The following is a 57,671-nucleotide window of genomic DNA, read 5'->3' as shown; positions in this document are numbered from 1 at the left end:
CGCCCATGTGGATGGTGTCAACGAAGCGGGCGGTTTTGGATTGGGTAGAGATGACTAGGCTCTGAGTGCGGGCCCCCCCTTTGAAGAAACGAACCCCTTCCATCAGCGTGCCGGAGGTGATACCACAGGCGGCGAACAGAACTGTTTCACCCGATGCCAGCTCCTCGCATTCATACACCCGATCCGGATCGGTGATGTTCATTTCCTTGAGGCGGGCAATGTTCTCTTCTTTGGTTTTGTTAGCCCACTCTTTGGTCATCACGACGGCGGGGTCGGCCACAAGCTGCCCTTGGAAGTGGCCACCCAGCGCCCGCATCGCCGCCGCAGAAATCACGCCTTCGGGCGCAGCGCCAATGCCCATCAGCGCGTGGATATTCGTCCCTGCAAAGGCGCAGGAAATCGCAGCAGACACGTCGCCATCGGTAATCAGGCGGACGCGGGCCCCAGCTTCGCGGATTTCCTTGATCAGCGCATCATGGCGATCGCGCTTCATCACCACCACCACCAGTTCGTCGATAGCCCGATCCAGGCATTCCGACAGGATCTTCAGGTTTTCCGTGGCAGACTTGCGGATATCGACCTTACCTTTGGCTGCGGGGGGCGCGGCCAGCTTGTTCATATAAAAGTCGGGCGCGTTGAACAGGCCACCCTTTTCGGAAATCGCCAGCACTGCCATCGAACCGGGCTGACCGTAGGCGCAGAGGTTGGTGCCCTCGCAGGGGTCCACAGCGATGTCGATTTCCAGCAGTTCGTCAGGGTTGCAGAAGGCTGCCGCATCTTCTCGGGTGCAGATGCCCACTTCTTCGCCGATGTAGAGCATGGGCGCTTCGTCGCGCTCCCCCTCACCGATCACAATCCGTCCGCGCATGTGGATTTTGTTCATCCGTTCGCGCATGGCTTCTACAGCGACCCGGTCGGCTTCGTTCTTATCCCCTTTGCCCATCAACCGAGCAGAGGCGATTGCCGCTTGCTCTACCACTTCGATAATTTCCAAACCGAGTGTACTTTCCACCGGATACCCTCCAAACTGCTTGATTTTTCGTCGTTTGAGCGACGTGTACCTCTTGTCAAAAGTGTATCAGACAAGGGGATCGGGATCAGGACTTACGCACTCGCGATAGGCTCTATTGAGTTTTAGAGGATTTCTCGCGCAGCCCCTAAGAAATCGTCCAGATGCGTCAGTCCTAGGGCGTGTTTTAAAACCCTTTGATCCCCCTAGCCCACCTTAAGAAGAGGGGAAACGGGCAAAACTGCTCTGGAAGTCCCCCTTTTCAAGGGGGATTTAGGGGGATCGACTCAAGGCAATCAATGACCTAGAAAGTTTTAAGACACTGCCTAAGGATTTAGGGATCAAGATGCAGGGATCGGATGACCCCGCAAATCTCCCAACCAATGCGCCTAAACTAGAAGGGCAGAACAATGCAGGTGGAACCCATTTCTATGAGTAGCGCGATCGCCTGGACTCCCGAAGCCGAAGCCCGTTTGAAAGAAATTCCCTTTTTTGTGCGTCCGGCCGCCCGCAAAAAGATCGAGAAATTTGCTGAAGAGGCCGGCATAACGCAGATTACTGAAGAGGTCTATGAACAGGCCAAAGCAAAGTTTGGCTCGAAGTAGCGTCTTGGGCACTGGACTGTTAGTGGAGGATAAGCCTCGCAAAGCCCTTGCGGACAAACTTTTGCAGTCTGTAGTCAAAATCGGCTGAGGTCTTTGCATAGTCAGCACTTCAAGTGCTACATCTTCCTTTTATGAACCAGTGCCGCGTCTTGAAGGTGCAATATCGTCTGAACTCGGTCTGAACTCGGTCTGAACTGGCGGAGGTCTGCAAGTTTCAGTTTTGGTAACTCCACGACTCCAAAGCAAGCAGGAACTTAAAGTAGCAGTATTGAGTTTCTGTGAGGGCTTCGGGATGAAAACTTGGCCATTGACGGTTGGGGTTGTGGGACTGTGTTTGGCGATCGCCAGCGCCGCGATCGCCGCTCCACCCAACCGCTTATCCATTGCTCAAAATGGGCCTGCTCCGACCCAGCCAGTCAGCCAGGGCGGAACTCCTCTGGTCACGGTTCGCCGCGAGGGTGGCTTTTGCTATCCGCCAGGCTGCTTTTCAGAAGTGACAATATATCCGGACGGCAGCTACCGCTATGCCAACAGCGTCGGCGATCGCGCCACCGGACGCATCCGCCGAGGAACCCTGCAACAACTGCGATCGCGCATTGCCCGCGCCGATTTTGACCAGATCCGCAGCGAGACAAATGTCCGCAATCCAATCCCAAATCTCTGCCTGCTGGCTGCCGATGGGCCAGAAGCCGTCTATCGGTTTTACCCGAACGGGAAGACCGAAGAGATTCGCGGCTGCGAAACCGACATCGACCGCAGCAGCCGTCTATTTCAGCAGCTTGAACGGCTCTATGAGCGTGTCTCTGAGCAGGCCGCTCAGGCAGCCCAGAATCAGAGACGGGGCGATCGCGCTCTTTAAGGTCTTGAAGGAAGGATCACCAAGGAAGGATCATGCCAGGCCCTAGTAAGGCTGATCCATCGCCTCGTCCTTTGTACTAGTGCGGCGTTCTGGCGTTTCTCGATTAAACCGCATATGGACCGCGCGGGTCTGAACGCCGTCCGCCGCCACCGCCAAAATCGGGAAGTCCAACGTGCCATCCTGGAAGGACATCTGGAAGCGGAATGTGCCATCGGGATTCAGTGTCACAGGCCGTCCAGCAATGGTCACCGAGGCATCTGGCTCCGTTGCGCCGTAAATAATCAGTTCTGCATCTGCCACTAGCCAGAATTTCCGCGCCCGAATCGGCGGCATAGAACCAAAGAAGCCAACACCCGACATGCCAATGCCAGAGAAGTTCGGTATCCCTACACCCGACTGGCTGTAGATCCCAGCCCCCGACATCGTATACAGACCTGCGCCCGACTCGGTGTACATCCCTACGCCCGACATCCGCGCATAGCTCATCGGCCCCGGATAGCCCATGCCCACGCCGGACATACTGTACATGCCCACACCGGACATGCCCACGCCGGACATGCCCACACCGGACATACTGTACATACCCACGCCAGACATGCCCACACCGGACATACTGTACATACCCACGCCAGACATGCCCACACCGGATATGCCCACACCGGACATACTGTACATACCCACGCCGGACATGCCCACACCGGACATACTGTACATACCCACGCCGGACATGCCCATGCCCGACTCGGTATATCGACCCACACCCGACTCGGTGTACAGGCCCACACCCGACATCGTGTAAAGCGCTCCGCCAGACTCGGTATAAAGTCTTGCGCCCGACATGGTGTACATGCCCACGCCCGACATCCCCACGCCGGACTCGGTGTATCGACCTACGCCGGACATGCCCACGCCAGACATGCCCACGCCGGACATGCCCACGCCGGACATGCCTACGCCAGACATGCCCACGCCGGACATGCCCACGCCCGATTCGGTATATCGACCCACACCCGACTCAGTGTATAGGCCCACGCCAGACTCGGTTTTCCCCGACCATTGGCCCATTTCAGCCGAGAAAACAAACGAGCTAATGGCTGCACCAGAGGCCTGCATGGAACTCAGCGCTGCCCCAGATTCTGAGTGAACGTAGCTGCTAATGGCTGCCCCAGAGGCCTGCATGGAACTCAGCGCTGCGCCCGATTCCATCTGATGGGAACCCTGCACCGAGGCCGGAACCTGCTGCATAGAACCATAGAGCGAACCCGCCAGACGCATTGCCTCGGCAGACTCGGCCATGTCAAAAATCTCGTCGTAGATGGGGTTGCCCGTGTCTGCCACTCGTCGCCCTGGCGGAATCAATCGCAGGAAGGTCTTGCCGCGCCGGTCTTCATCCCAACCCAGCGTAATAAACTGATCCTCAAACCAGTCGGACGGGTAGATTGGCGGAATGCGAACCGCATTAGATCTTGCCAGAACCAGCCACATACCATCTGGTGTGAGATAGCCAATTTCAACCAAATAATCGCGATCGCTCACCGGAATGGGCAAATACCAGTCGCGGGCTAGCTCGTCACAGTCGTACTGCTGCACGCTATGGGGACGCTGGCTATGGGCATCAATATCGGTCACGTCGTATAGCCGCAGCGCCAGCCGCTGTCCGCCCTGACCGCGCAGTAGTGCCTTGTGTTGGTCGGGCACATCCCAATAAGTGTAGGCCCACTGCGGATCGCGAGGCATCAGCACAATTCGGCTCTCGCCGTAGCCATCAGGCAAGTCGGGTAGATTCGTGTCTACATCGGCCAGTCGCTCAGCCGACAGATCCGTTTGCCCTACATCAAACTTTGCCGCTTCAACAGCAGACTGGTCATCTTCCTTGGCCAGCGCTGCCATCGCAGCCGCGCCTGCTGCCAGCGTTGCCCCCGTGCCCAAAGCCGCAGCAATCGGCGGCACAGTGGGGGTTTCTGGCTCTGGCGTTGCTACAACAGGTTCATCAACATCAGGCTCATCAACAGCAGATTCATCCATACTGGGTTCCACTGGGGTAGGTGCTGGAGCGGGCACTGTTGGAGAAACGGATACCGCTGGAGGCGGCACAACTGGAGCGACCACAGGCGGCACGACAGGCGGCACACCGGGCGGCACGACTGGAGTAGGAGTTGCTTCAGCCGCAGACAGGATCGTGGGCACGCGCACCGAGTTGGATCGGGCCAGCTTCAGCCAGCGTCCGTCGCTGGTGGTGTAGCCAATTTCTGCGAGATAGTCGCGATCGCCCGCCATGATAGGCACATGCCGATCCTGGTCGGTTTCAGCCACATCGTATTCTTGGACGCTGTGGGCGGGCTGCCGATCAAGGTCAATATCCGTCACGTCGTAGATCCGCAGCTTCAAATCGCGTCCGCCCTGGCGCTTCAGATCTGCTTTATGAGCCTCTGGCGCTTCCCAATAGGCGTAGGCATCTTCGGCATTGCGCGGGGTTAACACAATCCGGCTGGCGGGAACTTGGCGGGGCGGTGCGACAGTGGCCACTGGGCGCAGCGGCGGCGCAACCGGAGCCACGGCCTCTCGCCGCCGAAATAGCCCCAGCAAGAAGGGCAACGCTCCGAGCAGCAACAGCGCCAGCCAGGGCAGCCAGCCTTCGGGTTGATTACTCGATGGCGGTGGAGTGACGACTGTGGGCGCGGCATCCAGCACGGGACTGGGGGTGGCGGGTACTGGCGCGACCGGAGCCGCTGGCGCAACTGCGGTGGCTTCTTGTTCACGCGCCTCTTCTACCACTTCTTGACCGGGTTCCGAGGTCGCAAATCCTAAAAATGCCTGCACAGGCGGAGTTGGTGTGCCGCGATAGACATAGCCCCTTGGCTGCGAAAAGGGATAGCGAGGATCGGTAGGCAAGGTCTGGTGCATGGGCACGATCTTCACGTCACCCCGGTTCAACACCTGATTGGCGATAGCATAGCTAATCCCATCTGCCCCAAGCGCCTGCACCGCTGCTGCCGTGTCGTCTGTCGCAATCTGCTCGGCGTTGGGCCCAGTTTGAAAGGGCGCTGCCTGAAACACTGAATAGTTGCTGAGTGACTGGCGTGTATCGCTAAAAGCAGGGCGATCGACAAAGCGAATCGGCCCAGGTGGCCCACCAACCTGCGACCAGTCCGTAATTTCACCCCGGAAAATCTGAGCAAACTGCTCAAACGTCAGATCGCCTGCAAAGGGGTTGTCTGCGCCTACAATGATGGCAATTTTTTCTCGGCTGAGGGGAACCTCTACCAATCCCTGATCCCGCTCTGCCTGGGTCAGGTCGCGCCCCACTGCCACCAGATCCAGGTCTCCAGCCAGTAAGGCTTGTAGCGCCGCATCTGTGCCGCCTGCGGCAAGGTTGACCCGGGTGCCAGGGTAGCGTTCCTCAAAGCGGGCCTTCAGACTTTCATTAATCAGCGTCATACTGGCAGAGCCGTCTATAGTAACGGAAGTGTCTGCCGGAACGCTGGCAGGCAGCGGGAATTCTGGCGGCGTAGATTGTGCCAGAGTTGGAACTACCCACCGCAGTCCAAGTAAACCAGGAGCGCCGCCGAGGGCAACTAGCAGGGCTAGTAGGGTGAAAGATGTTTCTGGGTTTCGCAGCATTGTTGAGGGCAGCCTAGACGTGAGCAGGGATTTTTTAGGTTAATTTTTGCAAAAGACGTGTCAATTATATAGCCCTCTTTCTTATCAGAAGTTAATAAAGAAGACAATTTGAAGTAAAAATACTCATCAGGGGGGCGATCGCCCAGTTCCTTCCTATGAAAGCGTTTCAGCTTTTAAGTCAGGAGAAAGCAAGGAATTCTCGCGCTGCCTCTGTTTCGCGGGGTACTAGACGAGCCGACAAGTTTCCCCTAGTTTGTCGTATTTCTTTTGAGATGCATAGTCCACGCTGATTTTTGATAAGAATTGCCTATACAAGCACCATCGCTGGATAAGCGGCAAGGCTGAGCCTGGAAAGCGCTGGGAGCCAGACTAAGAACGGTCGAGAAAAACGTTGCAGTAACAGCAAAAGCGCCACGCTGAACATCTAACCGCGTGGCGCTTGCATAATGGCTTGCTGCAACAGGACTTGCTGCAACTCGTGTTGAAAACTGGCAGGTGACTGAAAACTGGCAGTTGCGAATGGCTGTTAGCCAGAATCAGTTACAGGCAAATCGGTCACAGGTGAACTAATCACGGGCTAAACCTTAGCTCGCCTAGCTTTATCCAACCTGTTTATATCCAACCTGCTTTGTCTAGCCTGCTTCCAGGATGCTACCAGAGGCCTCGAACCGGGCCGGCCGGACGCGGCGCAGGCTGAGGATCTCCTGGAACACCCTGGCTGAAGGGCGGAAACTGAGGACCCGCAGGAAGTGGGCGGAGGGGTTGAGAGGGAGGCAGCAGCAGCAGTGAGGTATCGAAGGGATTATTCAGATCGGCAGTGCGGATGATGGGGCCGTCCAGATTTTGCTGGTTTGAAGCGTCTACGTAGAGTCGATGCACCTGCCGCGCATCGGTGATGATGTTGTTTTCGGGGAAGGGGCCAAGGAACCAGGTGAAGGAGTTCACAATGCCTCGGTTGCCAAAGAAAGTGCCGCTGGCACCATAGTAAGCGTCCTCAAACGCTTGCTGGAGTGTCTGAATGTCGTCTGCGCTGCGGGTTGAAGTGACAGTCTGGGCGATCGCCCCTGACCCCAGCGCCCCACCCGACGTTGCCAGGGTGAGCAGTCCAGCCAATATCTTAAACTTGAAGCCCATGGCAAATTCCCTCAAATTTTGTCCAACATCTTAGCTCATTTCAGAGTACAAAGGTCAATTTTTTTCCAAAGCTCGATGAATGACGACCTAGACTGAGGAGGGATCGGGAGAATCTTTTCTACCTGGTAGTTACAGCGTTTCTCATCAGACTTTCTAGTAAGACTCTTTGCCCCGCCATCTTGGCGATCGCCCCTTAACATTTCACCCCAAAATTGGAATTTTTAGCCGTGATTCTTGCCAATCATCTAATTCTGTTTTCGCGCTATCCCCAGCCAGGAACCACGAAAACGCGCCTCATTCCGCATTTGGGAGAAACCGGATCCGCCCAGCTTCAGCGACAGATGACCGCGCAGGTGCTGCGGCAAATCCGTCCCCTCCTGTCTCCGACGGCGGAGAATTCGACCCGCCCTATTTCGGCAGAAATCTGGTTTGCGGGGGGCGAATTGTCCCAAATGGCAGACTGGCTGGGAACCTCCTGGGCGCTGCATCCGCAGCCGTCAGGAGACTTGGGCGATCGCCTGTTGAGTGCGGTGGAACGGGCGATCGCCGCTGGAGCCGAGCGGGTCGTGGTGATTGGTGCAGACTGCCCCAGCGTGGATTCCGTAATTTTGCAGCAGGCCTTTACCGCGTTGCAGAGCCATGACCTGGTGCTGGGGCCGGCCACCGATGGCGGCTATTATCTCATCGGCCTGCGGCAGCCCCTTGCAGATCTGTTCAGCGGCATTGATTGGGGCACAGAGCGTGTGTTTGCCCAGACTAGGGCGATCGCCCAAGCTCTCCATCTCTCGGTAGCAACGCTTGACCCACTGACGGACATTGACACTGCTGCCGACTTGCCCGTGTGGGAGGCGCTGCGGAAGCAGGTGATTTCCGTGATCATTCCAACGCTGAATGAAGCCGCAGAATTGCCGAGCCTGCTGGAAACCCTATCGCCCTCTGGCACATTGGAAGTGATTGTGGCAGACGGAGGCAGCCAGGACGACACGCGGGCGATCGCTCAGCAGTATGGCGCAACGGTCGTCCACTCCGCTCCCGGTCGCGCCCGCCAGATGAATGCCGGAGCCGCCGCCGCGATGGGGAAAACTCTGCTTTTCCTCCACGCCGACACTCGCCTGCCCCAGAAGTTTCCCCATCTGGTGCAGCAAACCCTGGCCCAACCGGGCGTGGTGCTGGGGGCGTTTGACCTGTTGATTGACGGAACCTTGCCGGGATTGCGCTGGGTGGAGCGGGGGGTGCGCTGGCGATCGCGCTGGTTCAGCCTGCCCTACGGCGATCAGGCGCTATTTCTGCGAACAGACACTTTCTGGCAACTGGGCGGCTTTCCAGAGGTGCCGATTCTGGAAGATCTGAAGCTGGTACGAAAGGCTCAGACCTTGGGCAAAGTGGCGATCGCCCCAGCAGTGGTATCGACTTCGGCGCGGCGGTGGGAAGCGCTGGGGGTGTGGCAGACGACGCTGATCAATCAGAGCGTGCTAATCGCCGCTGGGTTGGGCGTGCCTCTAGAGAGAATTACTCAGTTCTATCGGCGATCGCGGTCAAAAAATTTGCCGCCAGACCCCTTCAAAATTCGTAAAAAAAATAGGGATTGAAGGCTCAATCCCTAACGTATCCCATTATCTACAGGCTAGCTAGACCAATCTCAAATCAGCATACTCAGCGACTAGCTCATCTGACGAGAGGGTCTGACCCTCCACCTGGGGGGTCCAGAGAATTTCTAGCGCCAAGAGGCGATCGCTCGACACCGATCCCATCTGCGACAGCGCCCGACGCAGGTCTTCCGTCGAATTCACCACGGGCAAATCCAGCTTGCCCAGCGTTGCCGCCAGCAGCGTCACCACGATATATTCACCCTGCGACTGGATTTCTGTCGGCTGTTCTGCCGCTACCAGCTCACCCGTACCCGTCGTGGCCAGGGCGGCCGAAGTCGTTCCCGCCTGCCGCAACTGGCGGTTGACATTCGACAGCGTTTCTTCGCTAAATTTGCTGCGCTCTGCCAGCGCCAGTCGGTTAAACTGTGCCTCAGCCGCCTCCAGGCGATACTGTGCCGACTGCGTGCCGCCATAGACCCAATATTCGGGATGCCGCAGCAGTGCCAACGTCGTTTCTTGCAGCGCCTCCGTCAGCCCCTCTTTGGAACCCGTATCCGCCGTTTTCGCCAGCCGATCCAGGTCTGCCTGCAAGCCGCGAGCGCCAGACAGCAGCCCCACTTGAACTTTGGCCACCGAAACCGTGGGCGACGCTGCGCCATAGCCCAGGTCGTCATAGCCATTCGCATCAGACTGCGCGGCTCGGACGCTCCGTACGATAAATGATGCAAGTGAGAGAAAAATCAGAATGGTGAACAGGCTGCCCGCACCGCCGCCAAAGAAAATCGGCCCCCACACCAGCGGAAACCCAATGCCGCCGCCAGGATAACCACCGGGATAATAGCCGCCACCGCCATAGGATGGAGCCGGACGGCTGGTATAGGTGCGGCTGGGCACGCTAAACCCGCCGCCGCCGATGCGGCCGCCGCCCCGACTCAGGGCCAGAGCGCTACCTGCATTGCCAAACACCAATGTTGCAATTAGAGAGAAAACCACCAGCGGCCGAAGCAGGGGCCGCCATACTTGAGAAAAGAACTTTCCCATTGCCTCAAGCCCTCATATAAACGTTTCGGGCAATGCCCGTGGGGCAGGCTGTGCAGTTTGCCGAGCTAAGCAGTTTGCCGAGTTGCCGAGCTAAATGGTTTCGCTGAGCTAAGCAGTTTGCCGAGCTAAGCAGTTTGCCGAGCTAAAATTTGCAGAGCTTTAGCAACAAAGCTTTAGAAAACGTTACACAGCCATTCAATACTTCTAATGTAACGCGCTCCGTTTTGCGCTGAGGGCGGCTAGCAGTGGGTTTCAGGAGGGATGACCGTACTTGAAAACCCCAGGTTAGATTGCCCTAATTAGATTGCCCTAAATTGAGCAATAGTCTTTGCAACAAGTCTTTGCATTAGCCGCCGCCGACAATGGTGACAATTTCCAGGCGATCGCCCGCCTGCATGAGGGTCTTTTCCCAAAACTGGCGGTGCAAAATCTCGCCGTTATATTCCACCGCCACTAGGCGCGGATTCATACCCAGTTGCTCCAAAAACTGCGGCAGCGAGGTATCCGGCTCGCAGGTGCGGGGTTCGCCATTGACCTGAAGCGTAATCGACATAGCAGAGATCACCCAGAAGACGGCTTAGATTTATGCTACGGCAAGGGCTTAAGAGCGATCGCCCGTTTGATACCGCTACTTAGAACTACCGCTACCCTAGAGCTACCGCTACTCTAAGGTACATCTATGATATGTCTGAGAGGTATACCTGAGAGGTATATCTGAGGGACAGCCACGCTAACTGCCGCTACTCCATCGTATCCAGGTCTACCAAGTCTGCTAAGTCTGCCAAGTCTGCCAAGTCTGCCAGATCCGCATCTTCCTCTTCAGACTGTCTAGCGATTAGCACCGGGTGCTGATGGAGGGGCACAGTAAAGGTAACCGTAGACCCCAGACCTTCGCCCAGGCTGTAGAAATTCACCTCGCCCTTCATCGCTTCTACAAGCTTCTGGGAAATGGCCAGGCCCAGCCCCGTGCCACCATATTGCCGAGTCCGGGAACCGTCTACCTGGCTAAAGGACTGAAACAGGCGGTCTTGCTTCTCTAGCGAAACGCCAATGCCCGTATCGACCACGCTGATCTTGGCATAGCCCTTGTCCTGATCGGACTGGCGGGGCAGGATGTCGGTGGTAACGGTGATGCCGCCTTCGTGGGTGAACTTGATGGCGTTGCCCAACAGATTCAGCAGCACTTGGCGGAGGCGCTGATAGTTGCCGTTCAGGATGATTGGATCTCGCGTTTCAGGTTTGCAAATTTTGAAGCTCAGATGCTTGTGTTCGGCCTGGGGACGGATAAAGCGTTCCACATCGTCCATCAGGTCATCGAGCTTGACCGGGTTAATCTCGATTTCGAGCTTGCCTGCTTCGATTTTGGCAATGTCCAGGATGTCATTGATGATGTCGTTTAGGTTTACCGCTGAGCGGTAGGCTTCTTCGATGAACTCGCCCTGTTCTTCGGGATCGTCCGCCATGCCGTCTACGATGAGCTTGAGGAAGCCAATCATGCCGTTGAGCGGGGTGCGTAGCTCGTGGGACGTGTTGGCCAAAAACTCGCTCTTGAGGCGGGAGGCTTCTTCGGCCTGGCGACGGCTCTCCTCGAGGTCGTGATACTGCTGCATCAGTCGCTCGGCCTGGCGACGGCTCGTTGCGTACAAACTGGCATGGGCCAGCCCCGTTCCAATCTGCTCTGCAAATTCCTGAACTAGCTCGATTTCGGACTGTCTCCACACCTGAGCTTCATCATCTTGGTACAGCACAAGGAGTCCGTTGGGCTGGCCATCGTGGCAGGTGGCGATCGCCAAAATTGCCATCTCCCTACCGCTTTCTTCATCAATCTGCGTGGTGCTAACGGGCTGGAGCGTGGAAACGGCCTGCTGCAAGTAGGGAAAGTGCGGTAAATCCAGCGTTTGCCCGACGCACTCCGCCGCCCCATCTTGTCGATAGTCTGCCATGATCTGCGCTTTTCCCTCTTCAGCGGGGTAAGCACACACCCAACAGCGACTCAGGTTGAGCGTTTCACCCAGTCCTGTGGCGGTTTGCTGCCAGATGGCATCGAGGTCAAGCGTATGGCGGATGTTCCAGGCAACGCGAGTCAGTGCCTTTTGATAAAAGATGGAGCCGCTGCCCCGGAGCGTGCTGAAGCGAGGGGGCGATTCTAGCAGCAGGTGGGCCTGGTCATCGGTGCAGGCATAGAGCAGATGCCCCGTGACGATGACTGCTGAAGGCAGCGCGTTGACTTGCAGAATGGGGCTGAGCGCGAGGTCAAAAACGAGATACTGCCCGCCACAGCGAAACAAGTAGGAAAACCCATCGGGGCTGCCCAAATCAAGCACCATGCGAATCCGCTGTAAGTAGGGCGCAAGGGCGGCTGGCGCAAACTCGACTTCCTCAATCGGCCGACCGACCAAGTCCGTAGAACCCAGTCCATAGCGATCTGCGTCTTTCCAGGAGAAGGAAAGGTAGGTTCCCGCAGCGTCTTGTATGAAGATGAGATCACCAATGGAGGGCGGTTTCTGGAGTGGGCCGCCGGGTCGCCTAGCAATCGCTACATCTGCCGGGCCAACGACAGAACTAGAAGAATCTTCAGACAAGGTCATCAGCGTGCATCGGAGACAGTGAGTTAAAACGCGCAAAATGTTCTTGGAATCAGGTTCAGCAAGTATCTTCGCCTAACGTAGCCTGTCGCAGAGGCTATCTGCAACGGCTTTTAAAGCAAATCCGTGATTCCTACAGCAATCAGCTAGTCGTTCCATTCTCCACGGGGGGGAACAGGCGGATTGCGCTGGAGCGATCGCGTCAGGTCGTCGTCCCGCGAGGCTCCCCCCCGCAGCCATTGACGCACGGCGACTTCGATCACTTTGCTCGGATCGCTGGTGAGATGCCCAATCTGATTCAATAGCTCAGCGTCGATCTGGATTGACAAATCGACCTTATTTCCAGCCGTTGCTCTGGGCCTGGCGGCGGGTGGCGGGTCTGTGGGGGCGATCGCCTCCTGAGTTGAACCCTGAACACCGGCCTGAGCGTTCATGCCATCAGTCTTCACACCATCAGTCTTCGCAGCATTAGATTCCACAACAGGGTCGCTCATAGAATTGTCTTACTCTCTCACCGTTCCGCATTTGTTCCGTCGCTGATATTGCCTGGCTAGCCTATACAGACACGCTTCCAGGATGAGAATCTAACGACTTACAGTAAATTCTGCCCTAAATCGTTTTGTACAGGGAATCTAATGTTGTGAGTTGTGAACTTAATGGCTTGAATTGTAAATCTTGATTTGTAGAGCTTGGTGTTGAGCTTGGTTTAGATCTCGGTTTAGATTTTGAGTCTTAGCGGTGGCAGGCCGCAGAGGAAGCAGCGTTTCGTCTGGATTCCAGCAGGAGCCTTTCGCGGGCGAGAGCGTTTGTATCCAGAAAAGCCTTCTGTGTCCAAACCCCCTTGGCGGCACTGGAACAACCATCCACTCGGCTTAAGACCTGTCTACTGCACCTCTACTGCATCTCTATTGCACCCTACTCCAGAAAGCTGTACCCACTTTTGTGCGTGATGCTGGCTCTTAAAGATTCTGGTTCTTAAACGAAGGGGCGATCGCCCTTCTTCCCAAGCACCCCTGAATTGAATTGCCCACAAGGCCTAATATCCCTATAGGCCGCCTTGCAGCGTAAAACAATACGCTACAACTTGATCTATCTTGATTTGATCTATCTCGATCTATTTAGAAATCATAGGTCATCTGGTTCCTCTCAACTGCGGCGAAACCCAAGACGACTCAAGGGACTGCCGATGCGTCCGGCAGAGAGAAGCATTACAATATCTTAAGCGGTATGCCTTAAGGACGATTCACTGCCTGGTTTCTCTTGCGGTTCTTCTAAGCATTGCCGCCCCTTTTACCCCTTGATGCTTTGCGTCTATGACCGACGTTCCCGTCTCAAACATCCGCAACTTTTCCATCATTGCCCACATCGACCACGGCAAGTCCACGCTGGCCGACCGCTTGCTGCAAACGACGGGCACTGTCAGCAATCGAGAAATGAAGGAGCAATTTCTCGACAATATGGAGCTGGAGCGAGAGCGCGGCATCACGATCAAGCTCCAGGCAGCCCGCATGAACTATCGCGGCGAAGACGGGCAGGATTACGTGCTGAACCTGATCGACACGCCGGGGCACGTAGACTTTTCCTACGAGGTGTCGCGCTCTCTGGCCGCCTGCGAAGGTGCGCTGCTAGTGGTAGATGCTTCCCAAGGCGTGGAGGCGCAAACTCTGGCAAACGTGTACCTGGCGCTGGAGCATAATCTGGAAATCATTCCGGTGCTAAATAAAATCGACCTGCCGGGGGCAGAGCCAGATCGGGTCAAGGGAGAAATCGAAGAAATTATCGGGCTGGATTGCAGCAGCGCCATTCTTGCCTCGGCGAAAGAGGGCATTGGCATCAGCGAGATTTTGGAATCCATCGTGCATCTGGTGCCGCCGCCCCGCGACACGGTGCAGGAGCCGCTGCGGGCGCTGATTTTCGACAGCTACTACGATTCTTATCGCGGCGTGATTGTCTACTTCCGGGTGATGGATGGGACGCTGAAGAAGGGCGATCGCATCCGGCTGATGGCTTCCCGCAAAGAGTATCAAATCGACGAACTGGGGGTGCTGTCGCCCAACCAAATCCAGGTAGACGAACTGCACGCAGGCGAAGTGGGCTATCTGTCGGCTGCCATCAAAGCAGTGGCCGATGCGCGAGTGGGCGACACCATTACCCTGGCGACGGCTCCAGCCAAGGAACCGCTCCCTGGCTATACCGAAGCCAAGCCGATGGTGTTTTGCGGACTGTTCCCTACCGATGCCGATGAGTTTGAAGACCTGCGAGAGGCGCTCGAAAAACTGCGGCTGAACGACGCGGCACTGCAATACGAACCCGAAACCTCCAGCGCGATGGGCTTTGGGTTCCGCTGCGGCTTTTTGGGGCTACTGCACATGGAAATTGTGCAGGAACGACTGGAGCGCGAATACGACCTGGATCTGATTACCACGGCTCCATCGGTGATTTACAAGGTTCGTCTGCTAGATGGCAGCGAGGTCTATATCGACAACCCCAGCCACCTGCCCGATCCTCAAAAGCGCGAGGCGATTGAGGAACCCTATGTGCAGGTGGACATGATTACGCCGGAGGAGTTTGTCGGCCCGCTGATGGAGCTGAGCCAGTCTCGCCGGGGCGTGTTCAAAGATATGAAGTATTTGACCCAGGGGCGCACGACGCTGACCTATGAACTGCCGCTGGCGGAGGTGGTGACGGACTTTTTTGACCAGATGAAGTCGCGATCGCGCGGCTATGCCAGCATGGAATACCACCTCATCGGCTATCGCGAGAATCCCCTGGTGAAGCTGGATATCCTGATCAACGGCGACCCGGTTGACCCGCTGGCGACCATTGTTCACCGCGACAAAGCCTATTATGTGGGCAAGGCGCTGGTCGAAAAGCTAAAGGAACTCATTCCGCGCCACCAGTTCAAAATCCCGCTGCAAGCCGCTATCGGTAGCCGCGTGGTGGCCAGCGAACACATTCCGGCCTTGCGAAAAGACGTGTTGGCCAAGTGCTATGGCGGCGACATCAGCCGCAAGAAAAAGCTGCTGCAAAAGCAGGCCAAGGGTAAGAAACGTCTGAAGGCGATCGGGACGGTGGACGTGCCGCAGGAAGCCTTTATGGCAGTGCTGAAGCTGCAATAACCTTGGAAGCGCCCACGCCTGTTACACAAGACCTCGTGCTGATCGGGGGCGGACACAGCCACGCGATCGCCCTCCGAATGTGGGGCATGAACCCGATTCCTGGCGCGCGGCTGACGCTGATTACCGACGTGATGCACACGCCCTATTCGGGAATGCTGCCCGGATACGTGGCAGGGCTGTACGAATTTGACGAGTGCCACATTGACCTGCGGCCACTGGCGAGGTTTGCTGGGGTGCGGCTGATCGGCGATCGCGCGGTTGGTCTGGATCTGGCGCAAAATCGGGTGCTGTGTGCCCACCATCCGGCGATCGCCTTCGACTGGCTCTCGATCGATATTGGCAGCACACCCGCAGTCTCCACGGTTCCCGGCGCGGCGGAGTACGCCATTCCCGTGAAGCCGATTTCGCAGTTTTTGACCCAATGGGAGGCGATCGTTCAGCAGGTGTCTGAACAGCCCCAGCGTCCTCTGCGACTGGGCATTGTGGGCGGTGGCGCGGGCGGCGTAGAGCTAGCGCTGAATATACGGGCGCGGCTGCGGCAGGTGTTGCAACAGGCAGGCCATCTCGACACGCCGCTGGAAATTCATCTGGTGCATCGCGGTCGCGAAATCTTGCCAGAGCGCAGCCCCGGAATGCGACGCAAGATGCAGCATATCCTTGCCCAGCGGGGCATTCAGCTTCATCTGGGGGAAACGGTGGCAGCCGTGGAACCCGACGGATTGCGCTGCGAGTCTGGGCGCTGGATCGAGTGCGATCGCCCCTTTTGGGTGACGCAAGCCTCGGCCGCATCCTGGCTCAAGGAATCCGGCTTAGCAACCGACGATCGCGGCTTTATCCAGGTGAATGACTGCCTGCAATCTATCTCGCATCCCTACGTTTTTGCAGCGGGCGACGTGGCCACGATGGTTCGCCATCCGCGCCCTAAGGCAGGCGTGTTTGCTGTGCGCCAGGGCAAGCCCTTGGTGGAGAATCTGCGCCGCGCTCTGCTGGGCCAGCCGCCGAAGCCCTTCGTGCCGCAAAAGGAGTTTTTGATCCTGGTTGGATTGGGCGATTGCACGGCTGTTGCCTCTCGCGGCCCTCTGCACGTTGGCCCCACCCCCTGGTTCTGGCAGTGGAAAGACCGCATCGATCGCCGCTTTATGGAAAAGTTCTCGAACTTGCCAGAGATGAGGAGCCAGCGGGTCGAACGCAGGACGTTCGCCCCATCCCGCCGCGCTTCCAACTCTCTCCCCTGCGCGGGCTGTGGCTCCAAAATCGGTAGCCAGCCGCTCGATCGCGCCTTGCAACGAGTGCAGGCAGAGTATCCCGCACTTCAGCGTGACGATATCCTGATCGGGCTAGACACGCCGGATGACGCGGCGGCGGTAGAGGTTCCAGCAGGGTGGGTGCTGCTGCAAACGGTGGATTACTTTCGGGCGCTGGTGGATGATCCGTTTGTGTTTGGGCAGATTGCGGCAAACCACGCGCTGAGCGACCTATTTGCAATGGGGGCAAGTCCGCAGAGTGCGCTGGCGATCGCCACGCTGCCCTACGCCACGCCTGCCAAACAAGAGGAGATGCTAGTTCACCTGCTGGCGGGGGCGACCAAAGTTCTACACGCTGCCGGGGCAGTGCTGATGGGCGGGCATACGGTGGAGGGAGCGGAACTGGCGCTGGGCTTTGCCTGCAATGGTCTGGCGGAATCGTCCCAACTGCTGCCCAAGGGTGGACTGCGACCGGGTGATGTGCTGATTCTGACAAAGCCACTGGGCACGGGCACGCTGTTTGCCGCAGAGATGCAGCGACGAGCCAAGGGCCGCTGGATCGAAGGGGCGATCACCACGATGCTGCAATCAAACCAGACGGCGGCGAAAATCTTTCAGGGGCATGGCGCTCATGCCTGCACAGATGTTACAGGCTTTGGGCTGTTGGGGCATTTAGTGGAAATGCTGCGAGCATCGGAGCCTGTGGGCGTGCAGCTAGATTTGTCGGCACTGCCGCTGTTGCCCGGTGCAGCAGAAACGTTGCAGCAGGGGTTCCGCAGTTCTCTGCATCCGCAAAACCTGGCTGCGGCCTGCTGGGTGCGGGATTGGGAGCAAAGGTCTCCGTCGCGCTCTTCCGAAATTCCAGCCGATATCCTGTTTGACCCGCAAACCGCTGGCGGGCTGTTGGGCTGTGTGCCAGCAGAAACGGCTCCGGACTGTTTGTCCGCACTTCACCAGGCTGGGTATCTCGAATCGAGGGCGGTCGCCCAGGTTATTCCTTCAGAGGGCGATGTTGCTCCGCAAGGCTGGAGCCAACGCTCTGTTCGGCTAGTCTAGGCAAACCAGTTTAGACAAACGAGCTAATCCATAGGCCAAATTTCCCAAAGCAGTCCCAAAGCAGGAATCATGTCTGGCGTAATCTGGCCTATGTCTGGCGTAATCAGGCGTATATCTGGCGGCAGCGCTAGGAGTGCGACTCGGTGAAATTGGCGGATTCTGGCTCCATTGCCTGGGGCCCGGGTTCGCTAGGCGGCGACACGGGGACGGATTCCATCGCGGCGGGGCGTTCCCGACGAACCGGAGCAGCTTCGGGCGGAGCCTCCCGCACGGGCGCTGCCTGGGGACGCTCAAATCGCGGTGGCGGCTCTACCACACGCGGCGGCGGCTCTACCACACGCGGCGGCGCAACGTTCACAGGCGGCGCAGGCGGCGCAGGCGGCATAACCTGAGGCGCTTCGGGTTCCGCCAGTCCAGAAATATCCTTGGGCGTGGATTCAGGCTGGGGCGTAGCGCTAGATTCAGGCGCGATGGGCGCTGGCACAGATGGGCGGGGGAGGGTGCCCGATGGCGCAGGCTGACCCGGAGTGCTGCGGGTGGGGGCCTGCGGCAAGCGATATTTCGGCTCTTTTGTCTCGTCAGACGAAGCGTCTGCTCCAGGGGCGATCGCGCCCGATCGGCTGCTTCCGAAGGGGGGTTCCAAGGCTGGGCTAGGACTAGGGGTGGGTCGCTCAGGCAGCATCGGCGAGGCGTTGAACCGATTTAGCTCTGCCTGCCAATCGCGAATCGCAGCCCGCGCCTGGGGGTAGAGCGCCCGGTTGGGACGCACCAGCGCCGCAGCGGCGATCGCCTCTCGCAGCCGGCCCCGCCGTGCCAGCGTCCGAGACAGGTTTAGGTAGGGCTGGTCTTCGATCACCTGGATCTGGCGCGTCCAGTCGCGCACCAAGGACTGCGCTTCGCCCCGCAGCGCCCGACCTTCGGAAATTTGCCCGGCCTGGGCGATCGCCGATTGCAGCGAGGCCACTGTCCCCTCGGTAGCCAGCCGTCGCGCCCGTGCTAGCAGCGGCCGGTCTTCGAGCCGCTCGATTTCGCGATGCCAGTGAGCGATCATGGTCTGGGCTTGCAGGCGGCGGGGATTTCCGGGCTGGACCTTGCTGGCCTGGGCGATCGCCGTCTTCAGCGTCTCCACGGTTCCCACGCCCGCCGTCATCTGGGCCAGTTGCAACTGCCGCAGCCCATCTAGCTGAATCTGCCAGCTTGCTAGACTGCTTTGCGCCTGGGCATAGTAGGCGCTGGTGGGCTTGATCTGCTTTGCGGCAGCGATCGCCTCCATCAGGCTGATCACGTGCTGCGGCGTGGCGACCCAGTTTGTCCAGGTGGAAACGGCTAGCTTCCGCGCTTCGCTAAGCTGGATTAAATCCTTCGCCATTTCAGCCCGACCGGGATTGACCTCGACCTGCTTGGTGAGGGCGATCGCCTGGTCAAACTTTTGCTCCTGCCAAAGCTGGAATGCTGCGCCCAGCAGCCGATCGCTCCACTGGTTCAGCACGGGCTGGGCATCGCTCCAGGCATAGCTGCCCTTGTCGATTCGTCCTGCCTGGGCGATCGCCTTTGCCAAATCGGGCAGCTTACCCGCCTGGGCGATCTTCTGAGCCTCGGCAAACTGCTGGCGTGCCTTACGTTCCACAAGCAGTTGCTCCGACAGCGCCCGGGCCCGCTGGTTGCCCCAGTAGGGATGGCTCATCTCGCCTAGGTCGCGGATCACCTCCGAGGCATTGCCCCAGGCCTGTTCCTTCATCGCAGTTTGAGCAGCCGCCACCAGCGCCTCGCCCTGCCGCCAGATGCCCTGCCAAGTGGCGATCGCCGCCTCTGCATCGGCCCGCACCGAGCTAGATTTGGGAATGCGCTGGGCAATTTCCACCGCGCCTTGCAGGTCGCTGGCGTTCATCTTCTGGCGGGCGATGATTAGCAGCCCCTTCGACCACTCTTCAACCGACCGCTGGGCTTCCTTATAAAGCGGATGCTCCGGAGTCCAGGTTTCAATCAGCGCCAGGCCAGACAGCAGTTCGGTCAGTTCGCCCGACCGAGCCGCCTGCTGAGCGCAAAATAGCCGCTCCATATCGGGAGCCAGCGGAGATCCCGTTTTGCAATCGGGCGCGGGCGGCAGCATCAGCATCCACAGCAGCGCCGATGCCGCCACGCCGCCCAAGGCCGCGCAACTAGTCAACCCCACAATCAGCCATCGCCAGGATTTTGACCGGGGGCGGGTTAGCGCTTCTGGCGCGAGGCCGCTGGCTGCGCCCGACTGTCCCGCTCCGCCCAAATACATGCCAAACCCATCCGCGCCCCCTTCGGGCGATCGCAACTCAAAACGTCTTACTGGCATAGCGAACCCTCACCCCAGTCAAAATCACCTAAAGCATACCGCCCCGTGAGTCAACAGCCCCGCGAAGCATCCGTATTACTTCTGATTCTCTAGAATATATTCTCTAATAACGGATGGACGTGGCCCCCGAAACAAAAAACCACGGTTTTGGGGCGATCGCCTTCTAAAATTTACAGAATTCGGTAGGCTAATTCAGGATTGGCAGCATTGCGCTTCGTAACAATGCGCTTCGTAGCAACACGCTTCGTAACAATACGCTTTGTCACAATCACCCGGCGTAACAACAGGCCCAGTGCGAATCTCCAGCCAGTGCGAACCTCCAGGGCGACCTATCGCTAAAAGGCTGTCGCCAAAACAACGGCCCCCTGCGTGAGCCGTTGGCAATCCGTCTCGCTTAGGAAGCCTGTGGACTGTGGAGTATATTGGCTAGGCGTTGCTGCCCCCCAGCAGATGCCGATTAATTTCCAAAATGGGGCAAAACAGGCTGGCCTGTACAGGGGTCAGATGTTGCTGCACCACATGCTGCATGGCTTCATAGGTTGCGTTGCAGCTTTGCTGTGCTCCAAAGGCCCGCATGATGGTTTGAAACCACAGCAAAAAGCGCTCTTGCAGTGTTTCGGGATCGTTCAGCAGCATCGCCACCGCAGAATAGCGCAGCACCCGCACGGTATCCCGCTTCCACTTTGTCGTCAGGTCATTGTCGCCGTTCTGAAACAGAGTTGGGTCTTTGCTCATCATGTATTGCTGAACCTGGCTCACTAGCAGCGCCTCGGCGTTCTGGATGCGCCGATAGGTTTCGACTCGCAGCCCGTAGGATTTTGCGTAATCTCGCAAGAATTGCAGGTCTGCATCGGTCGCATACTGGCCTTCGGTCTCCAGGCTGAGGCGTTTCATCTGGCTAAGCATAGAGGGTTCTTCGCAGGATGGATGGATGGGATAAGGGATAAACGCGAAAGAATTGATGAGTCAGCAGTCGCAATTGACTATTGAAGGGATGCTAGGCGCAGTTCTACTAGACGCAGTTCTAGAGGACTGACTGTATTTAATCTGCCCAGGGTGCATAAAAAAGTAACGTTTTGTAAACCCAATGATGGGCAGGTGTTTGAGGAATTGCAGCGCGATCGCCCCATAATCTCCCCAGCAATTCTCTATAAAAGACCTGCAAATCCCGACAACAAGGCACTGTCGGGCGGCTCTCCCGCTCCCAAACCCGACTCGTTCCTGCACAAGACTCGGACGGTAAGCTGTGACCCAGATCACCAGGCTATTCCCTAAGATAGATGCGATCGTGCTACAGGACACCCAAGAAATCGGCACAGCGACCGAGTTCATGAGGGCGATCGCCCTCCACACTATAAGTAGCGTTTAACTGTCCTTGCCTTGCAGCGACCGGATTCCTGGCCTGTGAGGCAATTTTTGTGGCCATTCTTCAAACGTCTCACGGTCTACACCCCCAAATCTGTGATTCAGAAAACATCCTTAAACCAAACAGCAAGGCTAGGCTTTTGGTCACAAACTAGGGATGAATTGAGGGGCCGCTCTGTCAACCTGTCAACGAGTGCGCCGTATCGAGTCTTCGGGCAGTGCTGAAGTCTGGCTCTGCTGGATCTGACCGTCCTAAGATCCGCCCGATTCTGCCATCTAGCGCCACGCAATCGAGGTTAGGCCTGTGAAGATCGTTTGGGAACAAAGCATTTATTTTGGCAACGTTCCAGTATTCTGCTCGATTTGCGGCCGTGAGTCTCGCCCCATCCGCAGCGGCTCAAACCAACTCCTGCTGGCGGTGATCTACAACGACCAGGGCGTAATTTGTGGAGAAGCCTGTAGCGATTGCGTCAGCGCCGGGCCGCAGGTAATTCGCGCCCGCCTCCAGGATCGGGTCGAGATTTTGCGAGAAAAACTGGCTGATGTGGAGGCGATCGCCCAGCTTGCCCAGGACACCATTGAGCTACCTACGCTAGAGCAAGAATTTCGGGTACATCGCCGCGATGGATAGCGGCCGCAATCTTTCTATCGCTTGGTGGTAAACACCGTCGTAAACATCATCAGCATTCCGCCGATCAAAATTGCCACGGCTAGCCCGCCCATCACCCAGTTCAGAGAATCCATTGACTCCATTGGCTTCCTCGTGCAACGTCGATGCGTTTCATCATACGGTTCTTCATCATACGGTTTCATCAAGCCTTACATGACCAGAGAAATAGATCTGGAGCAAGGCAGGTATCTCTTAGAGGATTAAGAATTTCCTTCGCTTGATTGTCTGTGAATATACCTCTTGATAGAACAAACTCGTGTGCCCGTATCGGTAGCCTATGAGCAGTTTATTGACTGTAAAACATAGGAGTTTTGCATGAAAGGCTTATCTTTAATCCGGTTTTCTGGCAGCGGCATTGTCTCTTTGCTATTGATATCGGCAGGAATGCTGACCTCCCAGGCGGCCCGGGCTGATATCGATCGAGATGCAACTCCCCAAGAGCGGGCGAGAGTCGTCGAAGTGCTTCAGTCTCAGGGATGCCCGGTGGTTGGCGATGTGGATTATATCCAGGGCGTTGGCTTTGAAGCCGAAGACGTGCGCTGCAACGACGGCAAAGAATACGACGTTTTTTTAGACGAGAATTTCAACGTCATTTCTAAGCGAGAAGATCGAGACTAAGCTTCCCGCAGAGTGTGAAATTCGTATTTGACATATTTGCGTTTGACATATTTGCGTTCAGCAACATCTGGCAGCGTCTTGGGAGTTTGGGGCTTCGTAGTTCTGCTCTGATAAGGCGCTGCTTCATGGCGATCGCCCTCCAAACGCGATAAGGCCAACGCTAGGTCGAGTGCTGCCTCACTGCGCTAGTCGAGTTCGACGTTAAAGTAACGTTACAATCGTATTTGAGATTGGGATTCGACGCGCTCACCGCTCTACTCAAACGCTCTACTCAAACGATTTACATCAAACTCGGACACGCGACATAAAGCATGGGTTCTCTCTTGGCGATCGCCCTCATCCTGCTGCTGGCAATGTTGCTCATCGGCACGATCCTTTACCTGCTCACCGCCCGCCGCTATCAGTCCGGCGAGTCTGTCGCCCGTTCTTACGACGAATGGACACAGGACGGCATCCTGGAATTTTATTGGGGCGAACATATTCATCTGGGGCACTACGGCTCCCCGCCCCGCCGCAAAGATTTTCTCAAAGCCAAAGCCGACTTTGTGCATGAAATGGTGCGCTGGGGCGGACTCGATCGCTTGCCGCGCGGTTCTACCCTGCTAGACGTGGGCTGTGGCATCGGCGGCAGCAGCCTCATCCTGGCGCAAGACTACGGCTTCAACGTTACGGGCATCACCATCAGCCCCCAGCAGGTAAAGCGGGCGCAGGATCTTACGCCGCCCGGAGTCAGCGCCAAGTTTCTGGTAGACGACGCGATGGCGCTGTCTTTTCCCGATGCCAGCTTCGACGTGGTGTGGTCGGTGGAAGCCGGGCCGCACATGCCCGACAAAGCAATCTTTGCCAAGGAACTGATGCGCGTGCTGAAACCCGGCGGCGTGCTGGTGGTGGCCGACTGGAACCAGCGGGATGATCGCCAAATTCCTCTGAATCTCTGGGAACGCACCGTCATGCGGCAATTGCTGGATCAATGGTCGCATCCGGAGTTCGCCAGCATCGAAGGGTTTTCGGAACTGCTAGAAGCCACAGGACTTACCGAGGGCCCCGTCACCACTGCGGACTGGTCAAAGGAAACGCTGCCCTCCTGGCCCGACTCGATTTGGCAGGGCATCGCGCGACCAGCGGGCCTGGTGAAATTTGGCGTTCCCGGTTTGATTAAGTCGCTGCGAGAAGTGCCGACCATTCTACTCATGTGGCTGGCCTTTAGCGTGGGGCTGTGCCGCTTCGGAATGTTTCGCGCCGTCCGTAAAGAAAGGCTTTAGTCCAATACTTAATCACGTTGCATAGCCAATCACCCGATAGACCTCCACAAGCTGCTGCTTGCCGCTGAGCGCCAGTGGCCCCCAGGATTCCACCTGAAACTTTCCTTTAACGTGCATCAAGGTTTCCTCGGCAATTAGCACGCGGCAGAGATCCACCTGGCGATCCTTGAGGCAGCTTTCCAGCCGCGATGCCGTGTTCACGCTGTCGCCAATCACGCCGTATTCCATCCGCTCCTTGCCGCCGAGGCTGCCCACCACCACGGGCCCGGTGAAAATGCCCACCCGCATTTGAATCGGCGGAAGGCTGCGCTGTTGCCAGATCTGGTTCAGTTGCTCCAGCCGTTTGCCCATCGACAACGCGCAGGCGATCGCCTGATAGGCATCTTCATCCACCTCGCGCTCCTCCAGGCGGGGCATAGGCACGCCAAAAATCGCCAGCAGCCCGTCGCCCGTGAACTTGTTGATAATGCCGTGGTGCTGCTGAATTTCGTGGGTCATGGCTTCCAGGTATTCGTTGAGCCATTCCAGCAGTGCTTCCGGCGGCATTTGTTCAGAAATAGTGCTGAAGCCCTTGATATCGGTAAACAGCATCGTGGCGACGAGCCGCTGACCTGGCAATTTTCCTGAGGCCAGCAGGCGATCGCGGGCATTCCACAGCGCGTCGGCAATTTCAGGCGAGGTGTTTTGCCCCAAGAGCGTCATCACCATCTGCTGCTGGCGGTGCGACTGTTGCGCTCGGTAGGCGACGACCGTCCCCAGTGACATCATCGAGGCGATCGCCGGAGCCACCGTTGGAACCCAGCCCTGCTGCAAAAACAGCCCAAAGCCCGCGCCCCCAATCAATCCCAGCAGTCCTACGCTGCTTAGCCCCAGCGCAATCGGATGGCGCACCGCCCAGGCCACTGCCCCGCTGACCGTTGCCCAGCCCCAAATCCACAGCCACTCCTGCCACTCTTGCCAAAACCAGAAGGGCGATCGCGCTCCCGTGGCAGCATCGAGAAACTGGCTCACCATCTGGGCATGAACCACCACACCGGGCATCTGGTGCGACACCTGCTCGCCCGCGCTAAAGGGCGTGTAGAACAGATCCTTGCCGCTGGGAGCCGTCATCCCAATCAGCACAATTTTGTCCTGCACCCACTCTGGCGAAATGTCCTGCGACAAGACCTGACTCAAGCTGATGCGGCGAGCCGGATTTTGGCGGGCGCGATAGTTCAGCAGGGTTTGGTAGCCGCTGCTGTCGAGGCGCTGATAGGCCCCGGAGTGGGCTTGTAGCGGCACAAAGGCGGATGCGCCAAGCTGCAAATCTTCGGGATTGGCGGCGCTGGGGCGCGGGCGGATGTCGTCTGGCTTGAGATACGCCAGCGCCAGCCGCAGCGACAGGGACGTATGGGTTTCGGTGTCGGTGTGGGCATATAGCAGGCTGCGGCGAATTACGCCGTCCCGGTCAATCACAAAATCGTTGAAGCCCACTCGCTCTGGAGGGAATCCTGGCGGTGGCGGAATGCGATTCCGGGACGGATCGCTTCGCGAATCGCCCGCTGATTCGCCCAGCTTGGCGATGGCAATTAGATTATCGGCTTGAAGCTGGGCCTGGAGTTGAGCATGACCCGGCTCTTGGGGCACGTCGCGGTGCAGGTCTAGCCCGATGACGCGGGGCTGGTATTGCTGAAGCTGGGCGATCGCCCTGGCCAGGGTTTCATCCGACGGTGTAGCCCGCTGGAGTGTTTGAATATCCGCTTCGGTGATTTCCACCACCAGCAGGCGTGGGTCGGGCGAATCGGGCGAATCGCCAAGCAATCCGTCCCGGAAGCGCAGCCGCACCATCCGGTCATAAATCCGCAGTTCCAGCGGCTCCAGCCCGCCCACTTGCCGCAGCCCCAGCACCAGCCCAGTGATAGCAAGCCCAGTCACGGTTGCTGCTTTTAGCCCCGCCAGCAGGTTTGGCTGAAGCGTTTGCCAGGTTTTTGCAAAGCTGGAGAAGGGTGGAGTGTTCACGGGTGGTTTAGGGCAAGACGGCTGAATCAACGTCAGGCTGAGTGAGCCTGGAGAATACCTAGGCTGCCGTGAAGCTGCTTTAACTGACCCTCAGGTTGTGTAAAGTCTTGCTACCCAGCTAATCGACTGGCTGCCTAGCTTCCTAATTGTTGCAATTGTTGCACCCGTATCTGCTGCTGCCTGTTCAAGCGTCGTGATGGCGATTCATGATGACGATTAGTAACGGCTATTTTAGTCATCTTCAATCATGGAGCTTGAGTGGTTGGGCAAAGCCTCCCTGCTCAAAGGGCTGGTCAGTGGCCAAGGCTTCTGGAATGCCCAATCGCTGCCTGATGACACAGTATGACAAAAGACGTGCAAGCTACTTGCAGGCTACTTGCAGTCCCTTTGCAGTTTACTCGTGACCATTCATGACCACGCCTGATCAGGTCTATCTATTACAGAGTTCCCAGGCGATCGCATCTGTAATCGCGTCAAGGCGGATCATCTCAATCATAAATGGGGAAATAAATGGGGCTGAAAATGGGATGAATGGGGTTGAAAATGGGGCTGTCTAGTCGGACAGCGGTGTTAGGACTCGTCTGGGGCGATCGCCGCTCTGACCAAAATCACGGTGCAATCGCTGCTGCGGGCGATCGCCTCAGGGATGTTGCCTGTGAGTGCCTGTTGCAGCAGACTTTCGCGGCTTGCCCCCAGCACAATCACATCGCAGGGTTCCTGCCAGGCCAGCCGCAAAATCGCCCCCGGTACGGAATGTCCCCGAATCGGGCGGGTGGTAATGGAACAGTTGACCCGCTGGCGCAGTTCGTCCATTGCCACCGCCATCACGGACAGATCCGCCAGCGGCTCGTCTACAGGCAACACCTGACAGAGCTTAATGCTGGGGTCGGGGCTGAGGCGGGTCAGCGCAGGTAGCAGCGTCAGGGCATATTGCGCGTTGGGCCCGCCCGACAGCGGCAGCAGCCAATGATTGAATCGAGTCTCTTCGCCCAGCTTGACCAGCACCACGTCGCAGGGGGCCTGGCGAATCAGGGTGTCTACCGTTGTGCCAAATACGCGCCCTGGCGTGCTGGTGCTGCCTTTCCAGCCCATTAGCACCAGGTTAATATGCCGCGCCTTGATGGCCTCTAGCATGGCCTGGGCTGCGTCGTGGGCTACCCGAATCTGCGTATGCACAGGAACCTGCCAGTCTTGCCCCAAATGCTCAATCTGCCGCAGCAAGCGCCGCCCCTGGGTGGTGCGGACGGCGGTTTCTGAGGGTGGATGGGCCCGCGACACCAGGATGACGTGCAGCACCTCTAGCTCATAGCCCCGCTCCTGGGCGATCGCCCCCGCCAGTTTCACCAAAATCGGAGCCGTCTGGGGATTGCTGACGGGCAGCAGCAGCCGACCCCGACCCGTGGCGGGCGATCGCGTCCGATAAACTTCATAGGAAGGTGCGGGACGGGGTCCCAGTTGCAGCGACTCGCCCGTGAGCTGATCCGACTCGGCGCGAATAATGTCGGCGCGGGTGATAATGCCCACCAGCTTTGATCCATCCGTGACGGGTAAGCGGCTGACCTTAAACCGATTCAGCAAAAACAGCACATGGGTCAGCGAGTCGGACGGGCGGACGGTTACGGGCTGGGCCGTCATCATGTCCGACAGGGTGGCGGCCGCAGGATTGGCGGGCTGCCGCTCTGGAGCCGACAAATCGCTCTGGGTGACGATGCCCACCAGCCGTCCGTTGTCTACAACCGGAAACCCGCGATGGTGCGATCGCGCAAAGGCCTGCTTCGCCTCATCCAGCGACAAACTGCTCGACAGCGTTTCCACCCGCCGCTGCATCACCGCTGCCGCCGTTAGCTTTTGCCAGGGCGCGGGCTGGGTTCCTGGCGACTGAATCTGGATGCCGTTCCACTCCAGCAGTCGAGTATAAAACGAGCTGCCCACCAGCCGCTGCGCCACCAGATAGGCAATGCCTGAGCCAATCATCAGCGGCAGCACCAGGTTGAAATTGGCTGTAATCTCAAACACGATGACGATCGCCGTTACCGGGCCCCGCGTCACCGCGCTGAAAAATGCGCCCATCCCTGCCAGCGCATAGGTACTGGCCGGACTGACATGCGGCGCAAGCCCCAGCAGCGACTCCAGCCCGCTGCCCGTAATGCCCACCAGCGCTCCCAGCGCCGACCCCAAAATCAGCGACGGCGCAAAAATTCCCCCCGGCGCACCCGACCCGTAGGCCACCAGCGTCAGCAAAAACTTTGCGCCAAAGGCCAGCAGCAGCAAGTACCAGGCAGCATTGCCGCCGCTGAGCAGATCTTGCAGACCCGTGTTGTCCCGAAAGCTGTCGGGCAGTTGCGACACCACCAGCCCAGACAGCAGCCCCGCCAGCCCAATCCGCCCCGGCAGCCCCAGCGGAAGCCGACGGTTGAGGGCCAGGCTGACGAAAATGCCCCGGCTAAACAGCGACCCCAGCAGCCCCGCCAGTAGCCCCAAAATCAGGAAGAGCGGCACATCGTAGAGCGAAAACGTGGCCTCGTAGGCGGTCATGCCCAGATCCAGGCTGAGGCTGCGGCCGCCCAGCACCCGCGACACGACTGCGCCTATGAAGGAAGCCAGAATCGCTGTGCCCAGCGTGATGCCAGAGAAATCTTGCAAAAACTCTTCCACCACGAACAAAACGCCCGCGATGGGGGCATTGAAGCCGGCCGCCAGTCCTGCCGCTGCGCCTGAAGCGATGAGCTGGCGACGATATTCTGGCGAGGTGGGAATCCACTGGCTGAGTTGGGCGGCCAAAGCCGCGCCAATTTGCACCGTCGGCCCCTGACGACCCAGGTTCAGGCCTGCGCCCAGAGTGAGAATAACGCTGACCAGTTTTACCAGGGCAACCCGCATATTGAGGGCGATCGCCACATTGGCCAGCGCCGCCTTCACCTGGGGAATGCCGCTGCCCGCCGCCTCCGGAGCTAGCCGCTCCACCAGGAACCCTGCCAGCCCGCCGCCCAGCAGCCCCAACAGCGGCAGCACCAGCCAGTCTGTAAACTGGTGCGACCATTGCACCCGCCACCCGCCCAGCCAGCCCACGCTCTGTTTGAGCATGACTGCTGCCAGCCCCGAAACCAGACCAATGACGCAGGCTTCCGCGATCGCAAACTGTTTGGAGCCATTGATCCAGCGCATTTGAAGGATTGGGAATGAGGAGAGCGCAGAATAGCGGTGATAGCCGCCGGGCTACCCGTCCAACTGCTTCACCAAAAGCTGATTCGTCAGCTTCGGGTCGGCGCGGCCACCCGTTTGCTTCATAACCTGACCCACAAAAAAGCCCAGCATGTTCTTCTTGCCGCTGCGATATTTTTCTAGTTCGGCGGGATGAGCTTCTAGCACTTTGGCGATCGCCGCTTCGATTGCAGCCGGGTCGGAAATCTGAATCAGCCCCTTCTTTTCGACCAGTTCCTTGGCGGAGCCGCCCTGGGTCAGCAGCTCTGGCAGAATATCTTTGGCAATTTTGGTGCTGATGGTGTTGGACTCGATCAGCCTGATCATTTCCGCCAGAGTCTCGGGAGTCAGGGGCAGGTCAGCCAGGGTTTTCTTTTCGGTGTTGAGATAGCCGCTGATATCGCCCATTAGCCAGTTGGCGGCCTGTTTGGCGGGTGCGCCTGCGGCCAGGGTCGCCTCAAAGTATTCCGCCATCGCGCGATCGTCCGTCAGCACGCGGGCATCGTAGGACGACAGCCCTAGGTCTTCTTCGTAGCGATGGCGCTTGGCAGCGGGCAGTTCCGGCAGTTCGCGTTTCCACGCAGCAAGCTGTTCGGCAGAGACTTCGATGGGGCCGAGGTCGGGTTCGGGGAAATAGCGATAGTCGCTGGAGCCTTCCTTGACCCGCATACTGATGGTGCGCTGGCTGCCTTCTTCCCAGAGGCGCGTTTCTTGAACGAGGCGATCGCCCGCCTCCAGCACCTCAATCTGCCGCTCAATTTCGTAGTTAATTGCCCGCTCGATGGCATTGAAGGAATTCATGTTTTTGATTTCCACCTTCGTGCCAAATTTTTCTGATCCCACAGGACGGATGGAAATGTTCACATCGCAGCGCAGAGAACCCTCCTGCATGTTGCCATCCGACACCCCCAGATAGCGCATGATCCGGCGCAGTTCGCGGGCATATTCCGCTGCCTCTGCCCCAGAGCGCAGATCGGGTTCCGACACGATTTCAATCAGCGGCACGCCCGCCCGGTTATAGTCCACCAGCGAAAAGGTAGACCCAGAGAGGCGATCGCTCCCGCCATGCACCAGCTTGCCTGCATCTTCTTCCATGTGCAGCCGCGTAATGCCAATGCGCTTGCGAACGGGTTGCCCGTCTTCTTCTAGCTCGATTTCCAGCCAGCCATGCTCGGCGATTGGCAGGTCGTACTGCGAGATCTGATAGTTTTTCGGTAAATCGGGATAGAAATACTGCTTTCGGTCAAACTTGCTATAGGGTGCAATTTGACAGTTCAGCGCCAGCCCCGCCTTCACTGCGTATTCCAGCACCTTTTGATTTAACACAGGCAGCGTCCCCGGCAGCCCCATACACACCGGGTCAATATTCGTGTTGGGGTCAGCACCAAAAGCCGTCGAACTGCTGGAAAAAATCTTGGTTTTGGTGCTGAGCTGACAGTGTGTTTCCAGCCCGATGACGGCTTCGTATTGGGTCTTGGTGGCGGTGGTGGTCATAGAAAACTCTGGAAAGTCCAGTTCCAATCCTCTGATGCTTTATTGTATCGCTGTGCCTCGCTCTCTCAGGCCATTTCAGAAATCGGCACTCTGCGTGGACAGGGAATCAGATAAGACATTTAGGATAGCTATACTTCCAGGGCTTACGCACTTGCAATAAGCTCTTTGGGTTTTGGAGGATTTCTCGCGGGCTGTGCCCGCGAGAAATCCTCCAACTGCGTGAGTCCTAACTTCATCAGGCTCGAGGTTTGAGCCAAGGGTCTGGTTGTATCCCTTGCAAAAGCGAGAAAAGGCGGTGCAGAATGCGGAATAGGAGGTGGGGGAGGCTATAAGGATGGTATATATTGTTGTCCAAGCTGATTTTGTCCAAAGCTAATTTTATCCAAGCTGATTAGGCAAGGGGCTGGTCGTCTAAGCTGATTGTCCAAGCTTCAGCATTGTCCAAGCTTCAGGTTCAAGCTTCAGCAGCAAGTCAAATGGTCTTGGCAAATGGTTTTGGGTTTGTGGCGTGTGTTTGGAGAGGGGCGTGAGTACTGAATCGTCATCATTGGAATCGCTGGTGCGGGAAATTGGAGAAGCCGTCCTGGCAACGACGGAAACGGTTGATCAGCTAACGGGACACATGGATGCGTTGTCCAAGCAGGTGCAGCAGCAGGGCTACCAAATTTTCGCCCTGAGCGACACCGTACAGACTTTGGCAGAAAATCAGGATGCTACGCTAGAGCGCCTCGCTCAGTTGACGGACACGCTGCAACGGCTGGTGGCGGCAATTGAAGCCGATCCCGAATCTGCTTAAGAGGCTTTGCAGAATTGCGCTGGAATGCCAAAGGTGTGTCAGGGATATGTCATAGGGATGTCAGAAACCCAGCAGAAATCCTGGAGGGCGATCGCCCAGGGTGAGTCCAGAGTACCTAGTTGGGTGATGACACTAACCCGATAAATATGAAATGGTTGCGGAAAGGTTGAATCGTCACACACCCGGTCGGCTGAGCCGATCGACCTACCCGGCAATCAGCAAGGGAGCGCAAGATATATGGTCAAAGCTAGTAGCATGGAAGCCAGCACCGAAGCTTGCACGAGAGCCAGCACTGAGGACTACATCGCTATGACGAGGGCTGAGTCGAGGTCGGAGGAACTAAAACGCGAGTGGCAGGCGCGGCTCCAGCAAGACCATCCCGGCCAGCCCGCAACGCTCCAGGAGGCAATCTTGCGCTGGCTGTTGGGCGACGAGCCGCAGCGCTTCGATGAGATGACCCCAGTGCAAGTTATGGTGGCACAGCAGGCGATGGATTATCGCTATCGCATTTTGCAGCAGCGCTATTTAGGAGTCCGTCCAGACCAGGCTTACAAAAACCTGCTACAGCGCCTCAGCAGCCTGTTCCTGATTCGCAGCAAAGTCCGAACCTGGGTGGCGCTATCGCGCGATCGCCATCGCAGCGTCATGGATGTGTTGCAAGAAGTGATTCAGGAACTCATCCAAAACGACTCCTATATTCGCCAGCAGGTGCAGTGGATCGCCTGCTGCACCAATCAGCCCCGCCTGCGGGACGGGCTAATGCTGGCCAGCATTGAGGAATACTGCCTGCGCCCCATCCGCAATCAGCCGCTGCTGGTCTATCGGTTTGTCAACTATCTGCGGCGCACCCAGCGTGGCGGCATGACCCAGGTTCCGACGGGCGAACTGATTCGGCTAGTATCGGAAGAAATTTCTCCCGACGATAGCGACAGCGCCATGAGCCTGCTCGATTCTCAGGCGCTGAGTCAGTACGAGCAGCAGCGCGATTGGGAGGAACAGCAGGCCCTGCGCGACGAGGTAAAGCAAACGTTTCTGGACTATCTCGCTCAGGAAGTAGACCCGCTGGCGGCGCAATGGCTCCGGCTGCATCTCCAAGGCAAGTCGCAGGAGGCGATCGCCACGGCGCTGGGGGTTCCGGTCAAGCAGGTTTATCGACTGCGGGAAAAAATTAGCTATCACGCCCTGCGTGTGTTTGCCATTAAGGCCGAGTCCGAATTGGTCATGACCTGGCTGGGCACCTCAGTAGACAATAACCTGGGGCTTGCGCCTGATCAGTGGGATGAGTTCTATAACGCCCTTAGTCCAGAACAGCAGCAGTTAGTGCAGGATTTCAAAACCTGGAAAACCGCCGAGGCGATCGCCCAGCATCGCAATGTCAAGGTGAACCAAATTACTGGAGAATGGGTCAAGGTCTACCTGTCTGCCCATAGCCTGCGAAACTCGTCCCAGTCTGACGACTCCGACAACTCAGAATCGGCCTGAGCCATCCGCCGCAAACGCAGGCAGGGCAGGCTGGCGGCTTGCGGATGGCGATTTGCAGCAAGACTGGGTATGCTTGAGTGAACAAACCGCCAAGGGTGCTGGAAGCGGCTTGCTTTCATCATGGTCAATCATGGTCAACCCCAAAGATTGAGAACGGTGCGATTTTATGACCTCCCCGCTCAACAAAAAAGTCGGGGCAACATCTGCCGACGCTCAGTATCGGTCGGTTTTGTCTCATTTTTCAGACAGCCTCGCGCAGTCGCTAGACCTCCAGCAGATGTTTGTCCTGATTGACGGCATCTTGCCCTTTGAAGCGTGTTTGTATTATCAAGTGCTGCCGCTAAAGCTGGAAGACAACTGCCTGCTGCTGGGCATGGTCAACCCCGAAGACAGCCCGGCCGCAGACTATGTGCGCCGCATTATCGCCTACCACAACTACTATCCCAAGCCCCAGCCGATTTCGTCTGATGCGCTCCAGGCATCCCTTTCTGCCTATTTGCACTATACGGGCAGCCGCGCCGCCCAGCCCAGTCCACCCGCTGGCGCAGAAGAGACAGATCGTTCGGGCGATCGCGCCAACGCCAGGGATGAGGCGGAAGTCGATCGTCGTTCACGAGTTGCCCCCCGCATCCGCACCGAGCAAAAGCTAGACCGCAATACCCAGCCAACGCTGGTGGTCGATAGCCCAGAAGATCTGAGCCAGGAGCTGGCGCCGCCCCGGTTTCGGCCGATTTATGCGCCCTCGGATACGCCACCCGCCGCACCAGAGCCAGCGCCGGAACCTGTTCAGCCGGAACCCGTTCAGCCTGCTCTGGTAGCAGAGCCAGAAGGGCGATCGCCCGAAAATCCCTTCGAGCCATTTCCAGATCTGGACTCGCTTTCCGATGTAGCCAGTGCATCACGGGTTGAAGCAAGACCAGAGCCAATTCACGGTGAACCCAAGGTGGCGCTGAGCCGCGATTCTGCGGAAGAGAATCCGGTTTCGTCCCCGCCCACGGCAAAGCGGAGTGCCGAAGCCCCACCCTCGGAGGCAGTGTTTTTGGATGAAGACGAGCTAGCAGAATCCATCTCTGCGATTCAAAGGCAGGAAGAGCCGTTGCCCACCCCAGCGATCGCCCCGGATATTCCCCTGGACACTCTGCAAGATTACCTCGCGACCTTCATCAACGTCGAGCAGCCGCCCCAAGTGCCGACGCAGTTAATGACACCGATTCCGCCGCTCGTCGTGCAGCTAAATCATCTCAGCCGCCCAGCAGAAACCCTGGCCACCCTGCCACCCCCAGAATTGCTGCAAGAACTGCTGGGACGAGTCCTGATCGGCGGCATTGGGCGGCTCTATTTCGAGCATCAGCCCCGCTATGGACGCATTCTCTGGAGCCAAAACGGGGTGCTGCAATCTGTCATCGATCGCCTGGATTTGCGCCATTTTCGAGGCATCATCGCCGAACTGAAGCAGCTTGCTGGGCTGCCGCTGGTGCCAGTCGAACAGCCCCGCCAGGTTGAAATCGAGCGATTGCACGAGCGGACAAGACTCCTGCTGCGCTTCCGCTTTATCCCTACCGAACAGGGCGAAGAGGCGACGCTACAAATTTTACGCGGAGCCGCGCTGAAGTTTTATCAGCAGCAGCAAATCGCTACGTTAGAGCGAGATGCCCTGCGAATTGCCCGACAGCTCCAGACCAAGCTAAACGAAATCCGCGATCGCGCTCGCCTAGAGTCGGGCATGGTCGCTGCGAAGCTGGAGGTGTTGCCCGCCCTCAGCCAAATTATCAAAACCATTGAGGAACAGGTAGACAGCCTGAAACCGGAACCTGTTGATTCTCTGGAAGATGCGCCCCCTTGAGTGGACGCAGGCATCAGCGAATGAAGCTAGGGCGTGCTTTAAAACCCTTTGATCCCCCCTTAGCCCCCCCTTAAAAAAGGGGGGAACCGAGCCGAACCGCTCCGGAAGTCCCCCTTATTAAGGGGGATTTAGGGAGATCGACTCAAGGCAACTCAAGGCAATTAACGACCTAGAAAGTTTTAAGACACTGCCTAGGGCGTAGATGCACCAGAGCAAGAGGGCAAACGTTTGTGTTCTTTTTTCTTCTGTGTCTTCTTCTGTGACCTCTTATTCAAAGAGTCGCAATTACATCGCAATTATCCAGAAAGCAAATACATGAAAGCAAAATGGGGCGAGTTGCTTTAACTCACCCCACTCTCTGACGGGCCAGGAGGGATTCGAACCCCCGACACCGTGGTCCGTAGCCACGTGCTCTAGTCCACTGAGCTACAGGCCCCTGCCAGAAACTCTATACTATCACACGACATCAACATAGTTAGGCGCATGAACCAAAATTCTGCTGAAAAATCTCTGCCCAACCTGACCCATCTGGAGGCAACCGGGCAGGCACACATGGTGGATGTGTCAGCTAAGGCAGCCACCGTGCGGACGGCGATCGCCCTGGGGCAAATCCAGATGCAGCCCGAAACCCTGGCGGCCATTGAAGCGGGCAATGCACCCAAGGGCGACGTGCTGGGCACAGCCAGATTGGCGGGCATCATGGCAGCCAAGCAAACCGCTCACCTGATTCCCCTCTGTCACCCGCTCCCCCTGCAAAAAGTAGACGTTCAAATTACGCCAAATCCAGACCTGCCCGGTTACGACATCCGCGCTGAGGTGCGCCTCAAAGCCGAAACAGGAGTGGAAATGGAAGCGTTAACCGCCGTTTCGGTCGCAGCACTGACGCTCTACGACATGGCCAAAGCCCTGGAAAAATCGATGAAAATTACGAACATTCGCCTGCTCAGCAAAACGGGCGGCAAGTCGGGCGATTATCTGGCCGCGCAATAGCGAATCCTGTGAAAAGTCAGCATGTTCTTGTGCTTGCTTCTTGTTCTTTCAGGGTGTGTACGCTGTGCTGAAAAGACAAGAATTTCGCCCCCCTCGCCTTGCTCACTTGCTTCAACAGACGGTTACGCTGTACGGTCGCGCTGTGCGGTTATTGGGCGGACACGCTGTGGAGTTACGCTGTGCGGTCACGGTGTACAGCCACACTGTGCGGTCACGTTGTGGAGTCATGGTGTATAACCGCACTGTAGGGTCACGCTATGAGGCCACGCTGTACGATGTCACTCACACCGTACAATGAAAGCTGAATGGTCATCCCGACAGTTTATCTCGACAGTTCATCCCGACAGTTCATCCCGGATAACAGTATGCCTCCCCGCTGGCCCCGCGAACCCGACCGCAACGACCCCGCCTTTCGCAAGCTAGACGACCGCATGACCTTTGCCACCCACGTTGCAGCGTTCATTGCGGTCAACTCTGGCGTGTGGTTCTTTCGACTTGTGCAAGCGCAGACCTGGCCCTGGACCGTGTGGTTTAGTGGGCTATGGCTGGCGGCCTTGGTGGCGCATGGGGTCTATATCTTTGCGATCGCCGACTATTCTGGCCCGGTTACCAAGCCCAACGCAAAATCCCCTTGAGGTGCGTCCTGAAACGGCAATTCTCGATAGATTGCAGCCCTGACCTGACTGTTCATTCCACCCATTAATACGGCTCATTAACACGGCGTAACTATGGCATATTCCAATTCTTCCGAAGCCATCGAGGCCCTGGCCGCAGAACTGGGCAAAGAGGTGTATATCGACGTAGCCAAGTGGCATCTGTATCTCCGCGATGCTCACCTCAACACCCCCCTGGCAGAGCAGATCTATCCCTTGCTTGAAAAAGGCGTGCCGACCGAGGACGAGGTGCTGGGGATTCTGCGCGGCATTCCCGTCAAGCTAGGTGGCGGCAAGCACGAAGTCTCTCTGCTGGATCTGCTGCCCGTGCAGTCCCAAATCCAATTGATGGACATTGTGGAAGCGTTTCAGCAAAAGCTCTGAATTATCTGAATAAACAGGCTGTAGGCTCTGCACCTTGCCCGTCCAGCACCTTACCTATCTTATCTAAGTAGGTGGACATTAATAAATATAAAACTCAAAGATCCTGCGCCGCCCGCGCAGCGGGCGGCGCAGGGTTCAAGATCTGTTTCTTAGAGCTAATTTATGAAGCAAATCTTAAGAAGCCTGAAACTCTTGGCATGTGTGGCTTTGAGGTCATGTTTGCCCAGGAAAAGCGGTTTCTCGGAAATCCTTGATTAACAAGGCTTTCAGGCTCCTTTACAAATGAGCTCTTAATCTGGTCTATCTACTTATATACCTATCTACTGGTCTACCTATCTAACAAGTCTTGCCCCGGTTCTATATCTGCCCGGCTCGTAGAAAAATATCCCAGCAGACGGTTTTGGGCAGGGTCGGGTCGCCCCAGGCAGCCGAAAGGCGATCGCCCCACTCTTTCAATCCCGCCCAGCCCTCTGCGTCGGCATAGCGCTGTACCGCAGACCAGGTAGAAACGCAGCCCAAAATGATTTCCGGAGTCCACTGCACGGTCTGGCGAAAGGTGGGCGCAGGCAGTTCCTCAAACGGAAATGGAACAGTCTGATAGTGGTCATGCACCAGTTGCACTTCGGGCAGCTGCATGGGCATGATGAGCGCATAGAGTTCGTCGATTAGTGCGGACACGGCGGGTGTGGCCTCGGCGACCCGGAATAAATCGCTGCACCAGGCCGCAATCACGCCGCCCGGACGGCCCACGCGATTCACCTCAGCATAGAACCCGTCTAGCGGCAGCCAGTGCAGCGCCAGCCCGACCGTAATCAGGTCTACGCAGTGGTCGGGCAGACCGCTGGCCTCTGCGGGCGCAACCGAATACTGAATTCGCTCGTGGGGAAAGGCGTTGGCGATTTGGCTGGCGCTGGCATCCGTCGCGTAGATGGTTGCAAAATGAGGCACTAGCCCGACCGCAACTTGCCCGTTGCCCGTGGCGCAATCCCAGGCTGCGTCGTGTTTTGTTGCCGTTTTGACTAGGTAGGCGTATAGCTCGTCGGGATAGCCCGGACGATACTTGGCGTAGCGGCTTGCCTGACGCGAGAAATAGTCTTTGAAAATAAGAGCCACGGAATAGGAGCCACGGAATAAGGACCACGGGTAAATGGCAAAGGATCAGGAATTAGACCGACGGCGTTTAGGCAGATCTAGAAGATCTGGTGGACGGACGATCGCCCTAAGCCACGAACCAGCCCAATCTTAACTCCAAACCCCGCCTAGCGACGACGCAGCAGCGGGTTGCAGCGCTGACGGCTCACACCATCTCGCAACCCTTCGACTACGCTCTCAGCACGACAGGCCTCCCAGGCGATTTGGTTAGCGTGGCGTTGGGGAAGCTGGTCTTCTTTTTCCAGCGCCCGCTGAAAGAACTCCAAGCTTTCACGATACTTCTCCTGGCGCACTAGAATCTGTGCCTTGAGATAGTAAAGATCGGGATTGTCAGGCGTTTCTGCGAGGGCCTGGTCAACCGCCGCCATCGCGGGTTCAAACTGTTCCAGATCCCGATAGCCGATGGCGATTCCCCGCTGCGCCAGGTATTCGGGCCCGGCGAAATTTTGCAGCTTTTCCAAAGCCTGTTCTGGGCTGCTAAAGGGCAGGTTTGTGGCCAGGAACAGTTCGATGTATCCCTTCACCAAATTTAGCTCTGGATCGTCGGGGGCGATGCGTTCGGCCTCGCCCAAGGCGCTGAAGGCTCGCTGAAGTTCACGGAGGACGGTGGGCGTGGCGGCAACGGTGCTTTGGGTGGAGACGGCATACCCGCCTTCCAGGAAGTGTCCCACCGCTCGGTAAATGTTGCCCCGCAGCGGATCGCTTTGCATCAGCCGTTCTGCCGATCGCCGAGTCTGGGTTGCGCGATCGCGCAGGGTATCCCAATCCCGGTTCAGGTAGGCCAGCGACGCGGCCAGGGCGTGGGCCAGCGGCTCATTGCGCGAGGCGTTCTCTAACAAGGCTGCCGCTTGAGCGTAGTTGCCTTCGGCAAACATGGCGATGAAGGCGGCTTCGGTGGTGCGGTCGATGTTGCGGGGGTTGGCGCTGCGAAACGGATCGGCTAGGGCGGGCAGTGCCAAACTGTGAAGCGCGATCGCCAGCCCTCCGGCCACCGAACCGAGCGATCGCCAGAGTTGCTGGGCGGGCGATCGCCCCGTTTGGCGACCGGGCTGGGAATTGCGGACACCGCCACTCCGGCGCGAGACGAGAACCGCTGCAATCGACATAGCTCACCTATCTCCAGAAATTGTGAAAACCACTAAGTGCAAGAGCTACTTGCGAAGATTACTAAAGTGTTAAAACCACTACAGTTGAACCCTGCTCTAGTGTACGAACTGTTTTGGGTAGATGCCAGAGCGTTCCCTACTGTCCTACTCGCATGTCCTGAAAATATAGGCTTGGATCTTGCGCGACCCAGCCCAGGTCAGAATTTGAGCGGACTTCAAACCGCAGCAGGGGTTCCTGATCAGGGGCGCTGCGACCAACCGTGCCGAGGCGATCGCCCGCCTGCACCCGCTGCCCCACCTGCACCTGAATCGTCCCCAACTGGGCGTATCGCGTTTGCAACCCTTCGGGATGATTGACGACGACTAGGTTGCCGTAGTTTCCTTGATTGGCCGCAAAGGCGACTGTGCCCTCGCCCGCTGACACCACCGGGTTTCCTTCACTGGCTGCCAGGTCTACGCCGCTGTTAAACACGACCTGCCCCGATCGCGGATCGATTTGCCAGCCATAGCCCTTGATCACCAGCGCCACCGTTGGGCTACCCAGGGGGTGGGTTCTCAGAATCGCCGCCGCCCGATCGGGGCTGGTAATTCTGGGGCGAGCGTTGGGGTCGGCCGCAGCCCCCACTGCTGTATCTCCGGCTGCCGGGTTTGCCGAAGATAGCGTTGCACCGGGGATGAACGCAACCCGACCCGGCGGGCGACAGCCGTTTGCCTCAAACAGCACATCTGCCCGCACGCGATATTGCTGCGCCAAGTCTCGCCAGGTGCGTCCGGACGGAACCTCTACCCGCAGCCCGTTGATCGGCGGAATCAGCAGACTGGTTCCCACGGGCGGATTGCCCTGCCGCAGCACAGAGTTCATGCCGATCAGGGTTTCTGCCGTCAGGTTGTGGCGCTGGGCTAGGCTGGCGATCGTGTCTCCGGCGCGGGTCTGGTAGCGGGTCATCCGGGACAGCACGGGCGCAGGGCAGAGCGAGTCGGTGGGTGCATCGGCGGCCTGGGCAATCGATAGGGCACGGGCTGGGGACGGATCGGGCAGGCTGGCTTGGGCGATCGCCCCTTGGCTCATACCTACGACCCCCAATCCCAGCAAAACCATCCCACCCAAATCAGCGCCCCGGCGCTTGCGATATGCCTGAAATTTCTCGCTCATGGATAACTCTTCTCTAACCAACGCTTCACCAAGATTTGCTCAAAAACTAGCTCAAATGTCTCCATCCTAGCTAGCCACAAATCGCTCTTGTGAGAGATTTTCTGGATTCTTCCCTGCAAAAAAATCCAAGAAAGATTACGCTGGAAGCGATCGCCCTAATGATAATGAGCAAGACCGAAGCGCCCGTCTGACGGTTACTTTAAAATCGCTCTGGATCGCTAAACCTTTACGCAGTCTCCCCACAGCATTCCGCCTAAATCTCTGCCCGCCCGATCCCTTCGTCACTGCTTCTCAACTCCGTCTCATGGTCAAATCTTTGAAATCTTGGGGCACGTATGCCGCCGTGCTGGTGATGGGTGTGGGTCTGGGCATGGCCGGACACGCGACCTGGCAGTCGTTCAGCCCCGTCCGCACCCCTCAGCCTTTGACCAATCGCAGCCCTGCCAACATGCCACCGTCCCTGGCACCCGTGGCGAACGAATCGCCGCCTGCGCCGCCGAGTGTTCCCAGTGCCCAACCCTATAACTTCATTGCGGCTGCCGCAGAGCGCGTTGGCCCGGCCGTGGTGCGGATTGATGCATCCCGCACCGTGAGCCGGGTTCCGCCAGGAGCCAGCCCCTTCTTTCGTCGATTTTTTGGCGAGGAGGGCCCGAGCGCCCCGGAGCGGCTGCGGCGGGGCACGGGGTCTGGCTTTGTGATTTCACCCAATGGGCAGATCATCACCAATGCCCATGTTGTGGAAGGAGCCGACACGGTGCGTGTGACGCTGAGGGACGGGCGCGAGTTTGAGGGCCGGGTGGTGGGTGCAGATGAGGTGACGGATGTGGCGGCGATCGCCATCGATGCGACCGATTTGCCAACTGTGACGCTGGGCGGCTCGACCAACTTGGTTCCGGGACAATGGGCGATCGCCATCGGCAATCCTTTGGGACTGGACAACACGGTGACGGCGGGCATCATCAGCGCTACAGGACGCTCCAGTTCCGAAGTCGGTAGCCCCGATCGGCGAGTTCGTTTCATCCAAACCGACGCAGCGATTAATCCCGGCAATTCCGGCGGCCCGCTGCTCAACGACCAAGGCGAGGTCATTGGCATGAACACGGCCATTCGCGCCAACGCGCAGGGGCTGGGTTTCGCCATCCCAATCGAAACCGCCAAGCGAATTGCCGACCAGCTTTTTGCCACGGGACAGGTCGCGCATCCGTTTTTGGGCATTCAAATGACCAACCTTACCCCGGCGCTCAAGGAAGAATTGCAGAAAAACGTCGAAGACCCGCCCTTCGATCCGTCAAAACTCGCGGTCGATCGGGGCGTTCTCATTCTCCAGGTATTGGAAAATACCCCCGCTGCCACGGCCGGACTTCAGCCCGGAGACGTGATTCTGAAGGTGGGTGGCGTTCCTGTTAACACTGCATCCGACGTGCAGGAGCAGGTGGATGGCAGCAAAATCGGCGATCTGTTGGCGCTAGAAATTAACCGGGAGGGTGAGGTTTTGGAAATTGGCGTGCGGCCCACAACCCTGCCGCGATCGCAGAATTAACCGCAGAATCGGCAGAATCAACCCCCAGCATCAACCTCCAGAATCAACCTACTGAGCAACATCACATGCTAGCTGCCAGACGACTCATCGCCGCTATCGCGAAACGAGCCAAACGCATCAGCCACGCTGACTTCTAGCTCCATGCGCTGCTCCATGCGCCGCAGGAAATAGCCTGTCATCATGGCAGAGGCGAGCAGCCCCGCCAGATTGTCGCGATCGGTTGTGATTTGCATCGTGAAAGCTTCTGAGGGCAGCATCCCCACCAGACCCTGCACATTTTGCGAAATGATATCTTTGATTTCTGGGCTGACAGACCGAGCCACTCGCGCCAGCACCTCTGGCGACTGGTGCTGGAGATACTTCAACAGTTCGTTGGCTTGCATCTCTTCGGCGCTACTGCCAAACAGTTCGGTGCTGTCGGGGTCAAAGTTCATAGGAACCCAGGAAGTCACGATAAGATTGAATCCTATTGTTACATTTATATTTGCGCCTGTGACAACGCTCCTTAAGGGAAATTACGGAACTTGATTAAACCATGACTCAGTATGACGCGCAGCCAAGTCGGGAATGGTGGGCCCAGCGCTGGGTTGATGTGCTGGAGTCGTTTGGCTGGGTGCGTCGTCTGGCCCGCGCCCGCAACTATGCCCGCGAAGGCAATGTGCTGTCGATTGAATTTCGCGGCGCGAAGGTTCATGCGCGGGTTCAGGGCACTGCGCCAGAGCCATACAAGGTCACGCTGTCCCTCGATCCGTTTGATGATGAGCAGTGGCAGTATGTGATTGAATCTCTGTCTCAGCAGGCGATTTTTTCTGCCAAACTGCTGGCGGGCGAGATGCCGCAGAATATTGAAGAAGTTTTTACGGCTAACGGACTGAGCCTGTTCCCGTTTACCAAGTTTGATATCCACAGCCGCTGTTCTTGCCCAGACCCGGCGAATCCCTGCAAGCACATTGGGGCGGTGTATTATGTCCTGGGCGATCGCTTTAGTGAAGATCCCTTCGTCCTGTTTCAGTTGCGGGGGCGCACCAAGGAGCAGATTATCAGCGAGTTGCGTCGGCTCCGCAGCGCCAGTCCCGATGCGCCGCCGCCAGAAGAAACACTCAATCCGCTAACCGCTCCGCCAGTTTCCGCGTCTTCGGCGATCGCCCTGCAAACCTTCTGGAAGTATGACCAGCAGCTAGAGCCGTCGCTGGTGGTCATTGCGCCGCCGCCCAGTTCAGAAACCGTCCTCGATTTGCTGGGGCAGATGCCGCTGCGTTCCGAGGGCAGTACGTCGGGGTCGGTTTCTGCCCATGCGGTGAATGAGTATCTCCGCAGCCTCTACAGTCAGGTAGCGCAGCAGGCCGTGCTGTCCGCGATGACGGCTGGAACCCGGCCAGAAGAAAGCTGAGTCAGCAAGCTGAGTGAATGCTGAGTATACGCTAAGTAAACGCTAGGCAACGGGTTCGCGGGTCTGGTTCAGGAACGCCTCGATGGTTGCCATGTAAGTTGCTGCATCTTCCAGCATGGGGAAGTGTCCTGTCTCGGCGATGACGCAGTGGGTAATGCGATCGCTCAAGCTGGCGGCCTGCTGCCCCATCGAGGCAGGGATAATCTGGTCGTATTCGCCGGAAATTAGCAGTGTGGGAACCGTGAGGCGGGCAAATTCCTGCGGCATCACGTCTACGGCCTTTTTGCTGACGGCGGTGTAGATCGTGCCCAGGGCCGCCTCGTAGTCGGCATCGAGATAGTCAGCCAGAAACGCGCGGCGATCGCCCGCCGGAATCGAACGACGCAGAAACCGCGCCATAAACAGTTGGTCTACCAGTGGGATATGCCGCAGCCAGCCGGGGCGAAAATCCACCACGTACTTGCCAAAGCGGTAGAAGGCTTCAAACGCCTGCTGGTTATATTCAAAAATGCCGCTGCACGTCAGGATGGCGCGATTGACCCGCTCAGCGTATTGGTTCAAGAAAAAAACGGCGATCGACGCTCCGGTGGAATGGGCATTCAGCGTCACCCGCTCCAGTCCGAACTCGTCGAGCAGCAGCGCTAGGTCGTCTGCATAGGTTTCTAGCTCATAGCCGATGGCGGCTACGGTTTCTGGAATGGGGCGGGGCAAGTGCGATCGCCCAAATCCCCGCAGATCGTACAGCAAACAGTCGTATTGCGACATCAGCCGCCGAGCCGTCGATTCCCAATAGCGAGCCGACCCCGCCCAACCGTGCAAAAACACTAGCACGGGCCGGCTTCCAAACGGTTCTGAGCCGGATTCACAAATCCATTCGTAATAGTGATCAACGCCGCGAATCGAGCAGTAAGGCATCGAGTAAACCCTGACCTCGCAAACCCTCAGGCAGACTCCGGCTTCGGCAGAGAAGATGGGTGCATCAGCAACTCTGCAGTCGAGCGCATTTCCACCATCTCGCGAGTGATGGCACAGCGCGTCACGTCCTTGCGCGACGGCAACTCGTACATCACGTCCAGCATCAGTTCTTCCACAATGCTGCGGAGCGCGCGGGCCCCGGTCTTGCGGCGGTAGGCTTCCTTGGCGATCGCCCGAATCGCGTCCGGCTTAAACTCAAGCTGCACGTTGTCCATCTTCATCAGCTTTTGGTACTGCTTGACCAGTGCGCTGCGGGGTTCCGTCAAGATAGCAGCCAGCGCATCCTCATCCAGCGGATTCACCACCGCCATCACCGGAACGCGCCCGATAAACTCTGGAATCAGCCCAAACTTAACCAGGTCATCCGGCTCCAGATGCTTCAGCACATCCGCCGTGCGCTTGTCTTTGGACTGCTGCGCGTCTCCCGGCTGCACAAAGCCCATCGACTTCTTCCCGATCCGCTGCTCCACTGCCTTTTCCAGACCCACGAACGCGCCGCCGCAGATAAAGAGAATATTACTCGTGTCGATTTGAATGCAATCCTGATAGGGATGCTTCCGCCCGCCCTGGGGAGGAACATTGGCAACCGTCCCTTCCAGCATCTTCAGCAGGGCTTGCTGCACGCCCTCACCCGACACATCCCGCGTAATCGAGGGATTTTCGCTCTTGCGAGCAATTTTGTCTATCTCGTCGATGTAGATAATTCCGCGCTGTGCCTCTTCAACATCCAGATCGGCCACCTGCAACAGCCGCAGCAAGATATTCTCCACATCTTCGCCGACATATCCTGCTTCGGTCAGCGTTGTCGCATCAGCCACCGCAAAAGGCACATCTAGCATTTCCGCCAGGGTTTGGGCCAGCAGCGTCTTACCGCAGCCCGTCGGGCCAATCAGCAGGATGTTGGACTTTTGCAGCTCAACGGCATCGTCTGCCTTCCCGCCATTCGCAGACTTGCTCTGCACAAAACTGAGGCGCTTGTAGTGATTATAAACCGCAACCGAAAGAATCTTCTTAGCCTCATCCTGACCGATCACATGCTCATCCAGGTGCTTCTTAATCTCGCGGGGTTTGGGAATCTGGCTGAGGGAAAGACGCGGCGCACGAGCAGCCCGCTTTTCAGGCTGCTGCTCTCGACGCGGCGAAGGCTGGGGCACCGTGGAACTAGAGTCAAATAGCTCCTCATCCAATATTTCGTTGCACAAGTCAACACACTCATCGCAAATGTAGACCCCTGGGCCGGCGATGAGCTTGCGAACCTGCTCTTGCGACTTACCACAAAACGAACATTTCAGATGAGAGTCGTATTTTGACATGGTCGCCTCTTAATTCACTGCGGAGAGGGTCTCTCTGGCATCGGATATTCCCGGCCGAGAAACAACCTGATCAATTAACCCGTAGGCCTTCGCTTCTTCAGCAGACATAAAGAAGTCGCGCTCTGTGTCCGCTTCTATGCGTTCAAGAGGCTGCCCCGTATGCTGTGCCAATAGCTCGTTCAGCGTCCGCTTATGATACAAAATTTCTCTCGCCTGGATCTCAATATCCACAGCTTGCCCCTGGGCACCTCCCAGCGGCTGGTGAATCATAATCCGGGAACTGGGCAGGGATAGACGCTTGCCCTTGGTGCCTCCCGACAGCAAAAACGCGCCCATGCTAGCGGCCAAACCGTAGCAAATCGTAACAACATCGGGGCGAATTTGCTTCATCGTGTCGTAGATGGCCATTCCTGCTGTGACTGAGCCACCCGGCGAGTTGATGTAAATTTGCACATCTTTTTCGGGATCTTCGGCATCCAGAAAAAGAAGCTGGGCAACTAGCAGATCTGCAACGTTGTCATCAATAGGAGTGCCCAAAAAAATGATTCGCTCTCGAAGCAGCCGGGAATAGAGGTCAAAAGCTCGTTCACCCCGACCAGACTGCTCAACCACCATTGGAATGGTGTTCACCACGTCAAGGGGATGTGGGGACAGAGACGAAACAGCCCCAACGAGATTGCTGCTAGCGTCGGATCTAGAAAAATGAGGCAGAACCATACAAAACCATTCAGCGACTTAAAAGAACTTTTGAATTCCAGAAGGGTAGAAAAGAATGAGCGTCTGAGGAGGCTTCTGCAAAGGGGATTGAGCTAGGACGGGCGGCTATGCGTTACAGGGTAGAGGTGAGAGGCTTTTGAGTTCTGATTCAGCGTAGCCACCGAAGACAGTTATTGGCTGAAGACATTTATTGGCTGCTGTTAGCTGCTATTGGCTGCATAAAGCTGCTCGATAGACTCGATAGAGTTGTCTCCGAATCAAACCGTGCATAGTCTTGTACAACAATTACAGCAATTACAGCAACTTCTCCGTGGTCTTTGCTAACCGATCCGTTTAGGTCTTAGTGATTCAGAGGAGTGCCGCTAGGGAGCACCTACCTTGAAACGCGATTCAGAGAGTCAAATCAAGAGTCAAATTCATCCAAGCTTTTGAGGAATTGAACCTACCAGATCTCAACTACATCTCAGCTAGATTCAGCGATATAGCCCTCACTAAACTCGACAAAAACACGCTAAACCCGGTATTGCCTAGATTAGAAGTACCATACCCGTCATTATGCCCTAAGTCGCAGGAGACGGGTAGGCAATCTCCAGAGGATCTATAGATTTGGAAGCGCCACGGATGGGAACTGTTACTTTCTGTAAAAGTGCTGAATCCTCAAAAACGAATGAAGCTGAAACTCAATGGCGGCTAGAGTGAGAAACCGACACACTGCTTAGTATTGCTCAATCAGGCTTCATCTTTTTTGGACTTAGGAGTGCTGCGCTTGCGGGCAGCAGGCTTGGCGGCTGCTTCCTCTGGCGCTTCTACCTCGGCGATCGCCTCTGATTCAGCACTTTCTGGGGATTCTGCTGCCGACTTGGCTGATTTTGAGCGGGTCGTCGATTTGGATGTCTTTTCGGCGGGTGTGGCGGGAGCATCAACTTCTGCCACGACTTCTACTGCTGCTTCTGGGCTAGCGGGTTCTTCTGCCAGGGCGGGTTCGGGTTCAGCGCCAACCTCGACAGCATCCTCCGTGCTAGATGGCGTGCTGGATAGAGTGGCTGTGTCGGCCGCGTCGTCCTGGGTGGGTTCCATTTCCACTGGCTCTTCCTTCACCAGCGTTCCTTCAGGAACCAGTTCCACAGTGCTATTGGCTTCCAGAAACTCAAAGATTTTGTCGCGGATTAGATCTTCCTCGATCACCTCCCGCAGGCGATCGCGATCGACAGACCGCCCCTCCAGATCCTCTAAGACCTCTTCAACTTTTGCTTCAACTTCAGCAGCGTCCACTGTAATGGACTCCTGCTTGGCTACCTCACCCAGAGCCATCGTGCGCCGGAGGCGGGCGATCGCCTCAGGGCGGGATCGCTCTCGCATCATGTTTACCATCTCCGGCGTAAACATTTGCTTAATGTCCATACCCTGCTCAGCGAAACGCATTGCCGTCTGGGTAATCATGTGATCCACCTCGCGGCGAATCAGGGTTTCGGGCAACTCAACTTCCAAATTGGCAACTAGCGCTTCGAGCAATGCTTCCTGTTTGTTTGCCTTGGTTTTGTCATTGGCCTCGTCTTGGAAGCGTTTTTCCAGCGACTCGCGCAATTCTGCCAGGGTTTCAAACTCGCTGATGTCCTGAGCGAAATCGTCATCCAGTTCCGGCAGTTCCTTTTCTTTGAGATCCTTCAGCGTCACCGTGAACACGGCGGGCTGTCCGGCTAGCTCTGCCTGCGAGTAATCTTCGGGGAATGTTGCCTCAATCTCCTTCGTCTCTCCGACCGACATGCCGATGATGCCTTCCACAAACCCAGGAATGAAGCGTCCTTCAGACAGTTCTACCTCGAAGTCCGTCGCGCTGCCGCCCGGAATTTCCTTCGGTTCGTCGCCCGTGATCTGTCCCGAAAAGTCGATGACGGCGATGTCGTGCTCTTTTGCCGGGCGACCCTCGACGGGCACGCGCGTTGCCGATCGCTCTCGATAGCTTTCGAGGACTTCATCAACCCTTTCCGGTTTATAGAGGATTTCCTCCGCTTGAGCGGTTAGCCCTTTGTAGTTAACCAGCTTGGCAGTTGGCGCAACGTCGATCGACAGCGAAACCGTCAGCGGCTGGCCCGGTTCGTATTGCTCCACCAGTTCATCGAGAGACGACCGCAGTTCTGCATTGCCCAAGGCATCGATCTTTTCTTGCTCAAGTACCTGACGGAGCGAATCCTCGATCAAATCTTCGATGGCGGTCGCCTTGATGCTGCGGGTGCCATAGCGCTGCAAAACAACCTGGCGTGGCACCTTTCCCTTGCGGAACCCAGGAATATTGGCATTGCGGATAAGCTGTTGCAGGGTCTTTTCGTAGGCCTGCGAAGTAGACTCGGAGGGAATTTCAATCTCTAGCCCTAGCCGACTGGCCGGGAGTTTTTCCTGGGTAACTTTCATTCGATAATTTCTCGCAGCGTTGTTCAGAACAGCCCGTTCGGCATCGTCGCAATTAGCTATCGTAGCGGATTCTGTCTCAATCTGCATCTTGCTGTTGACACCGTTGCCACCTTTGGAGTTAGCGCGAGCCTCCCAGATCCTGCTGAGTGCTTTGCCCTGAGCAAACCGGAAAAACAGATGAGTTAGAATACTGGCTCTAGAGTTGCCTCAAAATTCTATAAGCGTCTATCGCTTGAGCATTGGCTTAAGGCATACTCAACAGTACATCTTCTACTTGCTTGCTGCTTGTACTCGCTACTTGCACTGTCTGAACTGTTTTACATGACCGAAGACTGGAGGAAATGAGTTTGTCGCAATCCTATCGAGTTGCCATTTTGGGGGCGACAGGAGCCGTCGGAACGGAACTGCTGAGCCTGCTAGAAGAGTGCCGCTTTCCGCTGGCTGATTTGAAGCTGCTGGCATCTCCCCGCTCGGCTGGGCAGACGCTCATGTTCCAGGGAGAATCTCTGACTGTAGAAGCGGTGGGCGATCGCGCGTTCGACAATATCGACATCGTGCTGGCCTCGGCAGGCGGCTCCACCTCCAAAGCTTGGGCAGATCGGATTGTGGCTGCTGGCGCAGTGATGATCGACAACTCCAGCGCCTTTCGGATGCACCCAACAGTCCCCCTGGTGGTGCCAGAAGTCAACCCTGGCGCAGCGGCCGAGCATTCTGGCATCATTGCAAATCCCAACTGCACGACCATTTTGATGAACGTGGCGGTTTACCCACTGCATCGCGTGCAGCCCGTCCAGCGCATCATAGCAGCGACTTACCAGTCTGCCAGTGGAGCCGGGGCACGAGCGATGGAAGAGGTGCGGCTCCAGAGCCAGGCCATTTTGGACGGCAAAGCGCCTGTGCCAGAAGTTTTGCCCTATCCGCTGGCGTTTAACCTGTTTCCTCACAACTCGCCCATGACTGAAACAGGGTATTGCGAGGAAGAAATGAAAATGGTGAACGAAACCCGCAAGATTTTTTCAGAGCCAAGTTTGCGGATTTCTGCGACCTGCGTTCGCGTCCCGGTCTTGCGGGCCCATTCCGAAGCCATCAACCTGGAGTTTGCCGCGCCCTTCAGCCCTGACCAAGCGAGAGAGATCTTGTCCCAGGCTCCTGGGGTCAAGCTTGTGGAAGACTGGCAGGCAAATTATTTTCCGATGCCGATGGATGCGACCGGACGGGATGAGGTGCTGGTCGGGCGGATTCGTCAGGATATTTCCCATCCTAATGGGCTAGAACTCTGGATCTGTGGCGACCAGATCCGCAAAGGAGCGGCGCTCAATGCGGTTCAAATTGCTGAGTTGCTGATTGAGAAAGACTGGCTGCGTCCGGCTGAGCGGGCGATCGCCACGCCACAGAGCTAGCGTTTCCGAATCCTGGAGCTAGAGACCTGATTATGACCATGTTTGGACGAGTCATTACGGCAATGGTGACCCCCTTTACCTCGGATGATGAGGTAGACTATGCCGCTGCCGAAGCTCTGACTGATTACCTCGTTACCCACGGCAGCGATGGGTTAGTGGTATGCGGTACCACGGGCGAATCGCCGACATTAAGCTGGGATGAAGAGTATCAACTGTTTCAAGTTGTGCAGAAAGCGGCGGCTGGACGCGCTAAGATATTAGCGGGAACTGGATCGAACTCTACTAAAGAGGCGATCGCCGCGACTCAGAAAGCTGAAAAGCTCGGCTTAGATGGATCGCTTCAGGTCGTCCCGTATTATAACAAGCCGCCCCAGGAAGGGTTATACCAACACTTTCGGGCGATCGCCGAGGCCTGTCCTGACCTGGCGATTATGCTGTACAACATTCCGGGACGGACGGGGCAGAATCTCACCGCTGAAACCATTGTTCGGCTTTCCGAACTGCCTAACGTGGTCGCAGTCAAGGAAGCAAGTGGTAACCTTGACCAAGTAAGCCAGATTCGACGTTCTACACCGATGTCCTTCGGTATTTACGCTGGCGATGACTCTCTGACATTGCCTACGCTGTCGATAGGGGGGCAAGGCGTGGTGAGTGTCGCCAGCCATTTGGTGGGTCTGAGTCTTCAAGAGATGATTCAATCCTATGAGCAGGGTCAGGTTCAGCGTGCGGTTCAGATTCATCTCGAACTCTTTCCTCTGTTTAAGGCGCTGTTTGTGACTACGAACCCAATTCCGATCAAAGCCGCACTCAGGCTCCAGGGTTGGAAAGTTGGTGATGCTCGGTTACCATTGGCAGATGATCTTGCAGCAACGGAATCTTTGTTAAGCCGGGTGATGGCAGATTTGCATCTAGTTCCGGGAGAATAGCTAGCGCAAGAAGCTGGCAGCCGCCGATTGACATTAAGAAGGTTGGTATCAAAGAATCCGTATCGCCTTGGCTAAGTACAGAGTTGACATAAGGCAATGGTGCGGCAAAAGGGTTAAGGGCACATTTAGATTTGGATAGATTTGGACAAAGTCTCTTAGATGCAGAACTGAGGCAGAACTTGCAGCAAGATTTTGAAATTGATAACCCGATGACTCTTGCCAATGCACTCAGTCAACCCTGACTTTCGAGCGATCGCCCAAAGCATCTTTCTCAGATTTCTTGAAAACTGAATATCAATTGGTACAAGCTTTTAGTAAAAGCTTTTAGTAGAAGCTCTATAGTCTCGCAAGTTGAGGATTGCTTCCTTCCTTTAGCACTGGGCCGTATCTGCTAAATATTAATTTCGCCAGGAAAGAGATCTTTCTGTTTATTAGCTTATAGACTTCTTCAGTGACTTATCTAACGCCTTCCACCATCTCACATCAGGCTTGCTTCCTTAGGTTGTTTAAGTTAAAGATCGAGTTAAAAAACTACATTAGAACTGTCATTAAAGTGACTTTGATGACAGTCCTAGCTTCAACAGGAAACACCCCCAACTTTGAACTCCTCTAGTCTTTTCGTCACTTTTGAAAGAGGTAAGAATGCCTGTTTTTCATTCTGTTTATCTATTGTTTATTTATATGGAGGCGATCGCCTAGAGGCATCTTCTCTTCAATTTTTAAGGAATCTCAGGTTTTTGGTAAATCTGAGGGAGGCTTCAAAGCTGCGTTCGACTGCCGCTACCTTTTTGTCAATCCTTCTAATTCTTTTTTGTCAATTCTCTAAAGTTTCAAATCCAAACCTAGATCAAGGACCTACATGAGTCAAAACGACCAAAACTCCGCCCTCAAAATTATCCCTTTGGGAGGGCTGCATGAAATTGGTAAAAACACCTGCGTGTTTGAATATGCTGATGAAATCGTGTTGCTAGATGCAGGTCTGGCCTTTCCCACCGATGGAATGCACGGCGTAAATATCGTGCTGCCTGACACCACTTACCTGCGCGAAAATCGCCAGAAAATCAAGGGCATGATTGTCACGCATGGACACGAAGATCACATCGGCGGCATTCCCTTTCATCTCAAGCAGTTTGACATTCCGGTAATGTACGGGCCACGTCTGGCAATGGCGCTGCTAGAAGACAAACTGGAAGAAGCAGGGGTTGCCGATCGCACGGAACTACGCACCGTTCGCCCCCGTGAAATGGTGCGGATTGGTAAATATTTCCTGGTAGAGTATATCCGCAATACCCACTCCATTGCGGATAGTTTCAGCGTGGCAATTCACACCCCCTTGGGCGTTGTGATTCACACCGGAGACTTCAAATTTGACCATACGCCTGTGGATGGCGAATACTTCGATATTCAGCGTCTTGCAGAGCATGGCGAGAAGGGTGTCCTGTGCCTAATTAGCGACTCGACCAACTCAGAAGTACCCGGACACACTCCATCTGAGCGCTCCGTTTTCCCCAATCTCGATCGCCACTTTAGTCAGGCAAAGGGACGGCTGATTGTCACCACCTTTGCCTCGTCGGTGCATCGGGTCAACATGATTTTGGAACTGGCGAAAAAGCATGGGCGCGTCGTGTCGGTGTTGGGACGCTCGATGCTCAACGTCATTGCCCACGCCCGAAAACTGGGCTACATCAAGTGCGAGGACGATTTGTTCGTGCCGCTCAATATGGCCAACAAAATGCCCGACGAGAACGTGCTGATTTTGAGTACGGGGTCTCAAGGTGAGCCTATGGCTGCAATGACCCGGATTGCAAATCGGGAACACAAGCAGATCCAGATCCGCAAAGGGGATACGGTGATCTTTTCGGCAAATCCGATTCCTGGCAACACCATCGCTGTCGTCAACACGATCGACAAGCTGATGATGCAGGGGGCCAACGTGATTTATGGCCGTGACAAGGGCATCCACGTTTCGGGACACGGCGCACAGGAAGACCAGAAGCTCATGCTGGCGCTGACGCGACCGAAATTCTTCCTGCCCGTTCATGGCGAACATCGAATGCTCGTCAAGCACGCGGAAACCGCTCAGAGCATGGGCATTCCCGCCGAGAATATGGTGATTATTGACAATGGGGACGTGGTGGAACTGACCCAGGACAGCATTCGAGTAGCGGGTAAAGTGCCGTCGGGAATCGAACTGGTGGATTCTTCACGCTCTGGCGTGGTACATCAGCGCGTGCTGAAAGAGCGGCAACAGCTTGCCGAAGATGGCGTGGTGACGATCGCTGCGACGATTGGCTGGAATGGTGAGTTGGTGTCTGTCCCTGCAATCCATCTGCGGGGGGTCGTGACCTCCGTGGAGAAATCTCGGCTGGAGCGCTCTGTGGTGCAAACCTTAGAAACCGTGCTGAGCGATCGCTGGAAAGAGGTGACTCACAATTTTGGCGACGGAGAAATTGACGTGGATTGGACGAAGCTACAGGCGACCCTGGAAGCCGAACTGCGCCGACAGTTGCGCCGCGAGTTTCAACGGAGTCCGCTACTGGTGTTTTTAATGCAAACGCCAATTAAGCCCGTTTCAGTGTCCAACGGCACCCGTCGGCTAGAGGCAGAAAAGGTGGCTTCTTAGACGACAAGCGACTAGACGGCGGATAAGTTCATAGATAAAGCAAGACAAAGAGGGACACAGCCTATCAACTGCGTCCCTCTTTTGCTTGACAGAGATTAACCCTAGCAGGTTGGACAGATGCACTCAACTCAAAAAACTTGAGCGCTCTATCCAGCGGGCTTAACCACGATCCAGCGACCCGTCTGTGGATCGCGATAGGTTGTGAACGGGTTGGTTTTCAGGCTTTTTGGGCGATCGCCCGACTGCTCGATCAGCGTGGCGGGCTGTGCAAACGGCGGGTTCTGGTTCTCCATAACGACGCACCCCAGAAGGCTTATTTAGGCGGGACTCTTAACCTAGATGAACGCCATTATAGGCAGCCCATTTTGCAGGTGGAAGCAGGGGAAAACCCCATATTTTCAAAATTCCAGACAATGGCTTCAAAGTGAAAACCGAGACTATCCCTTCGCCGCCTTTGCCTCCAAACTTTCCAGACGGCTCTTGAGCGTTTGATTGTCCTTTTTGAGCTGATCCAGCTCTTGTTGAAGTTTCTTTACAGCCTGATCCTGACCCGCATTTTTCATCACCCGCTGCACTGCTTCTTCGGCAATACGGCGGACGCGACCATCGGGGGTGCGGTCTGCAAGCGATTGCAGCACTGTGGCGGCGCGGGTGGTTTGCATCTGTCCCAGGGCCATCACCACGGACACCTGGGTCAAAAAGAACGACTCATCCGACAACTCCCGCAGCCGATCGAGAATGCGCTCGACCTGGGGTTTTTCTTGCCCAAGGGACACTGGCCCCAGCGCCCGAATTGCGGCCAATCGAAGGGCTTGGGGGGTGCCAATCGCCGTATAGTCCAAAATTAGCTCCAGCGCTGCTGCCGATTCTTTCAGCTTGCTCAAGCCGCCGATTGCCCCACTGCGAACCGTTTCGTTCCACCCGGCGCGGGTGTCCAGCACCTCTCGAAACAGCTTGATTACCTTTTCTTCTTTGGACTTGCCGTTGAGCGGGCTGGCAGCCACCGTGCCGAGCGATCGCAGCGCTGCGGCCTCTACGTAGTAGCTGGGGTCGCCCTTTTCGGCTACGGTTTTAATTGCCTTATAGCTCTCCTGGGTTTTTATCTGGGCTAGCGCTTCAACGACCGACCGTCGCACTCGCGCATCGGCATCCTTTAGCCCTTCTAGCAGTGCCTCTAGCGATTGATCCAGCTTGATTGAAGCCAGTTCTGCGGCCACCTCTGCCCGCACGCCCCAAAACGGATCGTGCGCTAAAGCGTGACCCAGGGCTTTTACGGCTTCCAGATTGCCTTTTTTGGCAAGGGCGATCGCCGCATAGATCCGAGAAACCGGGTCAGGATCATGCTTCAACTGCGCCTTTAGCTCTGCCACGCCATAGTCCAGCGTCACCTCTTTCAAAACGTGGTTGCCGACATCAAAGCTGACGAACTGCGGCTTTTCATCGAGCGGAAAATAGAAGGACTGTTCTCGCTCATGAATCCGCACAGTGAAGGTTTTGAGCGTCGCCAAGGGCTTGGCCGCCTTGTCCTTACCTTTGCCCTCTTCCTCTTTGGCATAGCCAAAGCCAATGGGAATTTTCAGGTCAAACAAGTCACTTCTAAGATCGGTATCGCCATCGGTTGCCTGGGTTTGCACCAGCGTCACCTTCGCCAGCTTGCTGTCGCCATCCCAGCTATAGGACACCTTGTAGTCGGGATGTCCGCCACGATAGACATACTGATCAAACAAAAACTGCAAATTCCGCCCGGTCGCCTTTTCGATCGCCCGCAGCAGGTCAACCGTTTCCACTGTCTTGTGGGCATTGTCGTTGACAAAGGTGTGAACTGCGTCGAAGAATTCTTCATCGCCCAACTCCCGGCGGATCATGTGATACACGCAGGAGCCTTTTTCGTACAGGTGGCGATCGTATAGCTCGATCGCCTCCCGATAAACGTGGGTCACAATCGGGCGGCGATAGCGGCTACTGTCTTCAGAAATATAGCTGCGGGCCTCATTCAGCCGATAGTAGGCGGCATCGTCGGCGGTGTATTCATGCTCCGTCCACAGCACTTCGGAATAGGAGGCCATGCCCTCTTTGATCCAGGCGTGGCTCCAGTGCTTAATCACCACCAAATCTCCAAACCACTGGTGGGCCAGTTCGTGCGCCACAAGCGCCTCGGTGCTGCGGTTGTCTAGGGCGGCGCGTTCGTCGATCAGGCAGCGATCGGTCAGCAGCGTGGTGGATGTATTTTCCATCCCGCCAAAGATGAAGTCATCGACACAGACTTGGGCGTATTTGGGAAAGGGGTAGGCATAGCCGAAGGTCTGGCTAAAGAACTCGATCATTTGGGGCGTTTTGCCCATGCTGCGGCGGGCATCGTCCTCCCGTCCTTTTTCTACGTAATAGGTGACGGGTTTGCCGTGCCACTCGTCGCGCAATTCGGCAAAGTCACCCACCGCCAGCGTCATCAGGTAGGTGGGATGCACCTCTTTTTGGAACCAGTGGTAGATCTTGCTGTTTCCATCTTCGATGGTCTCCAGCAGTTCGCCGTTGGAAATTGCCAACAGGTGTTTTGGTACACGCACGCGAATTTCGCTAGTGGCGAGTTGCCCTGGATAGTCGAAACAGGGAAACCAGAAGCGCGAGTCTTCGTCTTCGCCCTGAGTCCACACCTGCACGGGCTTTTGGGGGTAGTGCTGGTCGGGTGCGATGAAGTAGAGTCCGCGCTGGGGGTGGTCGTTGCTGTAGGTGATTTCTAGCGTGATGGGTTTGCCAGAGCGGGTGGGGTCTTTGAGAGAAACCTGGAGTTGTTCGCCGTCGTAGTCAAAGTGCAGCTTGTGCTTGCCTGCTTTGACGGAATGAATGTCTAGCTTGACCGCATCCAGCGTCAGCCGCTCAATGCCGTTTCGCACCGGGTTGAGCCGAATGGCGCAGGTGCCGCTGTAGCGCTGGTGGGCGAGGTCTAGATCCAGATCTAGGGCAATATGCTCGACCTGACCGGGGCGATCGGGGTTGTAGTGGGGGCGGGCACCGGGCAACTCGAAAGATCGGTAGCCATTATTATCTAGAGCGGTGGCGTAGACAGATTGGTAGACAGACTGATGGATCGTGCGGCGAGAGGACTGAGACATGCAATCAACCTGGAAAATGCAACGACGAGGGTGTGAGGGAATCGGGACTGGATAAGGACGGGGCAAATTTGAGGCAAATTTGAGGCAAATTCAATTCGAGACAGACTATCAGGATGGCATCTGACGTGGCAATGGGAGGAAGCAGTGGGAGGAGGTAAATGGGAGGAGCAGAAGCGCTTGCAATCGGGCGCATCCTAGTTCTGCAAGTTTGCCTTCATCCCCCAGCCCCTGCTCCCAAAGCGGGAGCAGGGGAGCCGGATTGGATGTCCCTCTGCCGCTTTGGGATAGGACTTTAGGGTGAGGGCTACAAAAGTGGGATGCACCCCTTGCGATCGCCCCACCTGGCATCCCCCTGCTGACGCTCTGCTGGCGCTCTGTATCCCTTGTGCTGACGCTCTGCCAGACCGTTGCCAACAAGACGAGCGATCGCAGCTTGGAGGGCAAGTCTAGAAGCTCAAATCTGAAAAATAGATCAGGGAAACCCATTGGCAAGGCAGATTGGGGGGCAAATTCCGCAAGGCAGCCCTACGCTACGCACAGATAAAGTCCGTATGGGTTGATACGGAGGCCGGCGAACGCCATTGGCACAGATTGGCGGCAGGCCGTGTCCGTAGTTTCCACGCCCTTGCCTGACCCGAAATGTCTTCAGGCTCGTCCAGTCTATTGCTTAGATTAGCGCGGGAAACCAGTGATGAGATCGTCTCGCAGGCAAGCAGTATAGCTGTTGATTCGTCAAGGGGGCGATCGCCCTTCATTACTCCTTCACATTTTTCTGCGAATGCTGACAAATTTTTTACCAAAATTCTGGCGATTTCCAGGGGATCGCAGGGCACTTTAAAGTCTGAAACGGTGCATCCCCCTCAATCAGCCTGCATTCTGCCCCATCTGCTGATCTAAGTGCAATGTTGCTGCG

40 protein-coding genes, 1 tRNA gene and 4 pseudogenes (1 of these 45 cut by a window edge) are annotated in these 57,671 nt (G+C 56.7%); 20 read left to right on the top strand and 25 right to left on the bottom strand.

The features are described from left to right. Positions 1–1,012, bottom strand: partial view of a class II fructose-bisphosphatase gene (gene glpX / locus HPC62_RS08450; RefSeq protein WP_172354801.1) — the 5' portion only. The gene continues 29 nt to the left of window position 1, outside the view; 1,012 of the gene's 1,041 nt are visible here — the first part of the coding sequence; it begins with the start codon at positions 1,010–1,012; its stop codon lies beyond the left edge, outside the window. Between the two features lie 428 nt (positions 1,013–1,440). Here glpX and HPC62_RS08445 point away from each other — a divergent pair, with 428 nt between their 5' ends. Together HPC62_RS08445 and HPC62_RS08440 are read left to right on the top strand one after the other, a co-directional pair. Then, a complete protein-coding gene (locus HPC62_RS08445; RefSeq protein WP_172358850.1) occupies positions 1,441–1,614 on the top strand; it encodes a PCP reductase family protein in 174 nt (57 codons plus the stop codon). 292 nt (positions 1,615–1,906) lie between these two features. Further along, entirely contained in the window at positions 1,907–2,473 is a 567-nt protein-coding gene (locus HPC62_RS08440) for a hypothetical protein (RefSeq protein ID WP_172354799.1), read from the top strand. A 42-nt stretch (positions 2,474–2,515) separates the two neighbouring features. On the opposite strand, the pseudogene HPC62_RS23085 reads toward HPC62_RS08440, so the two are convergent. From HPC62_RS23085 to HPC62_RS08425, 4 genes and pseudogenes are all read right to left on the bottom strand, one after another. Next, positions 2,516–2,845 (bottom strand): annotated as a pseudogene (locus HPC62_RS23085) (DUF4912 domain-containing protein); the annotation flags it as partial. Positions 2,846–3,475: 630 nt separating this feature from the next. After that, positions 3,476–4,363, bottom strand: a pseudogene (locus HPC62_RS24145) (DUF4912 domain-containing protein); the annotation flags it as partial. Positions 4,364–4,711: 348 nt separating this feature from the next. Then, positions 4,712–5,911 (bottom strand): annotated as a pseudogene (locus tag HPC62_RS08430) (substrate-binding domain-containing protein); the annotation flags it as partial. Between the two features lie 834 nt (positions 5,912–6,745). After that, positions 6,746–7,228: a hypothetical protein gene (locus HPC62_RS08425; RefSeq protein ID WP_172354797.1), complete on the bottom strand. Its 483-nt coding sequence runs from the start codon at positions 7,226–7,228 to the stop codon at positions 6,746–6,748. Positions 7,229–7,455: 227 nt separating this feature from the next. On the opposite strand from HPC62_RS08425, the gene HPC62_RS08420 reads away from it, so the two are divergent. Further along, on the top strand, positions 7,456–8,817 hold the full coding sequence (locus tag HPC62_RS08420) for a TIGR04283 family arsenosugar biosynthesis glycosyltransferase (protein WP_172354795.1): 1,362 nt from the start codon (positions 7,456–7,458) through the stop codon (positions 8,815–8,817). Between the two features lie 39 nt (positions 8,818–8,856). Here HPC62_RS08420 and HPC62_RS08415 read toward each other — a convergent pair whose 3' ends face one another. The 4 genes from HPC62_RS08415 to HPC62_RS08400 all read right to left on the bottom strand — a co-directional run bounded on the left by HPC62_RS08415 (position 8,857) and on the right by HPC62_RS08400 (position 12,877). Next, positions 8,857–9,858 (bottom strand): DUF1517 domain-containing protein, encoded by a 1,002-nt coding sequence (locus HPC62_RS08415; RefSeq protein WP_172354793.1) that lies wholly within the window; start codon positions 9,856–9,858, stop codon positions 8,857–8,859. Between the two features lie 346 nt (positions 9,859–10,204). Next, positions 10,205–10,411 carry a sulfur carrier protein ThiS gene (gene thiS, locus HPC62_RS08410; protein ID WP_172354790.1) on the bottom strand — a complete coding sequence of 69 codons (207 nt, stop codon included), beginning with the start codon at positions 10,409–10,411 and terminating at the stop codon, positions 10,205–10,207. A 187-nt stretch (positions 10,412–10,598) separates the two neighbouring features. Next, positions 10,599–12,446, bottom strand: a complete 1,848-nt coding sequence (locus tag HPC62_RS08405) for an ATP-binding protein (protein WP_172354788.1) — start codon at positions 12,444–12,446, stop codon at positions 10,599–10,601. Between the two features lie 143 nt (positions 12,447–12,589). Next, on the bottom strand, positions 12,590–12,877 hold the full coding sequence (locus HPC62_RS08400) for a hypothetical protein (RefSeq protein ID WP_390820350.1): 288 nt from the start codon (positions 12,875–12,877) through the stop codon (positions 12,590–12,592). Between the two features lie 879 nt (positions 12,878–13,756). Between HPC62_RS08400 and lepA the strand changes: the two genes are divergently transcribed. After that, entirely contained in the window at positions 13,757–15,562 is a 1,806-nt protein-coding gene (lepA, locus tag HPC62_RS08395) for a translation elongation factor 4 (RefSeq protein ID WP_172354786.1), read from the top strand. A gap of 2 nt (positions 15,563–15,564) precedes the next feature. Continuing rightward, entirely contained in the window at positions 15,565–17,862 is a 2,298-nt protein-coding gene (selD, locus tag HPC62_RS08390; protein WP_172354784.1) for a selenide, water dikinase SelD, read from the top strand. 127 nt (positions 17,863–17,989) lie between these two features. Here selD and HPC62_RS08385 read toward each other — a convergent pair whose 3' ends face one another. Further along, positions 17,990–20,188 carry a tetratricopeptide repeat protein gene (locus HPC62_RS08385; protein WP_172354782.1) on the bottom strand — a complete coding sequence of 733 codons (2,199 nt, stop codon included), beginning with the start codon at positions 20,186–20,188 and terminating at the stop codon, positions 17,990–17,992. A 426-nt stretch (positions 20,189–20,614) separates the two neighbouring features. Then, positions 20,615–21,094, bottom strand: a complete 480-nt coding sequence (locus HPC62_RS08380; protein ID WP_172354780.1) for a globin family protein — start codon at positions 21,092–21,094, stop codon at positions 20,615–20,617. A 340-nt stretch (positions 21,095–21,434) separates the two neighbouring features. Between HPC62_RS08380 and HPC62_RS23900 the strand changes: the two genes are divergently transcribed. From HPC62_RS23900 to HPC62_RS08365, 4 genes are all read left to right on the top strand, one after another. Beyond that, positions 21,435–21,557 carry a hypothetical protein gene (locus HPC62_RS23900; RefSeq protein WP_267313433.1) on the top strand — a complete coding sequence of 41 codons (123 nt, stop codon included), beginning with the start codon at positions 21,435–21,437 and terminating at the stop codon, positions 21,555–21,557. A 300-nt stretch (positions 21,558–21,857) separates the two neighbouring features. Beyond that, positions 21,858–22,184: a hypothetical protein gene (locus HPC62_RS08375; RefSeq protein ID WP_068513220.1), complete on the top strand. Its 327-nt coding sequence runs from the start codon at positions 21,858–21,860 to the stop codon at positions 22,182–22,184. Between the two features lie 354 nt (positions 22,185–22,538). Next, complete coding sequence (locus HPC62_RS08370) at positions 22,539–22,841, top strand: PepSY domain-containing protein (protein WP_172354778.1); 303 nt, start codon at positions 22,539–22,541, stop codon at positions 22,839–22,841. 311 nt (positions 22,842–23,152) lie between these two features. Further along, on the top strand, positions 23,153–24,103 hold the full coding sequence (locus tag HPC62_RS08365) for a methyltransferase domain-containing protein (RefSeq protein ID WP_172354776.1): 951 nt from the start codon (positions 23,153–23,155) through the stop codon (positions 24,101–24,103). 12 nt (positions 24,104–24,115) lie between these two features. Here HPC62_RS08365 and HPC62_RS08360 read toward each other — a convergent pair whose 3' ends face one another. From HPC62_RS08360 to gatB, 3 genes are all read right to left on the bottom strand, one after another. Then, the gene (locus HPC62_RS08360) at positions 24,116–26,101 is read right to left on the bottom strand and encodes a CHASE2 domain-containing protein (protein ID WP_205370695.1); all 1,986 of its coding nucleotides are present in this window, start codon (positions 26,099–26,101) and stop codon (positions 24,116–24,118) included. A 570-nt stretch (positions 26,102–26,671) separates the two neighbouring features. Continuing rightward, the gene (locus tag HPC62_RS08355) at positions 26,672–29,266 is read right to left on the bottom strand and encodes a chloride channel protein (RefSeq protein ID WP_172354774.1); all 2,595 of its coding nucleotides are present in this window, start codon (positions 29,264–29,266) and stop codon (positions 26,672–26,674) included. Between the two features lie 51 nt (positions 29,267–29,317). Beyond that, on the bottom strand, positions 29,318–30,796 hold the full coding sequence (gene gatB / locus HPC62_RS08350; RefSeq protein ID WP_172354772.1) for an Asp-tRNA(Asn)/Glu-tRNA(Gln) amidotransferase subunit GatB: 1,479 nt from the start codon (positions 30,794–30,796) through the stop codon (positions 29,318–29,320). A 526-nt stretch (positions 30,797–31,322) separates the two neighbouring features. Between gatB and HPC62_RS08345 the strand changes: the two genes are divergently transcribed. The 3 genes from HPC62_RS08345 (at position 31,323) to HPC62_RS23075 (ending at position 34,917) form a co-directional block, all read left to right on the top strand. Then, a complete protein-coding gene (locus HPC62_RS08345) occupies positions 31,323–31,592 on the top strand; it encodes a hypothetical protein (protein ID WP_205370696.1) in 270 nt (89 codons plus the stop codon). A 237-nt stretch (positions 31,593–31,829) separates the two neighbouring features. After that, positions 31,830–33,074 carry a HetZ-related protein 2 gene (locus tag HPC62_RS08340; protein WP_228721728.1) on the top strand — a complete coding sequence of 415 codons (1,245 nt, stop codon included), beginning with the start codon at positions 31,830–31,832 and terminating at the stop codon, positions 33,072–33,074. 166 nt (positions 33,075–33,240) lie between these two features. Beyond that, positions 33,241–34,917 carry a GspE/PulE/PilB domain-containing protein gene (locus HPC62_RS23075; protein ID WP_205370698.1) on the top strand — a complete coding sequence of 559 codons (1,677 nt, stop codon included), beginning with the start codon at positions 33,241–33,243 and terminating at the stop codon, positions 34,915–34,917. A gap of 362 nt (positions 34,918–35,279) precedes the next feature. On the opposite strand, the gene HPC62_RS08330 is transcribed toward HPC62_RS23075, so the two are convergent. After that, positions 35,280–35,353 (bottom strand) — tRNA-Arg (locus tag HPC62_RS08330). Positions 35,354–35,400: 47 nt separating this feature from the next. Here HPC62_RS08330 and moaC point away from each other — a divergent pair. The 3 genes from moaC (at position 35,401) to HPC62_RS08315 (ending at position 36,944) form a co-directional block, all read left to right on the top strand. After that, positions 35,401–35,907, top strand: coding sequence for a cyclic pyranopterin monophosphate synthase MoaC (gene moaC, locus HPC62_RS08325; RefSeq protein ID WP_172354770.1), 507 nt, complete (start codon positions 35,401–35,403; stop codon positions 35,905–35,907). A gap of 365 nt (positions 35,908–36,272) precedes the next feature. After that, positions 36,273–36,542 (top strand): 2TM domain-containing protein, encoded by a 270-nt coding sequence (locus HPC62_RS08320; protein WP_172358844.1) that lies wholly within the window; start codon positions 36,273–36,275, stop codon positions 36,540–36,542. A gap of 93 nt (positions 36,543–36,635) precedes the next feature. Then, entirely contained in the window at positions 36,636–36,944 is a 309-nt protein-coding gene (locus HPC62_RS08315; protein WP_172354768.1) for a DUF3181 family protein, read from the top strand. Between the two features lie 357 nt (positions 36,945–37,301). Here HPC62_RS08315 and HPC62_RS08310 read toward each other — a convergent pair whose 3' ends face one another. The 3 genes from HPC62_RS08310 to HPC62_RS08300 all read right to left on the bottom strand — a co-directional run bounded on the left by HPC62_RS08310 (position 37,302) and on the right by HPC62_RS08300 (position 40,355). Continuing rightward, positions 37,302–38,057, bottom strand: coding sequence for a class I SAM-dependent methyltransferase (locus HPC62_RS08310; RefSeq protein ID WP_172354766.1), 756 nt, complete (start codon positions 38,055–38,057; stop codon positions 37,302–37,304). Positions 38,058–38,203: 146 nt separating this feature from the next. Beyond that, positions 38,204–39,202, bottom strand: coding sequence for a Sll0314/Alr1548 family TPR repeat-containing protein (locus HPC62_RS08305; protein ID WP_225906761.1), 999 nt, complete (start codon positions 39,200–39,202; stop codon positions 38,204–38,206). A gap of 136 nt (positions 39,203–39,338) precedes the next feature. Next, entirely contained in the window at positions 39,339–40,355 is a 1,017-nt protein-coding gene (locus HPC62_RS08300) for a LysM peptidoglycan-binding domain-containing M23 family metallopeptidase (RefSeq protein WP_205370700.1), read from the bottom strand. Positions 40,356–40,659: 304 nt separating this feature from the next. Here HPC62_RS08300 and HPC62_RS08295 point away from each other — a divergent pair, with 304 nt between their 5' ends. After that, the gene (locus HPC62_RS08295; protein ID WP_172354764.1) at positions 40,660–41,895 is read left to right on the top strand and encodes an HhoA/HhoB/HtrA family serine endopeptidase; all 1,236 of its coding nucleotides are present in this window, start codon (positions 40,660–40,662) and stop codon (positions 41,893–41,895) included. A gap of 68 nt (positions 41,896–41,963) precedes the next feature. Here HPC62_RS08295 and HPC62_RS08290 read toward each other — a convergent pair whose 3' ends face one another. Beyond that, on the bottom strand, positions 41,964–42,329 hold the full coding sequence (locus HPC62_RS08290) for a DUF760 domain-containing protein (RefSeq protein ID WP_172358841.1): 366 nt from the start codon (positions 42,327–42,329) through the stop codon (positions 41,964–41,966). 101 nt (positions 42,330–42,430) lie between these two features. On the opposite strand from HPC62_RS08290, the gene HPC62_RS08285 reads away from it, so the two are divergent. Beyond that, positions 42,431–43,285, top strand: a complete 855-nt coding sequence (locus HPC62_RS08285; RefSeq protein WP_172354762.1) for an SWIM zinc finger family protein — start codon at positions 42,431–42,433, stop codon at positions 43,283–43,285. A 42-nt stretch (positions 43,286–43,327) separates the two neighbouring features. Here HPC62_RS08285 and HPC62_RS08280 read toward each other — a convergent pair whose 3' ends face one another. From HPC62_RS08280 to tig, 4 genes and pseudogenes are all read right to left on the bottom strand, one after another. Further along, positions 43,328–44,200 (bottom strand): alpha/beta fold hydrolase, encoded by an 873-nt coding sequence (locus HPC62_RS08280; protein WP_172354760.1) that lies wholly within the window; start codon positions 44,198–44,200, stop codon positions 43,328–43,330. Positions 44,201–44,226: 26 nt separating this feature from the next. Beyond that, positions 44,227–45,573 carry an ATP-dependent protease ATP-binding subunit ClpX gene (gene clpX, locus HPC62_RS08275; RefSeq protein WP_172354758.1) on the bottom strand — a complete coding sequence of 449 codons (1,347 nt, stop codon included), beginning with the start codon at positions 45,571–45,573 and terminating at the stop codon, positions 44,227–44,229. 9 nt (positions 45,574–45,582) lie between these two features. Further along, on the bottom strand, positions 45,583–46,188 hold the full coding sequence (gene clpP, locus HPC62_RS08270) for an ATP-dependent Clp endopeptidase proteolytic subunit ClpP (protein WP_225906832.1): 606 nt from the start codon (positions 46,186–46,188) through the stop codon (positions 45,583–45,585). A 1,122-nt stretch (positions 46,189–47,310) separates the two neighbouring features. Continuing rightward, positions 47,311–48,699: pseudogene (gene tig / locus HPC62_RS08265) on the bottom strand (trigger factor); the annotation flags it as partial. Between the two features lie 347 nt (positions 48,700–49,046). Between tig and HPC62_RS08260 the strand changes: the two are divergent. The 3 genes from HPC62_RS08260 to HPC62_RS08250 all read left to right on the top strand — a co-directional run bounded on the left by HPC62_RS08260 (position 49,047) and on the right by HPC62_RS08250 (position 53,648). Beyond that, positions 49,047–50,099, top strand: coding sequence for an aspartate-semialdehyde dehydrogenase (locus HPC62_RS08260; protein WP_172358840.1), 1,053 nt, complete (start codon positions 49,047–49,049; stop codon positions 50,097–50,099). Between the two features lie 32 nt (positions 50,100–50,131). Further along, complete coding sequence (gene dapA / locus HPC62_RS08255; RefSeq protein ID WP_172354752.1) at positions 50,132–51,025, top strand: 4-hydroxy-tetrahydrodipicolinate synthase; 894 nt, start codon at positions 50,132–50,134, stop codon at positions 51,023–51,025. 859 nt (positions 51,026–51,884) lie between these two features. Beyond that, positions 51,885–53,648, top strand: a complete 1,764-nt coding sequence (locus HPC62_RS08250) for a ribonuclease J (protein WP_172354750.1) — start codon at positions 51,885–51,887, stop codon at positions 53,646–53,648. Between the two features lie 146 nt (positions 53,649–53,794). Here HPC62_RS08250 and HPC62_RS08245 read toward each other — a convergent pair whose 3' ends face one another. Both HPC62_RS08245 and HPC62_RS08240 read right to left on the bottom strand, forming a co-directional pair. Then, positions 53,795–53,941 carry a hypothetical protein gene (locus HPC62_RS08245; RefSeq protein ID WP_172353191.1) on the bottom strand — a complete coding sequence of 49 codons (147 nt, stop codon included), beginning with the start codon at positions 53,939–53,941 and terminating at the stop codon, positions 53,795–53,797. A gap of 144 nt (positions 53,942–54,085) precedes the next feature. Next, entirely contained in the window at positions 54,086–56,758 is a 2,673-nt protein-coding gene (locus HPC62_RS08240) for a M1 family metallopeptidase (protein WP_172354748.1), read from the bottom strand. Positions 56,759–57,671: the final 913 nt, after the last annotated feature.

Source organism: Thermoleptolyngbya sichuanensis A183 (assembly GCF_013177315.1).
GTDB lineage: Bacteria > Cyanobacteriota > Cyanobacteriia > Elainellales > Elainellaceae > Thermoleptolyngbya > Thermoleptolyngbya sichuanensis.
The sequence above is the reverse complement of the archived record's forward strand: the minus strand, read 5'-3'. Positions and strand labels throughout refer to the sequence as shown.

Coding starts and splice junctions, on each gene's coding strand:
- HPC62_RS08445 (WP_172358850.1), top strand. CDS start 1,441: ATGAGTAGCGCGATCGCCTGGACTCCCGAAGCCGAAGCCCGTTTGAAA.
- HPC62_RS08440 (WP_172354799.1), top strand. CDS start 1,907: ATGAAAACTTGGCCATTGACGGTTGGGGTTGTGGGACTGTGTTTGGCG.
- HPC62_RS08425 (WP_172354797.1), bottom strand. CDS start 7,228: ATGGGCTTCAAGTTTAAGATATTGGCTGGACTGCTCACCCTGGCAACG.
- HPC62_RS08415 (WP_172354793.1), bottom strand. CDS start 9,858: ATGGGAAAGTTCTTTTCTCAAGTATGGCGGCCCCTGCTTCGGCCGCTG.
- thiS (WP_172354790.1), bottom strand. CDS start 10,411: ATGTCGATTACGCTTCAGGTCAATGGCGAACCCCGCACCTGCGAGCCG.
- HPC62_RS08405 (WP_172354788.1), bottom strand. CDS start 12,446: ATGACCTTGTCTGAAGATTCTTCTAGTTCTGTCGTTGGCCCGGCAGAT.
- HPC62_RS08400 (WP_390820350.1), bottom strand. CDS start 12,877: ATGAACGCTCAGGCCGGTGTTCAGGGTTCAACTCAGGAGGCGATCGCC.
- lepA (WP_172354786.1), top strand. CDS start 13,757: ATGACCGACGTTCCCGTCTCAAACATCCGCAACTTTTCCATCATTGCC.
- HPC62_RS08385 (WP_172354782.1), bottom strand. CDS start 20,188: ATGCCAGTAAGACGTTTTGAGTTGCGATCGCCCGAAGGGGGCGCGGAT.
- HPC62_RS08380 (WP_172354780.1), bottom strand. CDS start 21,094: ATGCTTAGCCAGATGAAACGCCTCAGCCTGGAGACCGAAGGCCAGTAT.
- HPC62_RS08370 (WP_172354778.1), top strand. CDS start 22,539: ATGAAAGGCTTATCTTTAATCCGGTTTTCTGGCAGCGGCATTGTCTCT.
- HPC62_RS08365 (WP_172354776.1), top strand. CDS start 23,153: ATGGGTTCTCTCTTGGCGATCGCCCTCATCCTGCTGCTGGCAATGTTG.
- HPC62_RS08355 (WP_172354774.1), bottom strand. CDS start 29,266: ATGCGCTGGATCAATGGCTCCAAACAGTTTGCGATCGCGGAAGCCTGC.
- gatB (WP_172354772.1), bottom strand. CDS start 30,796: ATGACCACCACCGCCACCAAGACCCAATACGAAGCCGTCATCGGGCTG.
- HPC62_RS08340 (WP_228721728.1), top strand. CDS start 31,830: ATGGTCAAAGCTAGTAGCATGGAAGCCAGCACCGAAGCTTGCACGAGA.
- HPC62_RS23075 (WP_205370698.1), top strand. CDS start 33,241: ATGACCTCCCCGCTCAACAAAAAAGTCGGGGCAACATCTGCCGACGCT.
- moaC (WP_172354770.1), top strand. CDS start 35,401: ATGAACCAAAATTCTGCTGAAAAATCTCTGCCCAACCTGACCCATCTG.
- HPC62_RS08320 (WP_172358844.1), top strand. CDS start 36,273: ATGCCTCCCCGCTGGCCCCGCGAACCCGACCGCAACGACCCCGCCTTT.
- HPC62_RS08315 (WP_172354768.1), top strand. CDS start 36,636: ATGGCATATTCCAATTCTTCCGAAGCCATCGAGGCCCTGGCCGCAGAA.
- HPC62_RS08305 (WP_225906761.1), bottom strand. CDS start 39,202: ATGTCGATTGCAGCGGTTCTCGTCTCGCGCCGGAGTGGCGGTGTCCGC.
- HPC62_RS08300 (WP_205370700.1), bottom strand. CDS start 40,355: ATGAGCGAGAAATTTCAGGCATATCGCAAGCGCCGGGGCGCTGATTTG.
- HPC62_RS08295 (WP_172354764.1), top strand. CDS start 40,660: ATGGTCAAATCTTTGAAATCTTGGGGCACGTATGCCGCCGTGCTGGTG.
- HPC62_RS08290 (WP_172358841.1), bottom strand. CDS start 42,329: ATGAACTTTGACCCCGACAGCACCGAACTGTTTGGCAGTAGCGCCGAA.
- HPC62_RS08285 (WP_172354762.1), top strand. CDS start 42,431: ATGACTCAGTATGACGCGCAGCCAAGTCGGGAATGGTGGGCCCAGCGC.
- HPC62_RS08280 (WP_172354760.1), bottom strand. CDS start 44,200: ATGCCTTACTGCTCGATTCGCGGCGTTGATCACTATTACGAATGGATT.
- clpX (WP_172354758.1), bottom strand. CDS start 45,573: ATGTCAAAATACGACTCTCATCTGAAATGTTCGTTTTGTGGTAAGTCG.
- clpP (WP_225906832.1), bottom strand. CDS start 46,188: ATGGTGGTTGAGCAGTCTGGTCGGGGTGAACGAGCTTTTGACCTCTAT.
- dapA (WP_172354752.1), top strand. CDS start 50,132: ATGACCATGTTTGGACGAGTCATTACGGCAATGGTGACCCCCTTTACC.
- HPC62_RS08250 (WP_172354750.1), top strand. CDS start 51,885: ATGAGTCAAAACGACCAAAACTCCGCCCTCAAAATTATCCCTTTGGGA.
- HPC62_RS08245 (WP_172353191.1), bottom strand. CDS start 53,941: ATGGAGAACCAGAACCCGCCGTTTGCACAGCCCGCCACGCTGATCGAG.
- HPC62_RS08240 (WP_172354748.1), bottom strand. CDS start 56,758: ATGTCTCAGTCCTCTCGCCGCACGATCCATCAGTCTGTCTACCAATCT.